The sequence below is a fragment of the Amycolatopsis sp. Poz14 genome, assembly GCF_006704225.1.
In the GTDB taxonomy this organism is placed as follows: domain Bacteria; phylum Actinomycetota; class Actinomycetes; order Mycobacteriales; family Pseudonocardiaceae; genus Amycolatopsis; species Amycolatopsis nivea.
Genome location: NZ_JACLHD010000001.1, coordinates 6,990,736 through 7,045,992 on the forward strand (window position 1 = coordinate 6,990,736; position 55,257 = coordinate 7,045,992).

At 70.3% G+C, this 55,257-nt stretch carries 57 protein-coding genes (2 of these 57 cut by a window edge); 27 read left to right on the plus strand and 30 right to left on the minus strand.

Annotated features, from left to right (window positions below; genetic code table 11):
- Both FKO37_RS32475 and FKO37_RS32480 read right to left on the minus strand, forming a co-directional pair.
- On the minus strand, window positions 1–574 hold the 5' end (the start) of the coding sequence (locus tag FKO37_RS32475) for a hypothetical protein (RefSeq protein ID WP_238606997.1). The gene continues 1,040 nt to the left of window position 1, outside the view; the window shows 574 of its 1,614 coding nt (coding positions 1–574); it begins with the start codon at window positions 572–574; its stop codon lies off the left edge, out of view.
- Complete coding sequence (locus FKO37_RS32480; RefSeq protein ID WP_037813251.1) at window positions 567–821, minus strand: hypothetical protein; 255 nt, start codon at window positions 819–821, stop codon at window positions 567–569. The genes FKO37_RS32475 and FKO37_RS32480 overlap by 8 nt, the downstream gene beginning before the upstream one ends.
- A 463-nt stretch (window positions 822–1,284) precedes the next feature.
- On the opposite strand from FKO37_RS32480, the gene FKO37_RS32485 reads away from it, so the two are divergent.
- Complete coding sequence (locus tag FKO37_RS32485; protein ID WP_037813252.1) at window positions 1,285–1,818, plus strand: hypothetical protein; 534 nt, start codon at window positions 1,285–1,287, stop codon at window positions 1,816–1,818.
- Between the two features lie 76 nt (window positions 1,819–1,894).
- On the opposite strand, the gene FKO37_RS32490 is transcribed toward FKO37_RS32485, so the two are convergent.
- Window positions 1,895–2,116, minus strand: coding sequence for a hypothetical protein (locus FKO37_RS32490; RefSeq protein ID WP_037813255.1), 222 nt, complete (start codon window positions 2,114–2,116; stop codon window positions 1,895–1,897).
- A gap of 138 nt (window positions 2,117–2,254) precedes the next feature.
- Between FKO37_RS32490 and FKO37_RS32495 the strand changes: the two genes are divergently transcribed.
- The 3 genes from FKO37_RS32495 to FKO37_RS32505 are packed head-to-tail and all read left to right on the plus strand — an operon-like array spanning window position 2,255 to window position 4,292.
- Entirely contained in the window at window positions 2,255–2,590 is a 336-nt protein-coding gene (locus tag FKO37_RS32495) for a DUF3040 domain-containing protein (protein ID WP_238606998.1), read from the plus strand.
- Complete coding sequence (locus FKO37_RS32500) at window positions 2,575–3,666, plus strand: SDR family oxidoreductase (RefSeq protein WP_238606999.1); 1,092 nt, start codon at window positions 2,575–2,577, stop codon at window positions 3,664–3,666. Before FKO37_RS32495 ends, FKO37_RS32500 begins: the two co-directional genes overlap by 16 nt.
- Complete coding sequence (locus tag FKO37_RS32505) at window positions 3,663–4,292, plus strand: phosphoribosyltransferase (RefSeq protein ID WP_238607000.1); 630 nt, start codon at window positions 3,663–3,665, stop codon at window positions 4,290–4,292. The genes FKO37_RS32500 and FKO37_RS32505 overlap by 4 nt, the downstream gene beginning before the upstream one ends.
- On the opposite strand, the gene FKO37_RS32510 is transcribed toward FKO37_RS32505, so the two are convergent.
- Window positions 4,293–5,288 carry an inorganic phosphate transporter gene (locus tag FKO37_RS32510; RefSeq protein ID WP_037813265.1) on the minus strand — a complete coding sequence of 332 codons (996 nt, stop codon included), beginning with the start codon at window positions 5,286–5,288 and terminating at the stop codon, window positions 4,293–4,295.
- Window positions 5,289–5,903 (minus strand): DUF47 domain-containing protein, encoded by a 615-nt coding sequence (locus FKO37_RS32515; RefSeq protein ID WP_037813268.1) that lies wholly within the window; start codon window positions 5,901–5,903, stop codon window positions 5,289–5,291. It abuts the gene before it with no gap.
- Between the two features lie 100 nt (window positions 5,904–6,003).
- Here FKO37_RS32515 and FKO37_RS32520 point away from each other — a divergent pair, with 100 nt between their 5' ends.
- The gene (locus FKO37_RS32520; protein ID WP_037813271.1) at window positions 6,004–6,903 is read left to right on the plus strand and encodes a Ku protein; all 900 of its coding nucleotides are present in this window, start codon (window positions 6,004–6,006) and stop codon (window positions 6,901–6,903) included.
- Window positions 6,904–7,324: 421 nt separating this feature from the next.
- Here FKO37_RS32520 and FKO37_RS32525 read toward each other — a convergent pair whose 3' ends face one another.
- Entirely contained in the window at window positions 7,325–9,277 is a 1,953-nt protein-coding gene (locus FKO37_RS32525) for an aconitate hydratase (RefSeq protein WP_238607001.1), read from the minus strand.
- A 98-nt stretch (window positions 9,278–9,375) separates the two neighbouring features.
- Here FKO37_RS32525 and FKO37_RS32530 point away from each other — a divergent pair, with 98 nt between their 5' ends.
- From FKO37_RS32530 to FKO37_RS32550, 5 genes are read left to right on the plus strand one after another with little or no spacing between them, the layout of a single operon-like run.
- A complete protein-coding gene (locus FKO37_RS32530; RefSeq protein ID WP_037813276.1) occupies window positions 9,376–9,711 on the plus strand; it encodes a hypothetical protein in 336 nt (111 codons plus the stop codon).
- 10 nt (window positions 9,712–9,721) lie between these two features.
- Complete coding sequence (locus FKO37_RS32535; RefSeq protein ID WP_238607002.1) at window positions 9,722–11,533, plus strand: glycoside hydrolase family 15 protein; 1,812 nt, start codon at window positions 9,722–9,724, stop codon at window positions 11,531–11,533.
- Between the two features lie 53 nt (window positions 11,534–11,586).
- Window positions 11,587–13,380 (plus strand): thiamine pyrophosphate-requiring protein, encoded by a 1,794-nt coding sequence (locus FKO37_RS32540; protein WP_238607003.1) that lies wholly within the window; start codon window positions 11,587–11,589, stop codon window positions 13,378–13,380.
- Window positions 13,377–14,489, plus strand: a complete 1,113-nt coding sequence (locus FKO37_RS32545) for an enolase C-terminal domain-like protein (RefSeq protein WP_238607004.1) — start codon at window positions 13,377–13,379, stop codon at window positions 14,487–14,489. The genes FKO37_RS32540 and FKO37_RS32545 overlap by 4 nt, the downstream gene beginning before the upstream one ends.
- On the plus strand, window positions 14,486–17,437 hold the full coding sequence (locus tag FKO37_RS32550; protein WP_238607005.1) for an FAD-binding and (Fe-S)-binding domain-containing protein: 2,952 nt from the start codon (window positions 14,486–14,488) through the stop codon (window positions 17,435–17,437). Before FKO37_RS32545 ends, FKO37_RS32550 begins: the two co-directional genes overlap by 4 nt.
- 67 nt (window positions 17,438–17,504) lie before the next feature.
- Here FKO37_RS32550 and FKO37_RS32555 read toward each other — a convergent pair whose 3' ends face one another.
- Together FKO37_RS32555 and FKO37_RS32560 are read right to left on the minus strand one after the other, a co-directional pair.
- Window positions 17,505–18,362, minus strand: coding sequence for an SDR family oxidoreductase (locus tag FKO37_RS32555; protein ID WP_238607006.1), 858 nt, complete (start codon window positions 18,360–18,362; stop codon window positions 17,505–17,507).
- Between the two features lie 198 nt (window positions 18,363–18,560).
- On the minus strand, window positions 18,561–18,980 hold the full coding sequence (locus FKO37_RS32560; RefSeq protein ID WP_037813288.1) for a CBS domain-containing protein: 420 nt from the start codon (window positions 18,978–18,980) through the stop codon (window positions 18,561–18,563).
- A 117-nt stretch (window positions 18,981–19,097) separates the two neighbouring features.
- Between FKO37_RS32560 and FKO37_RS32565 the strand changes: the two genes are divergently transcribed.
- The 5 genes from FKO37_RS32565 (at window position 19,098) to FKO37_RS32585 (ending at window position 22,218) form a co-directional block, all read left to right on the plus strand.
- Window positions 19,098–19,655 carry a hypothetical protein gene (locus tag FKO37_RS32565; protein ID WP_134662385.1) on the plus strand — a complete coding sequence of 186 codons (558 nt, stop codon included), beginning with the start codon at window positions 19,098–19,100 and terminating at the stop codon, window positions 19,653–19,655.
- 54 nt (window positions 19,656–19,709) lie between these two features.
- On the plus strand, window positions 19,710–20,135 hold the full coding sequence (locus tag FKO37_RS32570; RefSeq protein ID WP_037813293.1) for a phage holin family protein: 426 nt from the start codon (window positions 19,710–19,712) through the stop codon (window positions 20,133–20,135).
- On the plus strand, window positions 20,116–20,436 hold the full coding sequence (locus FKO37_RS32575) for a DUF3618 domain-containing protein (protein WP_238607007.1): 321 nt from the start codon (window positions 20,116–20,118) through the stop codon (window positions 20,434–20,436). Before FKO37_RS32570 ends, FKO37_RS32575 begins: the two co-directional genes overlap by 20 nt.
- A complete protein-coding gene (locus FKO37_RS32580; RefSeq protein ID WP_037813297.1) occupies window positions 20,430–20,702 on the plus strand; it encodes a DUF3040 domain-containing protein in 273 nt (90 codons plus the stop codon). Before FKO37_RS32575 ends, FKO37_RS32580 begins: the two co-directional genes overlap by 7 nt.
- Window positions 20,703–21,075: 373 nt before the next feature.
- The gene (locus tag FKO37_RS32585) at window positions 21,076–22,218 is read left to right on the plus strand and encodes a M48 family metalloprotease (protein WP_238607008.1); all 1,143 of its coding nucleotides are present in this window, start codon (window positions 21,076–21,078) and stop codon (window positions 22,216–22,218) included.
- A 51-nt stretch (window positions 22,219–22,269) separates the two neighbouring features.
- On the opposite strand, the gene FKO37_RS32590 is transcribed toward FKO37_RS32585, so the two are convergent.
- Both FKO37_RS32590 and FKO37_RS32595 read right to left on the minus strand, forming a co-directional pair.
- Window positions 22,270–22,629 (minus strand): darcynin family protein, encoded by a 360-nt coding sequence (locus FKO37_RS32590; RefSeq protein WP_238607009.1) that lies wholly within the window; start codon window positions 22,627–22,629, stop codon window positions 22,270–22,272.
- 9 nt (window positions 22,630–22,638) lie between these two features.
- Window positions 22,639–23,520 (minus strand): NAD(P)H-binding protein, encoded by an 882-nt coding sequence (locus FKO37_RS32595; protein ID WP_238607010.1) that lies wholly within the window; start codon window positions 23,518–23,520, stop codon window positions 22,639–22,641.
- A 101-nt stretch (window positions 23,521–23,621) separates the two neighbouring features.
- Between FKO37_RS32595 and FKO37_RS32600 the strand changes: the two genes are divergently transcribed.
- From FKO37_RS32600 to FKO37_RS32610, 3 genes are all read left to right on the plus strand, one after another.
- On the plus strand, window positions 23,622–24,554 hold the full coding sequence (locus FKO37_RS32600; protein ID WP_238607011.1) for a LysR family transcriptional regulator: 933 nt from the start codon (window positions 23,622–23,624) through the stop codon (window positions 24,552–24,554).
- A gap of 33 nt (window positions 24,555–24,587) precedes the next feature.
- Window positions 24,588–24,935, plus strand: coding sequence for a hypothetical protein (locus tag FKO37_RS32605; protein ID WP_238607012.1), 348 nt, complete (start codon window positions 24,588–24,590; stop codon window positions 24,933–24,935).
- A gap of 117 nt (window positions 24,936–25,052) precedes the next feature.
- Complete coding sequence (locus FKO37_RS32610) at window positions 25,053–25,655, plus strand: SRPBCC family protein (protein WP_238607013.1); 603 nt, start codon at window positions 25,053–25,055, stop codon at window positions 25,653–25,655.
- Between the two features lie 403 nt (window positions 25,656–26,058).
- On the opposite strand, the gene FKO37_RS32615 is transcribed toward FKO37_RS32610, so the two are convergent.
- The 6 genes from FKO37_RS32615 to FKO37_RS32640 all read right to left on the minus strand — a co-directional run bounded on the left by FKO37_RS32615 (window position 26,059) and on the right by FKO37_RS32640 (window position 31,562).
- Window positions 26,059–26,487 (minus strand): MarR family winged helix-turn-helix transcriptional regulator, encoded by a 429-nt coding sequence (locus FKO37_RS32615; RefSeq protein WP_238607014.1) that lies wholly within the window; start codon window positions 26,485–26,487, stop codon window positions 26,059–26,061.
- Window positions 26,484–26,897, minus strand: coding sequence for an SRPBCC family protein (locus FKO37_RS32620; protein WP_238607015.1), 414 nt, complete (start codon window positions 26,895–26,897; stop codon window positions 26,484–26,486). Before FKO37_RS32620 ends, FKO37_RS32615 begins: the two co-directional genes overlap by 4 nt.
- Before the next feature lie 73 nt (window positions 26,898–26,970).
- Entirely contained in the window at window positions 26,971–27,387 is a 417-nt protein-coding gene (locus FKO37_RS32625) for a hypothetical protein (RefSeq protein WP_238607016.1), read from the minus strand.
- A 21-nt stretch (window positions 27,388–27,408) separates the two neighbouring features.
- Window positions 27,409–29,106 (minus strand): APC family permease, encoded by a 1,698-nt coding sequence (locus tag FKO37_RS32630; RefSeq protein ID WP_037813314.1) that lies wholly within the window; start codon window positions 29,104–29,106, stop codon window positions 27,409–27,411.
- A 189-nt stretch (window positions 29,107–29,295) separates the two neighbouring features.
- A complete protein-coding gene (locus tag FKO37_RS32635; RefSeq protein ID WP_238607017.1) occupies window positions 29,296–30,465 on the minus strand; it encodes an iron-containing alcohol dehydrogenase family protein in 1,170 nt (389 codons plus the stop codon).
- Window positions 30,466–30,467: 2 nt separating this feature from the next.
- Entirely contained in the window at window positions 30,468–31,562 is a 1,095-nt protein-coding gene (locus tag FKO37_RS32640; RefSeq protein ID WP_037813315.1) for a mandelate racemase/muconate lactonizing enzyme family protein, read from the minus strand.
- Between the two features lie 58 nt (window positions 31,563–31,620).
- Here FKO37_RS32640 and FKO37_RS32645 point away from each other — a divergent pair, with 58 nt between their 5' ends.
- Together FKO37_RS32645 and FKO37_RS32650 are read left to right on the plus strand one after the other, a co-directional pair.
- Window positions 31,621–32,421: an IclR family transcriptional regulator gene (locus FKO37_RS32645; protein WP_238607018.1), complete on the plus strand. Its 801-nt coding sequence runs from the start codon at window positions 31,621–31,623 to the stop codon at window positions 32,419–32,421.
- A gap of 47 nt (window positions 32,422–32,468) precedes the next feature.
- The gene (locus FKO37_RS32650) at window positions 32,469–32,906 is read left to right on the plus strand and encodes a hypothetical protein (protein ID WP_238607019.1); all 438 of its coding nucleotides are present in this window, start codon (window positions 32,469–32,471) and stop codon (window positions 32,904–32,906) included.
- 438 nt (window positions 32,907–33,344) lie between these two features.
- Here FKO37_RS32650 and FKO37_RS32655 read toward each other — a convergent pair whose 3' ends face one another.
- The 5 genes from FKO37_RS32655 to FKO37_RS32675 are packed head-to-tail and all read right to left on the minus strand — an operon-like array spanning window position 33,345 to window position 38,256.
- Window positions 33,345–34,463: an acyl-CoA dehydrogenase family protein gene (locus FKO37_RS32655; protein ID WP_238607020.1), complete on the minus strand. Its 1,119-nt coding sequence runs from the start codon at window positions 34,461–34,463 to the stop codon at window positions 33,345–33,347.
- Between the two features lies 1 nt (window position 34,464).
- Window positions 34,465–35,271 (minus strand): enoyl-CoA hydratase/isomerase family protein, encoded by an 807-nt coding sequence (locus FKO37_RS32660; RefSeq protein ID WP_134662400.1) that lies wholly within the window; start codon window positions 35,269–35,271, stop codon window positions 34,465–34,467.
- Window positions 35,268–36,182 (minus strand): acyl-CoA dehydrogenase family protein, encoded by a 915-nt coding sequence (locus FKO37_RS32665; protein ID WP_238607021.1) that lies wholly within the window; start codon window positions 36,180–36,182, stop codon window positions 35,268–35,270. Before FKO37_RS32665 ends, FKO37_RS32660 begins: the two co-directional genes overlap by 4 nt.
- Window positions 36,183–36,193: 11 nt before the next feature.
- Window positions 36,194–37,114 (minus strand): acyl-CoA dehydrogenase family protein, encoded by a 921-nt coding sequence (locus FKO37_RS32670; RefSeq protein ID WP_037813323.1) that lies wholly within the window; start codon window positions 37,112–37,114, stop codon window positions 36,194–36,196.
- A gap of 2 nt (window positions 37,115–37,116) precedes the next feature.
- Complete coding sequence (locus FKO37_RS32675; protein ID WP_037813324.1) at window positions 37,117–38,256, minus strand: acyl-CoA dehydrogenase family protein; 1,140 nt, start codon at window positions 38,254–38,256, stop codon at window positions 37,117–37,119.
- A 255-nt stretch (window positions 38,257–38,511) separates the two neighbouring features.
- On the opposite strand from FKO37_RS32675, the gene FKO37_RS32680 reads away from it, so the two are divergent.
- The 4 genes from FKO37_RS32680 to FKO37_RS32695 are packed head-to-tail and all read left to right on the plus strand — an operon-like array spanning window position 38,512 to window position 42,905.
- Window positions 38,512–39,867, plus strand: a complete 1,356-nt coding sequence (locus FKO37_RS32680) for an MFS transporter (RefSeq protein WP_037813325.1) — start codon at window positions 38,512–38,514, stop codon at window positions 39,865–39,867.
- Window positions 39,858–41,216, plus strand: coding sequence for an amidase (locus tag FKO37_RS32685; RefSeq protein WP_238607022.1), 1,359 nt, complete (start codon window positions 39,858–39,860; stop codon window positions 41,214–41,216). The genes FKO37_RS32680 and FKO37_RS32685 overlap by 10 nt, the downstream gene beginning before the upstream one ends.
- A complete protein-coding gene (locus FKO37_RS32690) occupies window positions 41,213–41,374 on the plus strand; it encodes a hypothetical protein (RefSeq protein ID WP_238607023.1) in 162 nt (53 codons plus the stop codon). Before FKO37_RS32685 ends, FKO37_RS32690 begins: the two co-directional genes overlap by 4 nt.
- A 13-nt stretch (window positions 41,375–41,387) precedes the next feature.
- The gene (locus FKO37_RS32695; protein ID WP_238607024.1) at window positions 41,388–42,905 is read left to right on the plus strand and encodes a class I adenylate-forming enzyme family protein; all 1,518 of its coding nucleotides are present in this window, start codon (window positions 41,388–41,390) and stop codon (window positions 42,903–42,905) included.
- 1 nt (window position 42,906) lies between these two features.
- On the opposite strand, the gene FKO37_RS32700 is transcribed toward FKO37_RS32695, so the two are convergent.
- The 5 genes from FKO37_RS32700 to FKO37_RS32720 all read right to left on the minus strand — a co-directional run bounded on the left by FKO37_RS32700 (window position 42,907) and on the right by FKO37_RS32720 (window position 47,685).
- Window positions 42,907–44,439 (minus strand): AMP-binding protein, encoded by a 1,533-nt coding sequence (locus FKO37_RS32700; RefSeq protein ID WP_238607025.1) that lies wholly within the window; start codon window positions 44,437–44,439, stop codon window positions 42,907–42,909.
- A gap of 11 nt (window positions 44,440–44,450) precedes the next feature.
- A complete protein-coding gene (locus tag FKO37_RS32705; protein WP_167754459.1) occupies window positions 44,451–45,323 on the minus strand; it encodes a cyclase family protein in 873 nt (290 codons plus the stop codon).
- 31 nt (window positions 45,324–45,354) lie between these two features.
- Window positions 45,355–46,083, minus strand: coding sequence for an SDR family NAD(P)-dependent oxidoreductase (locus FKO37_RS32710; RefSeq protein ID WP_051728977.1), 729 nt, complete (start codon window positions 46,081–46,083; stop codon window positions 45,355–45,357).
- Window positions 46,084–46,196: 113 nt separating this feature from the next.
- Complete coding sequence (locus FKO37_RS32715) at window positions 46,197–46,937, minus strand: FadR/GntR family transcriptional regulator (RefSeq protein ID WP_037813335.1); 741 nt, start codon at window positions 46,935–46,937, stop codon at window positions 46,197–46,199.
- 106 nt (window positions 46,938–47,043) lie between these two features.
- The gene (locus FKO37_RS32720) at window positions 47,044–47,685 is read right to left on the minus strand and encodes a TetR/AcrR family transcriptional regulator (protein ID WP_238607026.1); all 642 of its coding nucleotides are present in this window, start codon (window positions 47,683–47,685) and stop codon (window positions 47,044–47,046) included.
- A gap of 90 nt (window positions 47,686–47,775) precedes the next feature.
- Here FKO37_RS32720 and FKO37_RS32725 point away from each other — a divergent pair, with 90 nt between their 5' ends.
- From FKO37_RS32725 to FKO37_RS32735, 3 genes are read left to right on the plus strand one after another with little or no spacing between them, the layout of a single operon-like run.
- On the plus strand, window positions 47,776–49,143 hold the full coding sequence (locus tag FKO37_RS32725; protein ID WP_238607027.1) for an NAD(P)/FAD-dependent oxidoreductase: 1,368 nt from the start codon (window positions 47,776–47,778) through the stop codon (window positions 49,141–49,143).
- Entirely contained in the window at window positions 49,140–50,021 is an 882-nt protein-coding gene (locus FKO37_RS32730) for an alpha/beta hydrolase (protein WP_238607028.1), read from the plus strand. The genes FKO37_RS32725 and FKO37_RS32730 overlap by 4 nt, the downstream gene beginning before the upstream one ends.
- Window positions 50,018–51,082: a trans-acting enoyl reductase family protein gene (locus tag FKO37_RS32735; protein WP_238607029.1), complete on the plus strand. Its 1,065-nt coding sequence runs from the start codon at window positions 50,018–50,020 to the stop codon at window positions 51,080–51,082. The genes FKO37_RS32730 and FKO37_RS32735 overlap by 4 nt, the downstream gene beginning before the upstream one ends.
- A 72-nt stretch (window positions 51,083–51,154) precedes the next feature.
- Here the strand turns inward: FKO37_RS32735 and FKO37_RS32740 are convergent, their stop codons facing one another.
- The 4 genes from FKO37_RS32740 to FKO37_RS32755 form a co-directional block, all read right to left on the minus strand.
- The gene (locus tag FKO37_RS32740) at window positions 51,155–53,455 is read right to left on the minus strand and encodes an FtsX-like permease family protein (RefSeq protein ID WP_238607030.1); all 2,301 of its coding nucleotides are present in this window, start codon (window positions 53,453–53,455) and stop codon (window positions 51,155–51,157) included.
- Window positions 53,452–54,141 (minus strand): ABC transporter ATP-binding protein, encoded by a 690-nt coding sequence (locus FKO37_RS32745; RefSeq protein WP_134662416.1) that lies wholly within the window; start codon window positions 54,139–54,141, stop codon window positions 53,452–53,454. The genes FKO37_RS32740 and FKO37_RS32745 overlap by 4 nt, the downstream gene beginning before the upstream one ends.
- The gene (locus FKO37_RS32750; RefSeq protein ID WP_043837530.1) at window positions 54,141–54,662 is read right to left on the minus strand and encodes a PadR family transcriptional regulator; all 522 of its coding nucleotides are present in this window, start codon (window positions 54,660–54,662) and stop codon (window positions 54,141–54,143) included. Before FKO37_RS32750 ends, FKO37_RS32745 begins: the two co-directional genes overlap by 1 nt.
- A gap of 374 nt (window positions 54,663–55,036) precedes the next feature.
- Window positions 55,037–55,257, minus strand: partial view of a MurR/RpiR family transcriptional regulator gene (locus FKO37_RS32755; RefSeq protein ID WP_134662417.1) — the final stretch only. The gene runs 652 nt beyond the window's last position; the window shows 221 of its 873 coding nt (coding positions 653–873); its start codon lies beyond the right edge, outside the window; the stop codon is at window positions 55,037–55,039.

A 55,257-nucleotide genomic window follows, 5' to 3' on the forward strand; every position in this document is an offset into this window, starting at 1 on the left:
CGCGCCGGGCGGCGATGCAGACGATCCAGCGGCCGCTGTAGTGGTCGTAGGCCAGTTTCGGGTCGAACAGCTGCGCCCCGGCGGGCAGCACCGGGTTGAACATCGCGGTGAAATTGGCCCACCGGAACTGCTGCAGCCCGGTCTTGTCGTAGCCGACCAGGTCCACGTTGACCGCGGCCATGACCTGCTTCGGGCCGACCGCGACCGTGCAGTCCGGCGGCCGGAACGCGGTCTGCGAAATCCCCTCGAAACTCGCCGACGCCGCCGGCGCGAGCCCCTCGACGATCTCGTCCTCCGGCGGGTTCTCCTCCGACAGTTCCGCCGCCGCTTCCTCGTCCAGCTGCGCGTCGAGCGCGTCCCCCGGGGCCAGCGCCTCCGCGCCGTGCTCGCGCGCGCCGGTCTTCAGCCGGTCGTACTCCTCGACCGGAACCGGGAACCGTTGCGCGAACAACGGCGACCGTTCCGGGGACAGCGGTTCGGCGAGCAGTTCGCCGACCGTCAGATCCGCCATTTCCCGCGACGCGCCCCCGGCCGTTTCCCCTGCCTGGCCTTCGAGCACCTGTGCTTCAGGCATCACGGTGATCACCCTCTTCCTCCGCGGCCTCGTCGCCGGCCCGTGCCGGGGCGTCGGCCTCCTCCTCCCGATCGCGATGCCGCTCGGCGGCCGCCTTCAGCCGTTCCAGCTCGGCGGCCGGGACCGGCATCCCGATCGGAATCTCGTACCCCGCTTCCGGTTCGGCGGGCGCGTTTTCGCCCGCCGGGCCGCTTTCCGCGCCCTCTGCGCGTCCGGCCCCGGACCGCGGCCCTTCCGGTTCGCTCATCGTTCACTCCCGGGAATTCCGCCCGAAAAGATCAATTCCGGCGAGGTTCACGAAAAAGGTCGCACCAGACCCGGCGACGGATACGGGACGCCACGACCTTCAGCCGAACGGCGCAGCGGAAATCGATTTCAGCATTTTTTCCCCGATTCGCCCGGAAGGCGCATAAAAACCGACCGGAAACAGTTCCGAAGAACCTTTCCAGCCATCCGGAGCCGCCCGTCCGGACTCGCCCCGAACGCCCGAATGCTGGCGGATCAAGCATCCCCGGCCCGTTCGCCCGGCTTGCGCCGCGTTTTCGGATCATCCCCTCAGACGCCCGGAACACACGTCCACCTTGCGCATTTTGCCGTCCGGCAAGTTGAGCACCCGGTTAATTCTTCACGCATTCCTTCGAAGGTAGGTAGTGCGCTTGCCCGGAATCGGCGGACGCTGGCGCGACCGTGCTCCAGGGAGGAGATTTCCCATGTCCCGACTTGCCCGTTTCGCCGCGCCCGCCGTCATTCTGGCCGGTTCGCTCGCTTTGGCCGCGCCCGCCGCGCACGCCGCCGTTCCGCACGCTCTCGCCGCAGCCTGCTCGCAGTCGTATCTTCCGCTGCCCGACCCGGCCTGCACGCCCGGCGCGACCAACCCGGACGTCACCCAGGACACCATCGGCGACACGATCTGCGTGCCCGGCTGGACCGCGACCATCCGGCCGCCGACGACCTACACCAACAAGCTCAAGAAGCAGGGCATCATCGACTACGGCTACTCCGACACCTCGCTCAGCTCGTACGAGGAGGACCACTTCCTGCCGCTCGAACTGGGCGGCGCGCCGAAGGACCCGAAGAACCTCTGGCCCGAGCCGCACGACGGCGACCAGAACTCCTACAGCAAGGATTCCGTCGAGAACGCGGTGAAGAAGGCGGTCTGCGCGGGGAAGGCCACCCTCGCCGACGCGCAGCACGCGATGCTCGCCAACTGGACCACCGCCGAGTCCGTGCTCGGCATCGACTGAGCGGACGTGAAGGGCTCCTTGCCGGAATCTGATTCCCGTAAGGAGCCCTTCACGGACTTCTGCCGAACGCGGCGGCCTAGGGCGAGCCGTCGGCGGGCCGCGAAAGCACGGCCAGCCGCGGACGTCGCGTCTCCCCCAGCCCCGGTCCCGGACGATGGGCCCGGCACACCGTGCACACCACCGCGTGGCTGACCGGCGTCCCGTCCTCCTGCACCAGCCTGCCCACGTGCACCGCCTCGCGCCCGCACTGTCCACAGGGGACGGTCGCGCTCTCCGGGTCCACCAGCAGCCTGCTCATCTCGTGCTCCCTCCGACGTGCTCCGGCGAAAGCGTCCGGTTACCCGGCGTCTTCCGGGGCAAACCGGACGCCTCCGCCGTTCCGGTTTGGCCTGGCCGGGAACGGGTAAGCCGTCGGTCAGGCGGAAGGGAGCAGGCGATGGCCGCGCACCGGCAGCCGGATCCCCACCGGGCGCTGCGTTCGATGGAACGCGAGCTGCTCGCCACCGACGCGCTGTGGATGCGGCGCGCCTTCGGGCAGGCGGCGTGGCCGCTGCGCCGGGCTTGGCCGGTGGCGTGCTGGGCGCTGACCGCGGTCGCGGCCGCCCTGGTCGTCTGCGGGATCGTCTTTCCGCCGGAGGTGCCGCTCGCGCTGCTCGGCTTCGCGCTGGGGGCGATCGCGGTGTGCGGGCACGTCGCCCGCCAGGAGTGTCTGCGTCCGCCGAGCCGCCGGACTCCCGGTCCGGGGAAAGGATTTCCATGCCGCCCGTCGTAGTCGTGACCGGGGCCAGCGCCGGAGTGGGCCGGGCTGTCGCCCGAGCGTATGGCAGCCGCGGCGCGAAGGTCGCTTTGCTGGCGCGGGGCGAGAAGGGGCTCGTCGCCGCGGCGGAGGACGTCCGGGAAGCCGGGGGCACGCCGCTGGAACTGCCGACGGACGTCGCCGATTTCGCCCAGGTCGACGCCGCCGCCACCCGCGCCGAGGAGGAGCTCGGACCGATCGACGTCTGGGTCAACGTCGCGTTCAGCTCGGTGTTCGCCCGCTTCGCCGACGTCAAACCGGACGAATACCGCCGGGTCACCGAGGTGACCTACCTCGGTTTCGTGCACGGCACGATGGCCGCTCTCGCGCGGATGAAACCGCGGGACGCGGGCACGATCGTCCAGGTCGGCTCGGCGCTCGCGTATCGCGGGATCCCGCTGCAGAGCGCATATTGCGGGGCCAAGCACGCCATTCAGGGCTTCAACGAGGCGCTGCGCTGCGAACTTCTCCACGAGCACAGCGGAATCCGGACGACCATGGTGCAGTTGCCCGCGGTCAACACACCGCAGTTCACCTGGCTGCTGTCGCGGCTGCCCGAACACGCCCAGCCCGTCCCGCCGATCTACCAGCCCGAACTCGCCGCCCGCGCGGTGCTGCACGCGGCCGATCACCCGCGCCGCCGCGAGTACTGGGTCGGCACGAGCACCGCCGCGACGCTGCTGGCCAACGCCGTCGCGCCCGGCCTGCTCGACCGGTACCTCGCCCGCACCGGCTTCGGCGCGCAGCAAACCGGCCAGCCGCAACGGCCGAGCCAGCCCGCGAACCTGTGGGAGCCCGCGGACGGCCCGCGCGGGTTCGACTACGGCGCGCACGGGGAGTTCGACCAGCAGGCGAAGACGCGAGACGTCCAGCCCGTGCTGAGCCGCCATCACGGTGCGGTCGCCGCCGGGCTGACCGCCGCCGTACTCGGTGCCGGGGAGCTGCTGCGCCGCACCGCGCAGAAGCGAAATCGGCCCGCGGCCCGCGTAGCCGCTGGTCTGGCCGCTGTCCGGCAAACGCTCCGGCGCGCTGCGAAGAAGGGCCGCCGGTGAGACCGTTCCGGGACCGCGCGGACGCGGGCGCCCGGCTCGCCGCCGCCCTGGCCTGCCGGGAATGGACGGACCCGGTGGTCTTCGGGCTCGCCCGCGGCGGGCTTCCGGTCGCCGCGCCCGTCGCCGAAGAACTGGACGCGCCGCTGGAACTGCTCGTCACCCGCAAAATCAGCGCACCGGGGCAACCGGAACTCGGCCTCGGCGCCGTAGCGGCGGACGGGCCGCCGTTCTTCGACCGCGCCGGGCTCCGGGCGCTCGGGCTCACGCCGGAGGACATCGCCGGCCAGGTCGACCACGCCCGCACCGAGGCCCGCGACCAAGTCCGCCGTTACCTGGGCAGCCGCGCCCCGCGCTCGCCGGCGGGACACGACGTCGTGGTGGTCGACGACGGCGTGGCCACCGGCGGGACCGCGATCGCCGCGCTGCGGGCCCTCCGGTCGCACGCACCGCTGCGGCTGGTCTTCGCCGCTCCCGTCGGCGCGCCGCCCGCGCTGGACAAGCTCTCCCGCGAGGCGGACGAGGTGGTCTGCCTGCGGGAGCCGGAGGAATTCCGCGCGGTCGGCGAGTTCTATGCGGACTTCAGCCCCACCAGCGACGAGGAAGTCCTCGCCCTGGTGCCGCAGTGATCAGCTGAACGCGGACAGCAGCCAGAACATCAGCGCGGCGACCCCCGCCGCCGCCGGGAACGTCAGCACCCAGCCGAGCACGATGTCGCGCGCGATCCCCCACCGCACCGCCGAAAGCCGCCGCGTCGCGCCGACGCCCATCACCGCCGCGGTGATCACGTGCGTGGTCGAAATCGGCGCCTTCACCGCGAACGCGGTCAAGTACAGCACCGAAGCCCCGACTGATTCCGCCACGAACCCGTGCGGCGGGTCGAGCGGGAAGACGCGGCGGCCGAGCGTCCGCATGATGCGCATGCCGCCCGAGCAGGTGCCGAGCGACAGCGCGCCGGCGCACACCAGCGTCACCCACAGGGGCACCGCGAACGTGTCCTGTTTGCCCGCCGCGATCAGCGCCAGGACGAGCACGCCCATGCCCTTTTGCGCGTCCTGCAACCCGTGTCCGAGCGCGAGCGCCGAGGCCGACACGATCTGCATCCGCCGGAACACCCGGCCGCTGCGGTGCGGGTTCGCCCGGCGCAGCAGCCAGAGCACCGCCACCATCGCCGCGTAGCCGAGCACGAGCCCGAGCAGCGGCGACGCGACCATCGGCACCAGCACTTTCTCCACGATGCCGGTCCAGTGCACGGTGCTCGCCGCGGCCAGGGCGGCCCCGACCATCCCGCCGATCAGCGAATGCGACGACGAGGACGGCAGCCCGAAATACCAGGTCACGAGGTTCCACGCGATCGCGCCGACCAGCGCGGCGAGCACCACGGTCAGCGCGCCCGGACCGGGCGGGACGTCGATGATCCCCTTCGCGACGGTGGCGGCGATCCCGGTCGACAGCAGCGCTCCGGCCAGGTTCATCACCGCGGCCAGCACGAGCGCGGTGCGCAACGGGAGCGCCCGGGTCGAGACCGCGCTGGCGATCGCGTTGGCCGCGTCGTGGAAACCGTTGGTGTAGTCGAAGAAGACCGTCAGCACCACGACGGCGACCAGCGCGGCGGTGCTGTCCACTCAGGACTCCTTGACCGCGATGGTCTGCACCACGTCCGCGACGTGCTCGAAGCCGTCGGCCGCCAGTTCGAACTGTTCGACGACCTCCTTCGCCTTGAGCACCTCGAGCGCGTCGGCTCCCGGCTGGAAGAGGTCGGCGAGCATCCGCCGGTAGGTGTGGTCCGCCTCGTTCTCCAGCGCGTTGATCTCGATCCAGTACGGCGACAGCTCGCCGACCTTCGAGAGCCCCGGCATGGATTCCGCGGTCAGCTCCGCCGCGCGGCACAGCACGCGCAGCATGCCGTCGGTGCCCGGCGGGAACTTGTCGAGCCGGTACAGCACCGCGAGGTCGGCGGCAGTGTCCACAAAGTCCAGCACGTCGTCGATCCGGGCGGCCAGCGCCTGGATGTCCTCGCGGTCGAACGGCGTGACGAACGTGCTGTTCAGCTCGACCATGATGGTGTGCGTCAGGTCGTCGCCCGCGTGTTCGACCTCGTGCAGCCGGGCCGCGATCGCCTCCCGGTCGGGCGGCGACGCCTCGGTGAGGTCCCGCAGGAGCGCGGTGGCGGTGACGAGGTTCGCGGCCGCGTCCGCGAGCAGCTGGAAGAACTGGCTTCCGCGAGGTTTTATGCGCATCGGAGCAAAAGCTACCCCGTAACCCCTTCGCTCACACCGGCGCGGTGTGCCGCGCGCCCGGATTGGGTACCCGCCGGGCATCAGGGAGGAAGGAGCGCCGATGCGTCCGGTGTGGCAGGGTGCGCTGTCGTTCGGGCTGGTGAACGTCCCGGTGCGGATGTACAAGGCGGTCGAGGACCATGCCGTGCACTTCACGCAGTTCCAGCGCGGGACCCGGGACCGCATCCGCTACCGGCGGGTGAACGAGCGGACCGGCGACGAGGTGTCCTACGACGACATCGTCCGCGGCCGGGAGGTCGGCGACGACGAGTACGTGCTGGTCGAGCAGGAGGAACTCGACGAGATCGCGCCGGGCCGGTCGAGGTCGCTCGAGGTGGAGAGCTTCGTGGATCTCGAGGAGGTCGACCCGCTGTTCTTCGACCGCGCGTACTGGCTCGCGCCCGCCAAGGAGGAAGCGCAGCGCCCGTACGTGCTGCTGCTCGACGCACTGTCCAGCCGGGACAAGGCGGCCGTCGCGAAGTTCGTCTTCCACGGCCGCGAACACCTCGCGCTCGCCCGCGCCGGCGACGGGGTGATCGTGCTCAACACGCTGCATTACGCCGCCGAGGTGCGCAACGCGGACGACGTGCCGCAGCTGCCCGCCAAGGCCAAGACGAACCAGAAGGAACTGGACCTCGCGGTCAAGCTGATCGACGCGATGACCGAGCCGTGGAAGCCCGACGAGTTCCGCGACACCTACCGCGAGCGGGTGGAGGAGCTGATCGAGGCCAAACGGGCCGGGAACACCGTCACGCCCGCCGCCGAGCCGGAGCAGCCGACGAAGGTGGTCGACCTCATGGAGGCGCTGGCGAAGAGCGTGCGCGGCAGCCGCAAGCAGCGCACGCCGGATCTGTCCGAGCTGTCCAAAACGGAGCTGCAGAAGCTCGCGAAGGAACGCGACGTCAAGGGGCGTTCGAAGATGTCGCGGGCCGACTTGGAGGCTGCGCTGAAGGCCTCCTGACCAGTGAGAGGACCGTGAGAGCGTCCCTGGTCGCGGAGTCCCCAAGCCGGAGGCTTAAGCCGCGTCGATCGAGCCCGGCTCACTGTCCACAAGAGACCCGCGACTCGCCGAAATGCCCCCTGCCAGGGACTTAAGGCGACCCTGCGGGTGCATGGGGAGCGCGTCCGCCCGAGCCGAGAAGACCGGGCCGACTGCCAGCAGACGGGCCCGTCGGGCGGAAGCGCGGTGTGCGGTCTGCGAGGGACCTCACAGACCCATAGAACCGGTCAGACGGACATTAATCGGGCATTTCGGCGGGGATGGTGTCCTGTGTGGACAGTCCGCGGGCCGAGACCGCCCGGCTTAAGTCCCTGGCATGGGAATCTGATTCCCTCGGGGTTCCCCTCACGACACTCAAACCGCGCGCCCCAGGGCCGACGTCTCAGTGCAGCGCCCGAGCCAGCTGCGGAATCCGCCCGCCGGCCAGCAGCACGTCCACCTGCCGCGGCGACAGCTGGTGCCGTGCCCGGTACTCCTCGTCCCGGGTCTGGTTCCGCACCGTGAACTCCCCCGTCTCGGCCAGCCGGTGCAGCCCGGACACCGAGAGCACGTCGTCGCGCTCGATCTTCTCGCTGTCCTCCGGGTCGGCGAACTCCAGCGGCAGCACCCCGAAGTTGACCAGGTTCTGCCAGTGGATCCGGGCGAACGACCGGGCCAGCACCACGCGCAAACCCAGGTACCGGGCAGTGATCGCGGCGTGCTCGCGCGACGAGCCCTGGCCGTAGTTCTCCCCCGCGACCACGAAATGCTCCGGGCTGTCGGCCGCGCGCTTCGGGTAGTCCTCGTCGATCCGGGTGAAGGTGAACTCGGCCAGCTTCGGGATGTTCGAGCGGTAGGGCAGCGCGCGGGCCCCGGCGGGCGAGATTTCGTCGGTCGACACGTCGTCCCCGGCCTTCAGCAGGACGGGGCCCTCGAGCTCGTCCGGCAGCGGGTCGAAGTCCGGCAAGCCGGCGACGTTCGGGCCCTTCACCAGCTCCTCCCGCAGTGCCTCCTCCTCGGGCAGCGGTGCGGCGAAGACGCGCGGGTCGGCCGCCGAACGGGCTGGTCCGGCGACGCGCGGGTACGCGAGGTGGTGGGCGGTGGCGTAGTCGCGCGGATCGGTCAGCACGCCGGTCAGCGCCGACACCGCCGCGGTCTCCGGCGAGCAGAGCCAGACCGAGTCGTCGGCGGTGCCAGACCGGCCGGGGAAGTTCCGCGGGAAGGTGCGCAGCGAGTTCGTGCCCGGCGCGGGCGCCTGGCCCATTCCGATGCAGCCGAGGCAGCCCGCCTGGTGCACGCGGGCCCCGGCCGCGACGAGGTCGGTGAGGTGTCCGCTGCGGGCGAGTTCGACAAGGATCTGCCGCGAGGTCGGGTTAACGTCGAAGCTCACCGAATCAGCCGTCTGCCTGCCCCGGACGGTGGCCGCGGCGACCGCGAAGTCCCGGAATCCGGGGTTGGCGGAGGAACCGATCACGACCTGCCCCACCGGCGTCCCCGACACCTCGCGCACCGGCACCACGTTGCCCGGCGACGACGGCTTCGCCACCAATGGCTCCACTGTGGACAGATCGATCACGTCTTCGATGTCGTAGGAGGCGTCGCGTCCGGCGCGCAGGTCGCGGAAGTCGTGTTCGCGCCCCTCCGCCCGCAGGAACGCGCGGATCGCTTCGTCGGCCGGGAACACCGACGCGGTCGCGCCCAGCTCGGCGCCCATGTTGGCGATCACGTGCCGGTCCATCGCGCTCAGGCAGGCCAGCCCCGGGCCGTGGTACTCGATGATCCGGTGCCGTCCGCCGCTCACGCCGTGCCGCCGCAGCATCTCCAGCACGACGTCCTTCGCCGACACCCACGGCGGCAGCTCGTTCTCCAGCCGGACGCCCCAGATCTCCGGCATCCGCAGGTAGAGCGGCTCCCCGGCGATGGCCAGCGCCACTTCGAGGCCGCCGACGCCGACGGCGAGCATGCCCAGCGCGCCCGCCGCACAGGTGTGCGAATCGGACCCGGCGAGGCTCTTGCCGGGCACGCCGAACCGCTCCATGTGCGTCGGGTGCGAAACGCCGTTGCCCGGTTTGGAGAACCACAGCCCGAACCGGCGGCAGGCCGAACGCAGGTATGCGTGGTCCTCGGCGTTCTTCTCGTCCGCCTGCAGCAGGTTGTGGTCGACGTACTGGACGCTCAGCTCGGTTCGCGCGCGGTCGAGCCCGAGCGCCTCGAGCTCCTGCATCACGAGCGTGCCCGTGGCGTCCTGGGTCAGCGTCTGATCGACCCGCAGGCCGATTTCGGTCCCTGGTTCGAGCCGGCCGGCGACCAGGTGCTCGGCCAGCAGCCGCCCGGCGAGAGTCTGTTCGCGTCCCACTCGGGAGCGGGTACCCGTTTCCGGCGCGGCGAACCGCGATGTTTCCGTCCCGGCCGCGCGGGCAATCCGGGGATCAAGAACGGCGGAAGGAGACTGGGATGCCGCAGCAGGCTTGGAGCTCGAAACGGGAACGGCAGTACCAGCACATCGAGGAGTCGCAGGAGGACCGCGGCGCCAGCAAGAAGCGCGCGAAGGAGATCGCCGCCCGCACGGTGAACAAGAACCGGGCGCAGTCGGGCGAATCGGACCGCGCGAGCAAGTCCTCGGTGCGCGACAAATCGCCGCAGAAGCGCGGCGGGCATCGTTCCGGCAAGCGGCTCGGCCCCGGGGGCCCGACGCGCGACCAGCTGTACAACGAGGCCAAGAAACGCAATATCCACGGCCGGTCGACGATGACCAAGAAGGAACTGGCGAAGGCGCTCGGCCGGGACTGAATCCGCCGCGATGAACCAGCGCCCGATCGAAGACTATGCCCTGCTCGGCGACCTGCACACCGCGGCGTTGGTGTCGCGGGAAGGTGCGGTCGAGTGGCTGTGCCTGCCGCGGTTCGACTCCCCCGCGTGCTTCGCCGCGCTGCTGCACGACGAAAGCGCGGGGGTGTGGCAGCTCGGACCCGCGGACGGCGGGCCGGCCACCCGCCGAGGTTACGTCGGCGACTCCCTGGTCCTCGCCAGCGAATGGGAAACCGCTGGCGGCACCGTGCGCGTGGTCGACTTCATGCCGCCGCGCGACGGAGCGGCCGATCTCGTCCGCATCGTCGAAGGCGTGCGCGGCCGGGTCCCGATGCGGACCTGCCTGCGGCCGCGGTTCGACTACGGCTCGGTGCGGCCGTGGGTCCGGCACGTCGACGGACGATTCGACGCGGTCGCGGGTCCCGACGCGGTCCGGCTGACCACTCCGGTCGAAGTGTCCACCGAGGGTTTCGCCGAGTTCACCGTCGCCGAGGGCGACCGCGTGCCGTTCGTGCTGACCTACCACGCCTCCTACCAGGAACGTCCCGATCCGGCTGACGCCGAGAAAGCGCTGGCGCACACCGAACGCTTCTGGGCGGACTGGATCGGCCGCTGCCGGTACGACGGCCGATGGCCCTCCGCGGTGCGCCGTGCACTGATCACCTTGAAGGCGCTCACCTACGAACCGACCGGCGGCATTCTCGCCGCGCCGACGACCTCGCTGCCGGAACAACTCGGCGGCGAACGCAACTGGGACTACCGCTACTGCTGGCTGCGCGACGCCACCTTCACCCTGCAAGCGCTCGTCGGCACGGGCTATCCGGACGAAGCGAAAGCCTGGCGCGAATGGCTCGTCCGCGCCGCGGCCGGCGATCCGGCCGACCTCCAGGTCCTTTACGGACTCGACGGTTCCCGCCGCGTTCCGGAGTCCACATTGGACTGGCTCGACGGATACGCCGGTTCCACCCCGGTACGGATCGGCAACGCCGCGGCGGGCCAGGTCCAGCTCGACGTGTGGGGCGAAGCGCTCGACGGTCTGCACCTCGTCCGCGAAGCCGGACTTCCGGTGATACATCCGGCATGGGATCTGCAACGCGGATTGCTCGATTTCCTCGAAGGCCATTGGGATCAGCCCGACCGGAGCCTGTGGGAGGTCCGCGGCGAACCGCAGCATTTCGTGCATTCCAAGGTGATGGCGTGGGCGGGCGTCGACCGGGCCGTCCGGACGGTGGAACGCCACGACCTCGACGGACCGGTCGACCGCTGGCGTGCGCTGCGCGACCGCATTCACGAGGAAGTCTGCCGGAAGGGTTTCGACACCGGCCGCAACACTTTCACCCAGTTCTACGGCTCGCACGGCCTGGACGCCGCGTTGCTGCTCATCCCCCGCGTCGGCTTCCTCCCCGGAAGCGACCCGAGGGTGCGCGGAACCGTCGACGCGGTGCGGAAAGAACTGTCGCGGGACGGTTTCGTCCACCGTTTCGACCCGAATGCCGATTCCGGCCCCGGCGATTTGAGCGGCGGCGAAGGCGCTTTCCTGCCGTGCAGTTTCTGGCTCGCCGACGCGTTGCACGGAACCGGCCGGACCGAGGAAGCCGTCGAGGTTTTCGAGCAGATGCTGGCCGTCCGCAACGACGTCGGCCTGTTGAGCGAGGAATACGACATGAGCGCCGGACGGCAGCTCGGGAACATGCCGCAGGCGTTCAGCATGGTCGGGCTCGTCAACACCGCGCGCCACCTCGACGGAGCGGAAACCACCACAAACGCGACAGGCCACGAACAGGGGCTGCGACACGACGTGTAACGCCCCCGACCTCCGGGTAGCCGGGGAGGACTCAACGCACGGGAGGACTTGTCATGACCGAGACCGTCGGCGACTACCTGCTTTCGCGGCTGCGTGACTGGGGCGTGGAACAGGTGTTCGCGTACCCCGGCGACGGGATCAACGGTCTCGTCGCGTCCTTCGGCAAGGCGGACAACCAGCCGCGCTTCGTCCAGGCCCGGCATGAGGAGATGGCCGCCTTCTCCGCGGTCGGCTACGCGAAGTTCAGCGGGGCCGTCGGCGTGTGCATGGCGACGTCCGGGCCGGGCGCGATCCACCTGCTGAACGGGCTCTACGACGCGAAACTCGACCACGTCCCGGTCGTCGCGATCGTCGGGCAGACCGCGCGCACCGCGATGGGCGGCAGCTACCAGCAGGAGGTCGAACTCCAAGCGCTGTACCGGGATGTCGCGAACGAGTACTGCATCGAGGTGAACGTCGCCGAGCAGCTGCCCAACGCGCTCGACCGCGCGTTCCGGGTCGCGCAGGCGTCGCGCACGCCGACCGCGCTGATCATCCCGGCGGATCTGCAGGAAGAGCCGTACGAGCCGCCGCAGCACGCGTTCAAGCAGATGCCGTCGAGCCCGCCCGGGACCGCGTGGCCGAATCCGGTGCCGCCCGAACCCGCGATCAGCGAAGCGGCCGACGTGCTCAACGCCGGGGAGAAGGTCGCGATCCTCGTCGGGCAAGGCGCGCGCAGTGCGGCCGAGGAGGTGCGCCAGGTCGCCGACCTGACCGGGGCCGGCGTGGCGAAAGCGTTGCTGGGCAAGGACGTTCTCCCCGACGACCTGCCGTACGTGACCGGCGCGATCGGCCTGCTCGGCACCCGGCCGAGCTACGAGATGATGCGCGACTGCGACACCCTGCTGATCGTCGGGTCCAATTTCCCGTACAGCCAGTTCCTGCCGGAGTACGGGCAGGCCCGCGCGGTGCAGATCGACATCGACGGCCGGTTCATCGGCATGCGCTACCCCACCGAGGTCAATCTCGTGGGCGACGCCGCGGCGACCCTGCGCGCGCTGCTGCCGAAGCTGAACCGGACCGAAAACCGTTCGTGGCGCGAGAAAATCGAGAAGAACGTCGGCGACTGGTGGACCACCATGGACCAGCAGGCCGAGGTCGACGCGAAACCGGTCAACCCGATGCGGATCGTGCACGAGCTGTCGAAGCAGATCCCGGGCGACGCGATGGTCACCGCCGATTCCGGCTCGTCGACCAACTGGTACGCGCGCAATCTCCGGATCCGCGAAGGCATCCGCAGCACGCTGTCCGGCACGCTCGCGACGATGGGCCCCGGCGTGCCGTACGCGATCGGCGCGAAGTTCGCGCATCCCGACCGGCCGGCGATCGCGCTCGTCGGCGACGGTGCGATGCAGATGAACGGGATGGCCGAGCTGATCACCATCGCCCGCTACCACGGATTGTGGACCGATCCGCGGTGCATTATCTGCGTCTTCCACAACAACGACCTCAACCAGGTCACGTGGGAGCTGCGCGCGATGGGCGGCGCGCCGAAGTTCGAGGAATCGCAGTCGCTGCCGGACGTCGACTACGCCGGGTTCGCCCGCAGTGTCGGCCTCGAAGGCGTGAACGTCGACGACCCGGGCGATCTCGCGTCGGCCTGGCGGACCGCGTTCGCCGCGGACCGGCCGACGGTGCTGGACGTGCGCTGCGACGCCGAGGTTCCGCCGATTCCGCCGCACGCGACGTTCGAGCAGATGAAATCGGTGACCGAGTCCGTGCTCAAGGGCGATCCCGAAGCGTTCCACCTGATGTTCCAGGGTGCGAAGACGAAGCTGCAGGAGTTCTTGCCCGGACGGTCGCGGTGACCGTCGCCGCCCCGCACATCGAACGCATCGACGCGCGCGCCTACCAGGTGCCCACTCCTTCGCCGGAAGCCGACGGCACGCTCTCCTGGGATTCCACCACGCTCGTCGTGGCCAGGGTGCGGGCCGGCGGCACCGACGGTCTCGGCTGGACGTACGCCGATTTCTCGTGCGTCCCGCTGATCGAAGGCAAACTGGCCTCCGCCGTCGCAGGCAAGCCGGTGCTGGACCCGCCCGCGTGCTGGACCGCGATGCAGCACGCGATCCGGAACCTCGGCCGTCCCGGATTGGTCTCTTGTGCACTGTCCGCTGTGGACATCGCGATCTGGGACGCGGCCGCGCGGCTGCTCGACGTTCCGCTGAGCCGGCTGCTCGGCCGGGCGCACGACGAGGTCGACGTGTACGGCAGCGGCGGCTTCACCTCGCAGGACGACGACGAGCTGGTCGCGCAGCTGGACCACTGGGTGCGCGAGCAGCGCATCCCGCGCGTGAAGATCAAGATCGGCGAGTCGTGGGGATCCGCGGTCGCCCGCGACATCGGCCGGGTCCGGCTGGCCCGGGAGACGATCGGGGACGACGCCGCGCTGTACGTCGACGCGAACGGCGGCTATTCGGTCGGCCGGGCCCGCCGGATCGCGGATACCTTGCGGGAGTTCGGCGTGACCTGGTTCGAGGAGCCGGTGTCCAGCGACGACCTGCCCGGGCTCGCGCAGCTGCGCACGCCCGACGGACCGGACATCGCCGCCGGTGAATACGGCTACGACCTGCCGTACTTCGCCCGGATGCTGCCGTCGGTCGACTGTCTCCAGGTCGATGTGACGCGCTGCGGCGGCTACACGGAATGGCGGCGCGTCGCCGCCCTCGCCGCCGCCGCGAACCGCGAGGTTTCCGCGCACTGCGCGCCGAATCTGTCCGCGCACGCGGCCGCCGCGACCCCGAACTTCCGGCACATCGAATGGTTCGCCGACCACGACCGGATCGAACGGGAACTGTTCTACGGCGGCCTCGATCCGAGCGGCGGCCGGGTCGCCCCGTCGATGTCCACCGCCGGGCACGGGCTGCGCCTGCACGCCGACGCCGCGGCCGAGTATGCGGTCAAGGAGGGCCGATGAGCACCGCCGAACTCCCCAATCCCGTGGTCCGCGTGCCGGAACCGGCCGAAATCGACATCGACGCCCTCGCTGCCGCGTTGCGCGAGCGGGTCGAGGGCGAGGTCCGCTTCGACGACGGCAGCCGCGCCGCCTACTCCACCGACGCGTCCAATTTCCGCCAGGTCCCCCTCGGCGTCGTCGTGCCGCGCTCCCCCGAGGACGGTGTCGAAGCGCTGGCCGTCGCGAGGGAGTTCGGCGCGCCGGTGCTTTCGCGGGGCGGCGGCACGAGCCTCGCGGGCCAGTGCACGAACACCGCCGTCGTGCTCGACTGGTCGAAGTACTGCTCCGAGCTGGAATCCGTCGACGCGGACAACCGCACCTGCGTGGTGCAGCCGGGAATCGTGCTGGACGACCTCAACCGGCAGCTCGCCGACACCGGGCTCCGGTACGGGCCCGAGCCCGCGACGCACATGAACTGCACCCTCGGCGGCATGATCGGCAACAACTCCTGCGGCGCGACCGCCCAGCGCACCGGCAAGGTCGTGGACAACATCGTGCGCCTGGAAGTGCTGCTGGCGGACGGAACCCGGTTCTGGTGCGGCAAGACCAGCGACGCCGAGTACGCCGAGATCGAGCACCACGGCGACCGGCGCGCCGCGATCTACCGGCAGCTGCGCCGGCTGCGCGACGAATACGCCGACGAGATCCGCCGACGCTTCCCGGACATCCCGCGCCGGGTGTCGGGCTACAACCTCGACTCGCTGCTGCCCGAACACGGCTTCGACATCGCCGGACTGCTCGTCGGCAGCGAATCGACGCTGGTCACGGTCCTGCGCGCGGAACTGAAGCTGGTGCCGGTGCTGCCGGAGCGCGCGATGGTCGTGCTCGGCTACCCGGACATCGCGACAGCCGCCGACGCGGTGCCGGACATCCTGCCGCACGAACCGATCGCGCTCGAAGGCGTCGACCACCGGCTCCTCTACGACGAACGGTTGAAGAACCTCAACGAAAAAGCCCGCGAAGAACTGCCGCGCGGCCGGGCGTTCCTGATGGTCCAGTTCGGCGGGCAGACGATCGAAGAAGCCGACAAGCAAGCGCGCGGGCTGCTCGACTCCATCGAGGGCGCCGAGGTCGCGTTCCTCGACGACCCGGCGAAGGAAGCCGAACTCTGGCAGGTCCGCGAAGCCGGGCTAGGCGCGACCGCGCATGTCCCCGGCGAGCGGGACACCTTCGAGGGCTGGGAAGATTCCGCGGTAGCGCCGGAGAAACTCGGCGACTATCTCCGTCGGCTGGACGCGCTGTACGCGGAATTCGGCTACGCCGACGAAACCGGGCCGAGCCTGTACGGCCACTTCGGACAGGGCTGCGTGCACACGCGGATCCCGTTCGACCTTTACACCGCGTCCGGCGTCGCGACCTACCGGAAGTTCATGGAACGCGCCGCCGACCTCGTCGCGGAGTTCGGCGGCTCGTTCTCCGGCGAGCACGGCGACGGGCAGAGCCGCGGCGAACTGCTGCCGCGCATGTTCGGCAACGACCTGGTCACCGCTTTCGGCCAGCTCAAGGCGATCTTCGACCCGACCGACCGGATGAACCCGGGCAAGGTCGTCGCGCCGTACTCGCTGGACGAAAACCTGCGGCTCGGCGGCTCGTGGTCCCCCGCCGAGCCGCAGGACCTCTACTTCCGCTTCCCGCACGACGGCGGCTCGTTCTCCCAGGCCGCCAACCGGTGCGTCGGCGTCGGCCGCTGCCGGCAGTCCACTTCGGAAAGCGGCGACGTGATGTGCCCGTCGTACCAGGTCACCGGCGAGGAGGAACACTCCACGCGCGGCCGGGCGCGGCTGCTGTTCGAGATGCTCAACGGCCACCACGACGGTCCGATCTCCGACGGCTGGCGCTCCACCGAGGTCCGCGACGCGCTCGACCTGTGCCTTTCCTGCAAGGGCTGTAAATCGGACTGTCCGGCCGATGTGGACATGGCCACCTACAAGGCGGAATTCCTTGCCCACCATTACGAAGGCCGCCCGTGGAAACGGCCGCGGTCGGACTTCAGCATGGGCTGGCTGCCGCTGGTCGCCCGGCTGGTCGGGAAGACCCGCACGGCACGGCTGGTGAACCTGCTGGGCAAAACCCGCCTCGCGACGCGGGCCGCCGGGGTCGAGAACCGCGAAATCCCCCGCTTCGCCCCGAAAACGCTGCCGCGGTGGTTCGCCCGGCATCAACCCGCCGGGACCGGCGCGCGCGGCACCGTGCTGTTGTGGCCGGACACCTTCACGTCCTATTTCCATCCGCACGTCGCCGAGGCCGCCGTGCGAGTGCTGGAGGACGCGGGGTGGCGGGTGGAACTGCCGGAGCCGTCTGTGTGCTGCGGTCTGACCTGGATTTCCACCGGTCAGCTCGGGGTCGCGAAACGGGTTCTCACGCGCACCGTGCGCACGCTGGCCCCGCATCTCCGGAACGGCGGATTGGTGCTCGGCCTGGAACCCAGCTGCACCGCGGTGTTCCGCTCCGACGTGGCCGAACTGTTCCCCGGCGACCAGGACGTCCGGCGGCTGCGGGACCAGACCGTGACCCTCGCGGAATTGCTGACCCAGCACTCCCCCGGGTACCGGCCGCCGCAGATCCCGGGGCACGCACTCGCCCAAGTGCACTGTCACCAGCACGCGGTGCTCGGCTGGGAAGCGGACAAGAAACTGCTGCAGGCAGCCGGAGTGGACGTCGAACGGCTGGATTCGGGCTGCTGCGGCCTCGCCGGGAACTTCGGGTTCGAGCGGGGGCATCTGGAAGTCAGCAAGGCCTGCGCGGAACGGGTGCTGCTGCCGCGAGTACGCCAGGCGGACCGCCGGACGGCAGTGCTGGCGGACGGGTTCAGCTGCCGGACCCAGCTGCACGAACTGGACAGCGGCGGACGCGAAGGCATCCATCTCGCCGAACTGCTGGCCGCCGGTCTCGACTCGAAAGACCGCTGAATGTCCGTGAAGGGCTCCTTGAGGGAACTAGATTCCGGCAAGGAGCCCTTCACGGACCGAGCCGCGGTCAGCCGCCGGGCACGGTTTCGCCGCCCAAAGCGGCCAGCACTTCACCGCTGTAATACGAAGACAGCCGATTCGACGCGAGGAACACATACGACGGCGCGAGATCATCCGGATGCGCCGCCCGCTGCATCGGCGCTTGCAAGCCGAACTTCTCCACCTTGTCCGGCGGGAACGTCGACGGAATCAGCGGTGTCCACACCGGACCCGGCGCGACGCAGTTCACCCGGATCCCCCGGTCGGCCAACGCCTGCGCCATCGCGTACGTCCACGCGTGAATCGCGCCCTTGGTCGCCGAGTAATCGATCAGGCTCTTGTTGCCGCGCAAGCCGTTCACCGAACCGGTGTTGATGATGACGTCGCCATCGCCCAGATGCGGCAAGGCGGCGGCAGTCACCCGGAAATAGCTGTGCAGATTCACGTCGAACGTGTGCATCCACTGTTCTTCGGTCAGGTCCTCGGGACGGTCCACCGGCCATTGCGTCGCCGCGTTGTTGACCAGGATGTCCAGTCCGTCCAGTTCGGACAGTGTGCGCTCGACGATGTCCCGGCACTGCTTCGCCTCGGCGAGATCGCCGGGCAGCAGCAAGCATTCCCGGCCCTCCGCGCGCACCCGGTCCGCGGTGTACTCGGCGTCCTCGTGCTCGTTGAGATACGAGATCGCGATGTCCGCGCCCTCTTTCGCGAAGGCGATCGCCACCGCGCGGCCGATTCCGGAATCGCCGCCGGTGATCAGCGCGCGTTGTCCGGACAGCAGGCCGCGGCCCTCGTAGTCGGTCATCGAATCGCGCGGCTGCGGGTCCATTTCCGCGGTGGTGCCCGGCGGGTCCTGCTGCTGCGGAGGTCGGATGCGGTCGGCCACGGGAGTCCTCCCCGGAAAGTCGGTTCTGTTCCTTTCCGGCTACCCGCTGTGCCGCCGTTCAATCGCGGGCCCGCTCCGACGCGGGAAAGGCCGCGCAACCGTCCCCCTGCGACGGTTGCGCGGCCCTTCGCCCCCCTGCCCCGCTCTGCGGATGCGCGGCGGTTACCCCGGTCCGCTACAGGCAAAACTCGGGGGCGATCAGTAATCGTGCGACAGCGCCTCGACCAGCACGCCGGTGTCCGGATTGGGCATAGCGCGGGCGACGTCCGCCTGGGCGACGACGCCGATCAGGTCGTGGCCGTCGATCACCGGCAGCCGGCGCACCCGGTGCTGCGACATGGTCTGCAGGATTTCGGTGACGTCGTCGTCCGCGCCGATCGTCACCGCTTCTCCTTGCGCCAGCTCGCCCGCGTGCACGGCGCGCGGGTCCTTGCCCTCGGCGATCACCTTCACCACGATGTCGCGGTCGGTCAGCATTCCCTTGAGCCGGTTGTCCTCGCCGCACACCGGCAGCGCGCCCAGCTGTTCGCGCGCCATCGTCTGCGCGGCGTCGTTCACGGTGTCCGACTCGCGCACGCACACGGCGTTCGGTGTCATCAAATCGCGGGCGGTGGTCATGGGTTCGTCTCCTTCCTCCCGGTCACTCCCCGGCTACCCGCGTTCCCCGCGGTTACGCCTCCCGGGCAGTTTCTCGTCCGCCCGCCCGGGTAACCGGAGCGCGTGGAAGGAGCCGACATGCCAGAACCGTTCCCGTCCGACCCGGTCCGCGCGGAAGGCCCGCCGCTGGTCGCGGCAGGCCGGTCCGGCGCGCCCCGGCTGATCGTGCTCGACCCGGCGGGCGCGGCCAAACACGACGGCCTGCCCGCCACCTGGCGTCCGCTCGCCGAGGACCACGAGATCCTCTGGTACCGGATCCCGGTCGAGGGCGCGTGGCGCGAAACCGCGGAAACCCTTGCCGCTCCCGGGCACAGCGACCTCGTCACGAGCGGTCCCCTCGCCGCCGAGGCGCTGCAGCTGGCGGCCGAACATCCGGGCTCGCTGCGGTCTGTCCTGCTCGTCGACCCGGCGGCGGAAGGCGTGGTGAGTCCCGGCGACGCCGCCGTCGCCGACGAAGCCTGGCTGGTCCAGCACGACGCCGAGATCGCCGCGTTGCGCGAGTCCGGCGTCGAAGTCGAGGTGCTGGCGCACAGCCGCGACGACCCGGGCGACCAGGTGCCGAGCCCGCTGCCGCTGGGCCACGACTGGGTCGTCGACGCGCTCCGCGAAACCCTCGCACAGCTGGAATCCCGCTGATCGGTTTCGCCGTCCCCCTGCCGGGTACGCCTCGAAAAAGGAAGGGAGGAAGCCGTGCTGGAGGAAATGAACCGGACGCCCGCGCACGAGAAGTCCACCGCGGACCTCGCGGCCGATCTGACCACTTCCATCAAGCGCCTGCTCCAAGACGAATTCCGCTTGGCGATGGCCGAGCTCCAGGCGAAGGGGAAGCGCTTCGGCATCGGAGCCGGGCTGGTCGGGTTCGCCGGTGTGCTCGCGCTGCTCGGCGGCGCGACGCTGATCGCCGCGGCCGTGCTCGCCTTGGCGCTCGTGGTGCCCGGCTGGCTGTCCGCGCTGATCGTCGGAGGCGCGTTGCTGCTGGTCGCGGGGCTCGCCGCGCTGGTCGGCGGCAAGGAAGCACGCAGCGCCGGGCCGGTGGTGCCGGAGGAATCCGTCGAACGGGTCCGCGAAGACGTCGAGACGATGAAGGGGGGCGGTCATGACCGAACGCAAAGTTGAGCAGGCCCGGGCGGACCGGGACGTCACCCGCGAGGAATTGGCCGAGACGCTGGACGCGCTGAGCCACAAGCTGGACGTCCGGACGCGGGCCGCCGAGAAGGTCGACGCGACCATAGACCGGGCCGCCGAACAGGTCGAGAAGACCGTATCGGCACCGGCCGCGGAGAAGGTCCGCGCCGGCGCGCAAGCGGTCCGGAACAACCCGCTCCCGCTGTTCGCGGCGGTTTTCGGCAGCGTGTTCGTGCTTCGTTTCCTGATCCGCCGCCGGCACGCACACCGGAAGCAAGGCGACGCATGCTGACCGATCGGGAACAGCGTGCACTGAACGAAATCGAACGCGGTTTGTCCGCCACGGATCCGCGGCTCAGCGCCGAGCTGGCCCGCGGATCCGGGCGTCGGCGCCGTTCCGCGCTCGAGATCCTGGCGATCGTCACCAGCGTGGTGATGATCGCGACCGGGGCGTTCGACTCGCGGCCGGGCATGATCGTGGCCGGGGTGGTCGCGCTCGCCGCGCTCCTGGGCGGGCCGTTCGCGGTGCGGCACTGGAAAGCCGGATCCTCCCGTTGAGCCGCGTTCGCTGAGCACGACGAACGGCACCGGCTCCCCGTTGTTGGCGGACTGCCAAATGCTTTCGCCCTGCGCGCCCGCCGCCAGTCGTACCGCTACAGCGTCGGTTTCCCCGGCTTCGCTGCTTTTCCTCGCACGGCATTCTGGTTCCCTTGCGCAGCGAAGCCCATTTTGTCCCGTTTTCCCGGATGCCCGGTTCGCCGGAACCGCGGCCGCCGTTGCCCGATAGTACTTTCGGCCGATGTCCGCAGGGCGAAAACCCGCCGAAAGGCGTGGGCCATCCCGGGGTTCTTTCCCTCGTCCCGGTTTCCGCGTCCAAGATCGTCTTAGGGTTGGGCGTACTTGGTGATCTTGAAACCGGAATGAGGGGCCCATGCGAAAACGGACCAGGATTCTCGGCAGAACGCTCGCCGCGGCGGGCACCCTCGCGGCGCTGACGATGGCCACGGCCGTCCCGGCGACCGCGGCGCCGCGGGCGGCCGAGCCGACGTCGGTCGACCAGGACATCGCGCAGCTGTACCAGGACGTCGAAGACCTCTACAACGGGCTGCCCGCGAACGCGCTGCGCGGCGTCGACCCGCTGTTCGACTCGCCGGTCAAGCGGCCGGGCCAGCAGGCGCACGCCGCGCAGGGCCCGATCCCGGGCTGCACTGAGGGATCGCTGCTGACGTACGCGAACAAGCTCGCGTCTTCGCTGTCCCCGACCGAGAACAAGGCGCTCAGCGCGCTGAGCGCGATCGGCCAGCTCTACACCCAGGCCGTCGCCAGCGACAAGACCCCGCAGGTCTTCGGCACCGACGGGCAGTACACGCCGCGCGCCGGCGCGACGATCGACAAGCTGCGCGGGTTCTGGGACATCGAGAGCTGGAACATCCAGCTGGTCGCCTGGAAGGGCACCGACCTGGGCAGCCAGGACCGCACCACGCAGACGTTCAAGCTCGGCCTCGACCCGAAGCGGGCCGCGGAAGCGGGCGCGCTCGCGACCAAGGTGCTCTACGAGGTCCCGGCGCTGCAGGGCGGCCGCCACCCGCTGCTGACCCTGAACGCGTTCTCCGCCCCGGCCGACAGCCTCGGCGGCAAGCGCATCATGCTCGGCGACGGCCTGCTCGACGTGGTCAACCACCTCGGCTTCGACGACGTGTCGGTGGAAGCGGTCGTCGGCCACGAGTACGGCCACCAGGTCGACTTCGCGCACGAGAACTACCCGCGCGACGAATCCGGCGAGATGGGCCCGGACGCCTACGGCGGCTACTTCGGAGCGCACGCCAAGGGCGAGGCCTGGAACGCCCGCACGCAGCAGGAGGTCACGTACCTCGACGCCTCCATCGGCGACTGCTACCACAGCCACGGCACCCCCGACCAGCGCAAGGCCGCCGGCGCGTGGGGCGAGAAGCAGGCCGTGAGCCAGAACAACCCGAACCGGATCATCCCGTCCGCGAAGATGATCGAGAAGTTCCAGAAGGAATACCCGAAGCTGATGCCGCCCGCCACGGCGGCACTGGCCGCGGCGCACTGAGCCACGCCGGAGCGGGCCCCGTTTCTCACGGAACGGGGCCCGTTCGCGTGTTCAGGTGGCGATGGTGGCCAGCGGGTCGAAGCCGTACGTGCGGGCGTAGCCGTTCTCGGTGCCGACGAGCAGGTCGACGATCTCGAAATACCGGTCCCAGAACGGAGTTTCGCGCAGGGCGTCGATCAGGAGCTGGTAGGCGTGGTGGTCGTCGGCCTCCCAGACCCAGACGTCGGTGACGCGCGCGGAGTAGAACTCGGTGTCGTAGAACCGGGACCGGACGCCGGTGGTTTTCGCTTCGATCGCCGGGACGACCTGGGTGGCGAACGCGGCCGCCCGTTCCTTCGGGGTCAGGGCGAGCCATTCCGGCGTGGTTTTGACCAGCAGGAACGCGGTCACTGGCGGATTTTCGAGGGACATTGCGGATCCTTAGGCGTCGAAAGCGGGTTTGAGGGTCTCCGCGCACCACTGTTCGAACGTGGTCGGAGACGCGGTTTCGGCAGTGCGCGTGACACCGGCGTCGAGGCCGTTGTCCTTGGCGTACTTCATGTCCGCGATGCCGTGGACGAAAGTTTCGTTGAGCCCGTAGCCGATGAGTGTGGACCGCAGGTCGTCCAGCGACTCGCGCTCGTAGCGGACCGGACGGCCGAGCTGCTCGGTCATGATGCGGGCCAAGTCGTTGGGAGACAAGTCTTCCGGCCCCAGAACCGGGACGTCGGCGAAGCCGGTCCAAGACCGGTCTCGCAACAGCCGGACGGCGACCGCGGCGATGTCCGCGACGGCGACGAGCGGAGCCTTGCGGTCCGGGTCCAGGACGTCGCTGTAAACGCCCTTCTCCCGGATCGAATCGACTTCCTCCAGCAGATTCTCGAAGAAGGACGGGTTGGCCAGCGCCCGATACGCGACGCCGGTGCCCGCGATGAGCTCGTCCATCGCGAGCGACGCGGTCACGAGCCCCGCCCGGCCGGCGACCGCGGTGCCGCGGCCAAGCGCCGAAACTCCGACGACATGCCCGACGCCGTGCGCGACAAGCGCTTTCGCCGCCGGGCCGGTGAAGCCGCTCCAACCTTCTGCCGGAGTCCGGGTGGAATCTGGTGGTACGACCCAGAAAACGGCGTCCGCGCCCGCGAAAGCCCGGTCGACCGCCTCGGGGTCGCCGTGCGAACCGACGACGACCTCGACGCGCTCGCGCACCGCGTCCGGCAGCCGCGCGGGGTCGCGGACGATCACCCGCAGATCCTCGCCCGCGTCGACCAGCTCACTCAGCACGCGGCTGCCGATGTTTCCGGTAGGGGCAGTGATGACGATCATGAAAACCTCCGTGGGGTACGCCCTCGATCCTGCTGAGCGCCGCCGCGATGCCACAATGGGAACTTCGGCACGCAATCCTTGCCTGAAATGGAATTACCCTGGTGAACAGCCTGAATCCGGCCATCGACGCCAACCTCGCGGTCGCTTTGGACGCCCTGCTGACCGAGCAGAGCGTCACCCGCGCCGCCGCGCGCCTGCACACGTCGCCGGCCGCGATGAGCCGCACGCTCGCCCGGTTGCGCCGCATCCTGCAAGACCCGTTGCTGGTCCGGGCCGGGCAAGCCATGGTCCCCACGCCGCGCGCCCAGTCCCTGCGCGACGAAGCCGCCGCCGTGGTGCAAAGCCTGAACGCGCTGCTCAGCCCAGGCGCCGTCGTGGATCCCGCGACGCTGCGGTCCACCTTCACGATCCAAACCGCGGACCTGGTCGGCGCCGCCCTGGCTGTCGGGCTCCTGCGACTCACCCGCGAGGAAGCCCCCGGTATCTCCCTCCGCGTCCGGGCCGAAGAACTGGAAGCCGGTTCAGCCCTCCGAGACGGCCGCCTCGACCTGGAGGTCGGCTCCATCGACCACGTCGATCCCGAGACGCAGGTCGAAAAGCTGCTCACTTTGCGCATGGTCGCCGCCGTCCGCCCCGATCACCCCCTGGCTTCGGAACCGTTGACCCCGGCCCGGCTCGCCGCGGCCGACCACGTCGCCGTCAGCCGCCGCGGCCGGTTCACCGGCCCCCTCGACGCGGCGCTGGCCGAACACAACCTCCACCGTCGGGTCGCGATCGTCCTGCCGAGCCACCTGGCCGCGATGGCGGTTGCCGCCCGCAGCGATGTGGTGTGCCTGATCCCCGCGTCGCTCCCCGGCGAACCGCCCTCGCCGCTCACCGCCGACGCGACCGCGCTCGGCCTGCGGCTTCTCGACATCCCGGTTCCGTTGCCGCCATTGGAGATCGGTATGGCTTGGCATCCGCGACAGTCCGCCGACGGAGCACACCGCTGGCTCCGGGCCGCAGTGCGGCGGACGCTTTGCGCGAACCCGTGAGGGTCGTGTTGTTTTGGCGGTAGGTTGCCCCGCGTGGAGTTCGCAATCGCCGACGACGAGGTATGGCTCTCCGTTTTCGACGCCCTCCCGCAATGGGAAGACGCGTCGGGCGACAGCTACGTGCGGGAACTCAAGATCCCCGTATCCGAGACCGGGGAACTCCACCTCAGCTGGGACCCAGCCGAGCGGAGCGTCCGCCTCCGGTATCGCCAGGGGCCGGACGTCGTCGTCGACGTCTTCCGCGAACAAGCGACCGTGCTGACGATCCACCAACCCGGCCCCGTCATCGCGGTCGAATACCAGGCCGAAGACTGCCTCGGCCGGATGCGCGTGCAGCTCCAGCCAACCTTCGCCCTGGAGGACGTCTTCCTCCGCACCTGACGCCGAACTGCCCCTCACGCCGCAGTTAAACCCCTTCACCTTTCCTATTGACCTTCACCAACGCTGCGCTATAGGCTTTCACTGTCGTTAAGCCCATTAACTTCACGGAGCAGCCCCATGCGCAGCACCCACCCGAAAACCTCGCGCCCCCTTCGCCGCACAGCCTTGCTCGCCGTCCCGCTGGCCGCCGTTCTCGCCCCAGCCCCCGCCCAAGCCGCCGTTCCCGGCCCGGCCGCGCTAACCTGCCAGGGCCACGGTGTCGACCCCGCCGCGAAAGCCCGCCACCGCGCCGAAATCCTCGTCCACGCCCCGCTGCACCGGATCTGGGACCTCCACACCGACGTGGAAGCCTGGACGTCCTGGCAGAAACCCGCCGCGCCGATGACCGTGCGCCGCCTGGATCCCGGCCCACTGCGCAAACACTCACGATTCCAAGCGACCGTCCAGGTGCCCTCGGTTCCGCCGAGCACAGTGGTCATCAACTCCACCGTCCGCCAACTCCAGCGCGGCAACTGCCTCCGCTGGACCGGCCCGGCAGACGCCACCGGCTACCACATCGACGGCGTCCACGTCTGGACCTTCCGCCCGACCCGCGACGGCGTCCTCGTCCGCACCGAAGAAAGCCACTCGGGCCCCCAAGCCGACCCGACGTCCGACATGGGCCTCGAGACCTGGCTGAGCGACCTGAAAACCACCGCCGAAACCGGTTGCCTCGACTGACCCGCGCCCCGGGCCGCCGCTGCACCTCGTCAGCCACCGGATCGCCCGGGACCCGCGCGCCGGTCGCGAAAGCGCCCGCCGAACCAACGCCAGCCCCTCCGGGCCGCAAGCATCAACGGCTCCCCGCCGCCAACACCAATCCGCCGAACCAACCCCCGCCGCGCCCGAACCGACCAGCCGCCGCGTGGGCCGTCCGGCGAAACCGGTGCCTCGGCGCAACAACGCAACGGATCCCGCGCGACGAACCCCGCCCCAAGACCTCCGCCGCGCCACTCCGCCTCCGCGCGGACCCGCCCAGAGACCTCCGCCCCACCGCCAATCCACCCCGCGGCCGCGCAAACCCGCCCCCGCGACCGCCTGCAACTCAGACCACTCCCGGACGCAGCGACCCCGGCCGCGGCGATCACTCCGAGTCGAGCACCGACCGCAGCGTCCGCAGCAACGGCCCGGCGTCCGTCCCGAACATCTCCGTGTCCACCTGCTCCACCGCGGTCACCGCGCGACCGGCCAGATCGCGGCCCTTCCCGGTCAGCCGCACCAGTTTCGCGCGGGTGTCACCGGAGTCGACCGTCCGGGTCACCAGCCCGGCCGCCTCCAGCCGGGCGATCACCTGGGACGTCATCTTCACATCGGTCCCCGCCTGCGCGGCCAGTTCCTGCTGCCGCGGCGGCGTTCCGTGCGTTTCCAGCCACCAGCAGCACGCGAGCAGCACGAACTGCACGTGCGTGAGACCCAGCGGTTCGAGCGTCTGCCGGATCCGTCGCTGCCACGCCAAAGTCACGTGCCACAGCAGAAAACCCGGGCTGTCCCCCGGCCCCGCGAACCGCGTCATCGCGCGGACCGCTCCGCGTAGCCGAGGAGATCGCTCATGGCGACCGGAAAGTCCTCGCTGATCTGCGGTCCCAGCTCCGGCCCCGCCGAGCCTTCGATCTCCAGCCGATGCGTCACGCGCGTCCCGCCGCCGGAGAGCGGGGCGAGCGTGTGCCGGAACCGCAGCACCACGTCGCCGAAGCGGGTTTCGTCTTCGTAGACCTCGTTTTCGGTCAATTCCGTGATGCGCGAACGGAACGTGTCCTGCCCCTGCGGCGTGACCGACAGCTCGGTCCCCTTCTCGAACGGCCCGTGCAACTCGAACCGGTCACTGCGCTCGCTCAACGACGTCCCGCTGTGCAACGCCCGCAGCGCGGCCCACACCGCCTCCGGGCTCGCCGACGTCTCCGCGCTGTAGTCAGTGGTCCACATAAGCCCTCCCAGTTAGTATGCGCAGAGACTATCTGCGCGCAGACTAACTGGCAAGACCTCTCGACCAGGACGGTCAGGCAGACTCCAGCCGGAGCACGGCAGCGTCGTACTGGGCGCGAGCGAACCGGAACGGCCCGAACCCGCGGTAGTCCCGTTTCGCGCGGTGCGGCTGCTCGAACGCGTCCCAGACGACCTCGTCACCGGTCACGGTGATGCGCGCCAGCAGCGGCCAGCAGCCCCAGTGCCCGCACGCACAGCCCAGCACCGGGGTTTTGCCCTCGCCGAACTCGAGACCGTGGAAATGCCCGGTCATCGTGCCGCTCAACGAGCGCGGGTCCAGGCCGCCGTAGGCGTCCCCGGCCGGGGACATCCCGGCGGCCAGCTCGAACCGGTCGAGCAGGTCGGTGAGCGCGACGTCGTCGACGTACGGCACCGCGACCGGACCGCCCGTTTCGCCGGGCGGATGGAATGCGAAACGCAGCGTGGCCACCGCCAGGATTATCCCCGCACCTCACGCAGGGCTTTCGTCCGCCTCCCGGCGTTCAGCCAGAATCTCCGTCACCCGCTCCCCAGGCAGCGCGCTCCGCAGCGCCAACGCCATCACCACCGCGGTCAGCACCAGCGACGCCACCGCACCCAGCGAAAAGTCCAGGACTCCCAGGTTCCCGGCATGCTTCGAGGCCTCCGGATACGTGCCCAGGTAGCTGATCACTGCGAGCCCGGCGAACCACACCAGCACCCACCAGCCGTGGCGGAAGTCCAGTTTCGGCGACTTCTTCGCGAAGGCCTGGTTCAGCGCGAGCAGAAGGTAACCGAAGGCGATCACCACGAACAGTTTCCAGTTCGTGTCCCACCCGGTCCAGTAGATGATCAGGTTGGTGGAGAACAGCGCCAGGAACGCGACCGCCCACGTGAAGCCGCGGCCGAGGCGGAACGGGCGCTCGCGGCTCGGCAGCTGGCTGCGCATCGCCAGCAGCACCAGCGGACCCGACCCGAACGACAGCACAGTGCTGTTCGTGACGAACGAAACCAGTTTGTTCCACCCGGGGAAGGGCAGGAAGAAGAAGCAGCCGATGACGAACGCCAGGATCAGGCTGACCCACGGCACGCCGGTGGAGTTCACCTTCGCGAGTCCGGACGGCGCGTTTCCGTTGCGCCCCATGGCATACGAGATGCGCGCGGTGACGCCGGTGTAGATCAGGCCGGTGTCGCCGGGCGAGATGATCGCGTCGGCGTACAGCAGGGTGGCCAGCCAGCCGATGCCGAGCACGCTCGAGATCGCGGCGAGCGGGCCGAACGTGGCCAGGACGTCGCTGCCCGCGGTGAAGTTCGAGCCGACGTGTTCCCAGCCCTGTTTGCCGATCGCGTCGGACGGGGCCGCGCCGATGAACGCGATCTGCAGCAGCACGTACAGGATTCCGGTGAGCACGACCGAACCGATGAGCGTGAGCGGCACGTTGCGTTTCGGGTTCGCCGTCTCCCCCGCCAGTTCGACGCCTTGCCGGAAGCCGAAAAACGAGAACGCGATGCCCGCGCTCGCGACCGCGGAGAAGATTCCGTGCGTCCCGTACGGGGCGAATCCGCCGTAGTCCGTGAAATGCCCGGGATGGAACGCGGTCACCAGGAAAACGACGATCACCAGCGCGATGACCGCGAGTTTCCACCACACGAGCACATTGTTGATCCGGGCGAACCAGCGCACGCCGAAGAAATTCACCAGCACGAAGAAAGCCAGCAGCAGGATCGAGATCCCGGTGCCCGCCGGGGTGAGCACAGCGTTGCGGTCGGCGTCGAGCGTTTCCAGCCAGGGCAGGTAATTCGTGGCGTACTGGACGACCGCGAGCACCTCGATCGGCGACACCGCGGCCGCCGCGATCCACGTCACCCAGCCCATGGAAAAGCTCGCGAAGGAACCGAACGAATAGTGCGGGAACCGCGCGACGCCGCCCGAATGCGGGAACATGGTGCCCAATTCGGCGTACGTCATCCCGATCAGCACGAACATGACCGCGCCGATCCCCCACGACACGATCGCCGCGGGCCCCGCGAGCTGCGCGGCGTTGAGCGCGCCGAAGAGCCATCCGGACCCGATGATCGACCCCACCGCGGTGAACAGCAGCCCGATCGGGCCGAAGTGCTTCTTCAGCCGCTTGTCGTCGCCCGCGACGACCGCTGGGGACGGCTGTTCGGTCGTTCCGGCTGTGTCCATGGCGCGGCCTCCTGCCGGGTCGGCGGTCCGCTTCCACTCTCCTCCCGCGGCGGTGCGCGCAGAATAAGCGGACATAAAATTGTTACCTTGTGCACCATTCGGTGCCAGGCCGGGATCTTGCTCGGTTCGCCGTTGCCGCACAACGGTATTCGCGAGTTATGTCCGACATCGCCGGTTTCCCGCGGCGGACTACCAGGTCGCGCGCAGAATCCCGGTCACGTCCGCCGCCGAGGCCTCCCGCGGGGTGTTCGCCAGCACCCCGTCCGCCAGGGTGTCGGCCACCAGGTCCGGCAGATCTCCTTCGCCGATGCCGAATTCGCGCAGCCGGCCGGCCAGTTCGACCTCGGCGACCAGGCGTTCGACCGCCGCGATCGCCGCGTCCGCGTTGTGCCCGACCGATTTCCGGGCATCGGCGACGCCCAGCGGTTCCGCCAAACGCGCCAGCCGGTCTTCCCGCACCGCGCGGTTGAACCGCAGGCATTCGGCGAGCACCAAGGCGAGCGCCTGGCCGTGCGGCAGGTCGAATCGGCCGCCGAGCGAGTGCCCGATGCCGTGCACCACGCCGAGTCCGGTCGTCCGCATCGCCTGGCCCGCCGTGTGCGCCGCGAGCATCAGGTTCGCCCGCGCCGCCAGATCTCCGCCGACGGAGACCGCGCGGCGCAGGTTCTCCGCGACCAAACGGACGGCTTGCAGGTCCAGACCATCCGCCCACGGGTTGGGCCGGGCGGAGAGAAAGGACTCCACGGCATGGGTCAGGCAGTCGATCCCAGCAGCCGCGGTCGCGCGCGGCGGCAGGCTCAGGGTGAGCGCCGGGTCGAGAAGTGCGTACCGGGCAAGGCAAGCCGGGCCGCCGAGGTAGCACTTGCGCTGCTGCCGGGGATCGGTGATGACGCCGAGGTCGTTGCACTCCGAACCGGTGCCGGACGTGGTCGGGATCGCCACGATCGGCAACGCGGGCACCAGGTCCGCCGAAACTTCGGTGCTCCAAGTGAGTTCGGCGGCCGGACGGTCGTTGACGGCGGCCAGCGCGATCGCCTTCGCCGCGTCCAAAGCGGACCCGCCGCCCAGCGAGACCACCGCCTGCGCCTCGGCCGCGCGCACGAAAGCGCCGCCCGCGTCGACGTCGTCGGTGGTGGGATTCGGGTGCACCTCGGAGAAAATCTCGACCGCGAGCCCGTCTTGACATACCAACTGGGCTGCCTGCTCGGGCAACGGAGTCGCAACGAGCCCGCGATCACTGACCAGCACGATCTTCCGCGCGCCGATCGCCCGGATCAATCGCGGCAGCTGGTCAACGGCACCAGCGGCGAACGTGGCAGCCGGATACGGACCGATTTCGATGGCTGAGATCTCCGGCATGCCTACCTCCCGAACCGGTTTTCGTCGATCGCGACGCCCAGCCCGGGCGCGGACGGCACGTGCAGCAGTCCGTCCGCGTCGATGTCCAGCGGGGCGGAAAGCAGGAAGTCGCGGCGTTCCGGCGTCCACACCGGCGGGTCGTAAGGGAATTCGAGGTACGGTCCCCCGCCGACGCCCGCGGTCACGTGCAGGTTCGCGACCAGGCCGAGGCCGTTGGACCAGGTGTGCGGCGTGAAGAGCCGGTTGCGCGCCAGCACCACCTCGGCGAGCGTGCGGGCGCGCAGCATTCCGGCGGCGAGCGCGACGTCCGGCTGGTAGACGTCGAGGGTGTCGGCTTCGACCAGGTCCAGCAGCTCGTTGAAGGTCCGGACCATTTCTCCCCCGGCGACGCGGACCCCGGCGTCCCGCACCGCGCGCAGGCCGGGCCGGTCGTCCAGCGGCAGCGGTTCCTCGAGCCAGAAGACGTCCACTTCGCGCAGCGCCGCGGCGAAGCGCCGGACCGCCGCCGGGTCGGGCGAAGGCCGCACGTCGCCGGGCATCCGCCACGCCTGGTTCAGGTCGGCCATCAGCGTCATCTCCGGTCCGACCGCCTCCCGGACCGCCCGCATGGTGCGGATCCCGCCCGCGAAATCGTCCGCGGCCAGCCGGATCTTCGCCGCCGGGAACCCGCTGTCGCGCACCCCGGTCATCATCTCGGCCCGCTCGTCGGCAGGCAGGATCCGCCCGGTCGACGCGTACGCCGGGATCGCGTCCGCCGCGCCGCCGAACAGCGTCGCGACCGGAACGCCGAGGACCTTCCCGATGACGTCCCACAGCGCGATCTCCAGCGGCCAGTAGCGCCCGGCGTGGAACGCGATCGTCTCCAGCGCACGCACGTGGCGGCTGATCGCCATCGGATTCTGACCGAGGAACAGCTCCGCGTACGGCTCGAAGCCCGCCATCGTGTCGCCGGAGCCGTAGCCGACCACGCCCTCGTCGGTCACGACCTTGACCACCGTCGCGTCAAAGCGCGTGCGCGGCACCGGATCCCACGCGGCGTCGAACGGCGGATCGAGCGGCAGCGTCCCGGGCAGCAGCTGTATGTCGGCGATCTTCACGCATCGGACGGTAACCGCGGATTGACGCTCGCCCAATCGTTGTTGCACAGTCCTCAACATGGCGAACCAGCGCACCTACGGTTCGGGTCTGGTCCGCGACGTCGACCTGCTCGAAGTCCTCGCACTGCCGGAAGCGCGCGACGGGCTCGGGGTGTCCCGTGTCGCCGAACTGTCCGGACGGGACAAAGCCCAGGTCTCGCGCGCCCTCGCGACGCTCGCCGACGCCGGCCTCGTGTCGCGCGACGAGCACACCCGCGCGTACCGGCCGGGCTGGCGGCTGTTCGCCTTGGCCACGCACTCCACCGAAACGCATCTCGCGCACCTCGCCGCGCCGTTTCTGCGCACGATCGTGGCGCGGCTCAACGAAACGACGCATCTGTGCGTCCTGCGCGCCGGGCAGGTGTTCACCCTCCGGAGCGAACTCGCGTCCCACGCTTTTCGCGGACTCGGCTGGGAGGGCGTCGGCGTCGACCCGTTCACGACCTCACCCGGACGGGTGTTATTGAGCGAATGGGACGAGGAAACCCTCGGACACTGGTGGCGGACCTTCGGCGCCTCCGCCACGCACCCGCTCCCCGACCTCCCCGGCACCGCCGAGGAACCGCCGCCGCTCACGCTCGACCAGCTGTCCCGGAAGCTCGCGAGGATCCGGGAACGCGGCTACGAAACCGTGGACGAGGAGTTCGAACCGGGGTTGGTCGGCGTGTCCGCCCCGGTGTACGGCTTCCGGGGCGACATCGTCGCGGCAGTCAACGTGTCCGCCCCGAAATCGCGCCTCGGCGAACGCCTGCCCGCGGCCGGCCGGTTCGCCCGCAGCGTCGCCGACCGGATCTCCGCCGTGCTCGGCGCACCGGGATAACGTTCATTTATGCTGCGCGAAAGCGTCTCTTCCCGGCAGGTGGTCGCATGTACGAAATCCCGCCCACGGCGGCCATGCAACGCTGGTCAGTCTCGGTCGACGGCGCCCACGCGATCTTCGCCTGCGCGCCGTGGCTCGAAGACCACACCGCCGACCGGGTGCTGCCGCGCCTGTGGCCAGGCCGCGGACTGGGAGTCAGCGACGCCGACGCCGCCGGTTTCGCCGCCGCGATCGCCGAGACGATGAAGGCCCCGAACTACTGGACCGCCAGCCACGCCGCAGCGCGCGCCTGGCAGGACCAGCCGTGGTCCCCCGCCCGCCGCGACCACGACGACGGTTTCGTGTACTTCGCCGGACCTTGCGGAGAGCCGGGGGTTTCGGTGGGGTACCGACCGGCTTATCACCTGCCGCTGGCACTGCGTGATCTGCGGGGACTGCGGATCCGGGTGACGGCTTACCTGCGCGGGGTGCGGGTGTTGAGCTGAGTCTCTCTTGCGGCGGGGGCGGCGAGCGGGCGGTCAGTGGTGGTCAGGTGATGGATAATCGCTGCTCGGCTGGCGGTTGTTCGATTCATGCATAAACCTGGCGCTGCTCGCGAGAGCATCCGAGTCATGCATAAACCCCACGCGGCTCACGGTCGCCCGGCCCGCGCGCATGCCCCGCACCGCAGTGCCCGGCCCATGCATAACCGACGCCCCGCCCCGCAGTCGCCCCATCATGCATAACAGCCGCCGCGCGCAGTCGTCCGATCCCTGCATAGACCCCGCCACGCTCACGCGCACCCAACCCACGCATAAACGCCGACCCGCCCACGAACGTCCGACTCATGCATAACCCGCCCGCCCACGAGCGCCCGACTCATGCATAAACCCGCCCGCCCGGCAGCCACCGCGAACTACACGCCAACCCCGCGCCGAGCCCCCTCAAGCGGGCAACCCGAACTCCTGCCTCCCGATCAACCCCCGCATCACCTCCGTCGTCCCGCCGCCGATGGTCTCCAAAACCGACTGCCGCCAAAGGAACTCCGTATCCGTCCCCGTGACCACCGCTTCCACCCCGCCTAGCTCGATTCCTGCGCGGGCGATCTCCTGGGCCAGCACCGTGCCCGCCAGTTTGTGGTACGCCGCCGGGACCGCGGCTGGTTCGCCTCGGATCACCTCGCCCAGCAGGGCCAGTGCGAGCGCGTCGACCTCCGCGAGGCGGACCGACAACTCCCCTACCCGCCGCCGCACCACCGGATCGTCGGAGACACCGGCTGAGTCCAGTGCGGCCATCAGGTCGTGCAGATCCCGGCGCAAGCGCTTGGGCGGGAACTGCACATGCCGCTCCACCGCGAGCGCCGAAGCCACGACCTGCCAGCCTTCGTTTTCCGCACCGACCCGATCGCAGGCCGGGACTCGGACACCGTCGAAGCGGACCTCGTTCAGGCGGCCGCCGTCTAGGGTTGGGATCGGCGACACGGTGATCCCGGGGCTGTCCAGCGGGACAATCAGCACGCTCAGCCCCCGCGACCGGCTGTCCGCCGCGCCGGTCCGGCACAGCAGCCAGATGCAGTCCGACCAGTGGGCGTTCGACGTCCAGCATTTCGCGCCGTCAACCACGTAATGGTCACCCGAGCGGCGAGCTTTGGTGCGCACGGCGGCGAGGTCCGAGCCAGCGTCGGGTTCCGAGTAGCCCAGGCAGAAGTTGAGACGGCCGCGTCGCAGGTCGGCGAGGTAGCGTTCGCGTTGCGCGTCGGTGCCGTGCGTCATCAGGGCTTTGGCCACCAAACCGGGACCCATCGGCGGGCGCGCCACCCGCGCGTAGGCCATCTCGTCCCAGAGGATGAACTCGTAGGCAGGCGAACGGCCGCCGCCGCCGAACTCGGTCGGCCAGGACAGCGACAGCCAGCCGCGGTCGCCCAGCGCGCGGTAGACCCGGCGGACGCCATCGGCGGTGTCCTTGCCGCGGTGGAAGTAGCCGTTGGTATCGCGGTATTCCCACAGGAATTCGAGGACCTCCGCGCGAAACGCCTCTTCCTCCGGGGTGAAGCCGAAATCCATCTCACTGCTCCCCGTCGGCGCCGGTCGTCCATCGCGGCTCGCGGCCCTCGGCGAACGCGCGCGGGCCCTCCTTCGCGTCGGGGTGCGCCCAGTGCATGCGCAGCAGCGACCAGCCGTACTCGCACGCCTGCCCGTACCCCATCTCCAGCGAGTTCCAGACCGCCTGCTTCGACAATTGCACCGCCGCCGGCGAATGCCGCGCGATCTGCTGCGCCATCTTCTCCGCATCGGCCATCAGGTCGTCCGAAGTGGACAGTTCGTCGACGAGCCCGAGCTGGTACGCGCGCTGGGCGGGCATCCGGTAGTCCTTGCCCATCAGCGTCATCCGCAGCGCCGACCCGAGCGGAAGCCGTTTCGCCAGCCCGATGTTCTCCATCGCGCCGACGAGGCCGACGTTCACGTGCGTGTCCATGAAGGCCGCGTGATCGGCGGCGAGCACGATGTCCGCGTCGACCACGAAGTGCAGCCCGGCTCCGGCGACCAGCCCGTTGACCGCGCTGATCACCGGTTTCCACACCCGGTTCTGCCGCGGCGACCAGAACACCTCGTCGCTCAGCGGCCCGTTCCCGGTGCTCATCCCGCCGCGCCCGGCGACCGCGTGCACGTCGGCCCCGGTGCAGAAATGCCGTTCGCCCGCCCCGATCACGATCGCCGCGCGGATCCACGGGTCGTCGCGGACCTCGGCCCACATCTCGCGGATCACCGGCATCATCGTCCCGGTCAGCGAGTTGCCCCGGTGCGGGCGGTTGAGCGTGAGACAGGCGACGTGGTCGCGCTTTTCGAACAGCACCTCGGGCGCGTCGCTCATCGTTCCTGGCCTTTCCGGCGATACATCGCCGCTACGTTGTCCGCGCACCCCGGCCGCGCGGCCTGGTGCCTGATCCGCTGCGAAAGCGGCCCGATCGGTCCCTCCACGGAGTACCCGATCGCGCCGAACGTCTGGTGCGCGACTTCCGCCGCCTCGACCGCAGCCCGTCCTCCCGATGATCGTGCAGCGGAAGCCAGCGCGGTCCCGTCGGGATGCCCGTCGTCGAGCGCGAGCGCGGCCATCGTGGTGAGTTTTTCCGCCGCGGTAAGCGAAAGTCCGGCATTGACGAGCGGATGCGCGACCGCCTGGAATGTCCCGATTGGACGTCCGAATTGGACTCGGTTCCGGGCGTGCTCGACAGCGAGGTCGAGCAACCGCCGTCCCGCGCCGCCCAGATAGGCTGCCGAAGCGATGTCCGAAAGGGCCGTCGCCGCCTCGACGCGTTCCACCGGCTCAACCCGGGTCAACACGACCCGGCCCCACTGCTCTCCGCCCAGCACCTCCACCGGTTCAACGGAATCCGCCTCAGCCAGCCACGCGCGAGAGCCGTCCGTTTCGACGAAAACGTCCGCCACCGGAGCCCACGGCAGCAAGGGCGGCGCGCCGACCGAGGCCACGCAACTCCCGTCCGCAACCTGGGCAGCCAGCGCAGGCGGAAGCACCTGAGCCGCGAACACCGTCGCGGCCAACGGCCCGGGCGCGGCTGCCCGGCCCAGCTCCGTGCAGGCAGCCGCGATGTCACCTGCTCCCCCGCCTTCGCCCGGCACCGCCAGCGAGAGCACCCCGAGCGAGGCCAGCCCTCGCCAGAACTCCGCCGGGAACGCACCGGAGCGCCACACCTCGTCCGGACAGTGCGTCCGGCAGAAACTCCGGACCACCTCGGCCAGTGTCCTTTGCTCCTCGGTGGGCATCAATGCGACGCTCATACCGCCGCCCAGCGCGCCTCGGCGACGGCCCGGCTCGGCGTCCGCCAGCTGCCCAATTCCGCGCGCACGGCTTGCAACCGCAGCGTCCACAGGTGCAGGTCGTGTTCCTCGGTCAGCCCGATCGCGCCCATGATCTGGTGGGTTTCCCTGGTCACGCGGCCGAGCGCGGACATCGTGTGCGTCGCGGCGACCGCGGCGGCTTCGGCGGGCGCACCGGCGAACGCGGCCTCGTAGACCAGCCAGCGCGCGCCCTCCACGGCCACGTTCACCTCGGCCAGCCGGTGCTGCAGCGCCTGGAACGAGCCCAGCGAGCGGCGGAACACCTTGCGGTCCTTGGCGTAGCCGACCGCGATGTCGACGGCCCGCCGCATCATGCCCACTGCCTCCGCGGACGCGCCGACCCGCCACCAGTTCACCATCGTCGCGGCGCTTCCGGCAGCCAATTCCTCCTGACCCGCAACGACTACGCGGGCGAGCGGATACCCATAAGCCGACGGAACCCGTTCAGCCGCACCGGAATCGAGGTCAGCGGCGAAACAGCGGTCGCTGTCGACGCGAAGCATCCGCGTCGCCTCGCCGCCGTAGCGCACCGGGCCTGGGTCGCCTGTCGCGAGCACTACCGGTCCGGCTGGCCGGTCGAGCCCGAGCGCGGGCAGCACCAGCAGGTGCGGCACCGCGCTGACCGCGCCGAGTTCGGCGGCGATCGCCTCCACCGCCAAGGCCGCGTCGAGCGGACCGGCTTCCTCCGCGGCGAACAGGTCGAGAAAACCGTCGCGCCGCAACGCTTCTTCGAGGTTCCCGTCGTACGCGCCGCGAGCGGCCAGCTCCCGGCTGCGTTCCGGTCCGGCGTGCCGGGCCAGCAGGGTGCCCAGCGCGTCGAGCACCGCGCGCTGGGTCGAGGTCGGTTCGAAATCCACGGCTAGTCCTTCGGCAGTTCGAGGATGAGACGGCTGATCAGGTTGAGCTGCACCTCGTAGCTGCCCGCCGCGATGCCCGCGCCGAGCGAGTTGCGGAACTGCGCGTCGCCCAATGCTCCCTCGACGAGCGCTTCGCTGCCCAGCACGTCCAGCGCGAGGTCGCCCACCGCGCGTTCGGCCTGCACCATCGCGGCCCGCGCCTGATACGCCATCGGCGAGGGTTCCTTCGCTTTCGCCCGCTCGTCGATCACCCGGTACACCAGCACGCGCGCCGCCTCGCACGCTGCCCGCGCGCGGCCGAACTGCTCCTGGATCCCCGGGTCGGCGAGTCTCCCGGACGCGCCGACCTCGGCGGCCAGCCGGTCCAGCACCAGGGCCGCCCGCGCGTACCGGGGCGCGCCGACGCGTTCGTAGGCGAGCGTGCGCCGGACGATCTCCCATCCCTTGTTCTCCTCCCCCAGCAGGCAGTCCGCCGGAATCCGGGCGTCGGTCAGGAAGAGTTCGTTGAAGGAATGATCGCCCACGAACCCCGGGATGCGCCGGACCTGCGCCCCCGGGGTGTTCAGCGGCAGCAGGAAGACCGAGATGCCGTCGCGTCCGTCAGCGGCCGATCCGGTGCGCGCGAGCAGGAAGCAGTAGTCGGCGACATTGGCGTAGGACGTCCAGATCTTCTGTCCGTTGAGGACGTAGCTGTCGCCGTCGCGGACCGCCTTCGTCCGCAGCGCGGCCAGGTCCGTGCCCGCCTCGGGTTCGGAGAAGCCCTGGCACCAGAACACCTCGCCGCGCGCGATCGGCGGCAGCAGCTTGCGCCGCTGGTCCTCGGTGCCGTACTTGATGATCGCCGGCCCGACCCAGTTGACGTTCATGTACTGCGGCCCGCGCGGCTCCCCGCGCCGCCACATCTCCTCGCCGAGCACGAAATGCTGCCACGCGCCCTGCCCGCCGCCGCCGTACTCGCGCGGCCAGTGCGGCGTGAGCCAGCCCTTGTCCGCGAGCTTGCCGACGAACCCGCGCGAAAAATCGCTGTAGACCGCGCTGCCGAGGCCGGTCTCGGACCGGTCCCATCCGGCCAGCTCGCGGTCGAGGAAGTCCCCCAGCTCGCGCCGGAACGCGACGTCGGCCTGATCCCACGCGAACTCCATCAGCGTCCCTCCGGCCCGCGCCGGCACTCGTCCAGTCGGTGCACGTCGCCGACTCCTCTCGTTCGATGAATAAAGGATACTCAATTAGCCTCGCTACGCAAGCATCCGCTTGGCCGCACACCCTCGATGCTCCGCAAAACCGCCGGTAACAGTGCCGGTAACGGAATCGCATCCGGACCGCGCACCTCTTGCACTCCGGCGGCTGATCAGTATCCTCAACTCGGTCGCCCACCGCCCCCATTCCCGGAGGTCCCGATGGTCTCGCCCGAACCCCGGCCGCCCGCCCCCGGCAGCGCCGGGTCCCCCGAACTGCGCAAGGTGACGATGTCCAGCCTGCTGGGCACCGTGATCGAGTACTACGACTTCCTCATCTACAGCTCGATCGCCGCGCTCGTGTTCGGGCCGCTGTTCTTCCCGTCGCTGAACTCCTCGACGTCCACCATCGCCGCGTTCGGCACGCTCGCCGCCGGGTACGTCGCGCGTCCGCTCGGCGGGCTCGTCTTCGGCCACTTCGGCGACCGGCTCGGCCGCAAGTCGATGCTGATGGTGACCATGACGCTGATGGGCGCGGCCAGTTTCCTGATCGGCGTGCTGCCGACCTACAGCACGATCGGCATCGCCGCGCCGCTGCTGCTCGTCTTCCTCCGCGTAGTGCAGGGCATCGCGGTCGGCGGCGAATGGGGCGGGGCCGCGCTGATGGTCGTCGAGCACGCGAGCGCGCGCCGGCGCGGCCTGTGGGCGGGCATCATGCAACTCGGGTCGCCGCTGGGCTCGTTCCTGGCCACGCTCGTGTTCGCGCTGGTCAGCCTGCTGCCGAAGGACGCGCTGTTCTCGTGGGGCTGGCGGCTGCCGTTCCTGATGAGCGCGCTGCTGCTGATCATCGGCCTGTACGTGCGGCTGCGGGTGTCGGAAAGCCCGGTCTTCCGCGAGCAGGCGGCCAAGTCGGCCGACCGGAAGCCCGCCGTCCCGGTCCTCCAGGTGCTGCGCCGCCCGCGTGCGCTGATCCTCGCCTGCGCGGCCGGCATCGGGCCGTTCGCGCTCACCGCGCTGGTCAGCTCGCACAGCATCGCCTACGCCAAAACCCTCGGCTACGACGTGTCCGACGTGGCTCGCGCGCTCCTGTTCGTCGCGGGCGTCGGCATCATCTGCATCCCGACCTTCTCCGCGTGGTCGGACCGCGTCGGGCGGCGGGTGGTGAGCCTGATCGGCGCCGTCGGCACGATTCTCTACGCGATTCCCTTGTACGCCTTGGTCAACAGCGGCTCGGTGCTGCTGCTGACGCTCGGGCTGATGGGCGCGCAGGTGCTGCAGAACCTGATGTACGCGCCGCTCGCGCCGATGCTGTCGGAGATGTTCGGCACCGGCGTGCGCTACACCGGGGTTTCGCTGGGATATCAGCTGGCGAGCCTGCTCGGAGCCGGGTTCACGCCGCTGCTCGCGAGCAGCCTGGTCGCCGGGTTCGGCGGGTCGAGCCTGCCGCTGAGCGCCATCGCGGGCGTCGGGGCGGTGATCACCATCGTGGCGATCTGGCGGATCTCGGAGACCCGCGGCAGCGACCTCACCGGCTCGCCCGAGGCCGCCTCCCCCGAACCGGCCGCTCGATGGTCCTGAGCATCAGCGAAGCCGCGGTGGCCCTCCGCACCGGGAGGACCACCGCGGTGGCGTTGGCCGAGTCCGCGTTCGCCGCCGCCGCCGAGCACGACGCCGCGCTGGGCATCTACCTCTCGCGGTTCGATGGACCCGCGCTGGCCGCTGCGGAACGGGCGGATGCCGAGTTGGCGGCCGGTGTCGACCGCGGGCCGCTGCACGGGATTCCCTTGGCGGTCAAGGATCTCCTCGCCACCGACGAGGGCGGGACCACCGCGCAGAGCCAGGTCCTCGATCGCGTTTGGGATTTCCGCGGCGACGGTCCGGCGGTCGCCCGGCTGCGCGCGGCCGGCGCCGTGCTCACCGGGAAGACGACCACGATGGAGTTCGGAATCGGCGCGCCGGACCGGACGAAACCGTTCCCGCTGCCGCGCAATCCGTGGCGTCCCACGCATTACACCGGCGGCTCCAGCTCCGGCAGCGCGAGTGCGGTCGCCGCGGGCTTGGTCCTCGGCAGCCTCGGCACCGACACCGCGGGCAGCATCCGGTACCCCGCCGCGTTGTGCGGGGTCACCGGGCTCAAACCGACGTACGGCCGGGTGCCGAAGAACGGCTGTGTCCCGCTCGCGCCCAGTTTCGACCACGTCGGACCGCTCGCCCGCAGCGCCGAGGACTGCGCGCTCCTGCTGACCGTGCTCGCCGGGCCCGATCCCGGCGATCCGTCCTCTGTGGACCAACCGGTTGAGGATTACCGCAGCGGGTTGAGCGAGTCGCTGTCCGGGTTGCGGATCGGGGTGGTGCCGCACGCCGAAGACCGGGTTTTCGAGCAGGCGGTGGCTGTTCTCCGTGACGCGGGCGCGCGCACGAGACCGGTCGAGCTGCCTTACTACCAGGAACTGAAGACGGTGACCAAGTTCGGTCTCGCGGCGGAGGCTTTCGCTTGGCACCGAACGAATCTCCAGCGCCGGTGGCCGGATTACGGCGCTGCCACCCGGATGGCGCTCGCGAGAGGCGCGCTGGTTTCCGCCGGTGATTACGTGCGGTTGCAGCGCGTCCGGCGGGCCGGGCAGCGGCAGCTCGCCCAGCTGTTCGCCGAGGTCGATCTCGTGGTGACGCCGACCGCCACCTGCGGCGCGCCCGAGATCGAGCGGCTCAGCACGTCCGGGATGGCCGACACCGCGCTCACGTCCTACTGGAACGCGGCGGGCAATCCCGCGCTGTCCGTCCCGATGGGGTTCACCGGCGACGGGCTGCCGCTCGGCCTGCAGATCGCCGGGCGGCCGTTCGCCGAGGCCACGGTGCTCGCCGCCGGCCACGCGTACCAGCAACGGACGAGCTGGCACCTCCAGACGCCGTGGGAGATGGTCCGATGACCGTCGTCGAGGCCCTGCTCGCCGCGGCCGGACTCGCCCCGGCACCGGAGGAGATCGCGCGGCTGGAGGCCGACTACCCGGGGTGGGCGGCGGAGTTGCGCGCACTGGACGAGGCACGATACGAGGAGCCCGCCCCGGTCTTCCGGGCGGAGCCGTGAAGGAGGAACGACCGTGGGCAACGACCTGACGCTGCCGAACTGGCTGCGGACGATCGGCGAACAACCGCACGGCGCGCACCGGCGAGCGCTGGCCGACGAGCACGGCGAGCTGACCTTCGCCGAACTGGTCGCCGCCATGGACGCGACCGCGACCGCGCTGCTCGAGTCCGGGGCCGTGCCGGGCGACCGGATCGTCACCGCGATGGAACCGTCGGTCCCGCACACCGTCGCGATCCTCGGCGCGCTGGCGGCCGGGATGGTGGCCGCGCCGCTGAACATCCGGCTGACCGCGCCGGAAGCTCGCGCGTACCTGAGCGCGCTCGAACCCGCGATGTTGCTGGCCGACCCCACGTACGCGCCGCTCGCCCGGGAGACCGGCTACCGGGTCATCGAGTTCCCCGCGGCGAACCAGCCCGCGCCGATCGCCGAACGCCTGGCCCCGCTGTATCGCCCCGGCGGCGACCGCACCGCACCGGACGAGGACGAGTTCGCGATCATCTTCGGCACCGGCGGCACCACCGGCAGTCCCAAGGGCGCGGTGCACACCCATCGCAGCCTGTGGCTGTGGCTGAACACCTGCGCACACGGCAATCCTCGGGTCCCGTCGGATGTCGAGTTGTTCTTCTCGCCGTTCTTCCACATCACGCTCGGCACGAACCTGCTGACGCCGCTGTTCGCCGGCGGCGAGGTCTGGATCCACCGGCGGTTCGACCCCGCGGCCGCGCTCGCCGCGATCGACCAGGGCGCGAGCAGGCTCATGGGAGCGCCGACGATGTTCGCCGCCCTGCGCGCCCGCCCCGAGTACGCGACGACGCGGCGCGAGAACGTCACCGCGATCCGGTTCGGCTCCGCGCCGTCCACCGGCGATTTCGTGCAGGACCTGCTGCGCGACTTCCCGAACGCCCGCATCCGGGCCGGTTTCGGCGCGACCGAATTCGGGTCGGTGATGGGATTCGACCACGACGACCTGCTGGCAGGCCGGTTCGCCGGGGTCGGAAGGCCGCTGCCGGGCGCGACCGTGCGCATCCTGGACGCCGACGGTCGCGAGGCCGCCCCGGGGGTCGTCGGGGACCTGGTCGTGTCGTGTCCCTGGCAGACCCACGGCTACTACGGCCTCGATTCCGAGACAGCGATGACATACCAGGCGGACGGTGTCCACATCGGAGACCTCGCGTCGCGGAGCGAGGACGGCTGGGTGACGATCGCGGGCCGCCGCAAGGAAATGATCATCAGCGGCGGGGAGAACGTCTATCCGCGCGAGGTGGAGGAGGTCGTGCTCCGGCATCCGGACGTCGCCGACGCGATCGTGTACGGGATGCCGGACGAGCACTGGGGAGAACGGGTGGAGGCGAGCGTCGTCGCGGTGGCGGGCCGGACTGTGGAACCGGCCGCGCTGCGGGAGTATTGCCGCGCGGAACTGGCGGGCTACAAGATCCCGAAGACGGTCCGGTTGATCGCCGCGGTGCCGCTGACCGCGAACAACAAACCGGACCGCCGCCGGGCTCGTGCCGACGCTCTCGGACAGCGCTGAGCTACCCCGCCATTTTGCGCAACTCCGCCTTGCGGATCTTCCCAGTCGACGTCTTCGGCAACTCCGCGAACCGGATATCCCTCGGCACCTTGAAACCCGCCAACCGCTCCCGCAACCAGCCGATCAAGTCCACATCGGACACCTCAGCCCCGTCACGCAACCGCACGAACGCGACCGGTACCTCGCCCCATTTCGGATCCGGCTTCGCCACCACCGCCGCCTCGGCGACCGCCTCGTGGTCCAGCAGCGCGTTCTCGACCTCAATGGACGCGATGTTCTCCCCGCCGCTGATGATCACGTCCTTGAGCCGGTCCCGGACCTCGACATACCCGTCCGGATGCCGCACCGCCACGTCGCCGGTATGCAGCCAGCCGCCGGCGAATGCCGCTTCGGTCGCTTCCGGATTGTCGAGGTACTCCGCCATGACCGTGTTCGAGCGGATCACCAACTCGCCCAGGGTCTCCCCGTCCGCGGGAACGTCGTCGAACTCCGGAGTCACCACGCGCGCCGACTCGACATTGAGCGTCCGAACCCCTTGCCGCGCCATCATTTTCGCCCGCTCCGCCGGTGCGAGGTCCTGCCATTCCGGCCGCGGGACGCACATCAGCGAAGGCCCGTACGTCTCGGTCATCCCGTACAGATGCGTCACCTCGATCCCGATGCCCGCCAGCGCCGCGATCGCGGCAGGCGACGGCGGCGCTCCCCCGACCGCGAACTGCACCCGCTGGGCAAACCGCGCGCCGCCGCTCGCCTGTACCAGCATGTCGAGCACGACCGGAGCACCGCTGAGATGCGTCACCCCTTCCTGCTCGATGAGCTCGAACGCCCGCAGCGCGTCCACCTTCCGCAGCGTGACGTGCCGCGCGCCCGCCGCGGTGACCGCCCAGGTGAAGCACCAGCCGTTGCAGTGGAACATCGGCAGCGTCCACAGATAGCGCGAACTTGCTTGCAGGCCAGTGGAAACGACCTGGCCGAGCGCGTTGAGGTACGCGCCGCGATGCGTGTAGACCACGCCTTTCGGACCAGCCGTGGTGCCGGAGGTGAAGTTGATCGCCAGCGGCTGCCGTTCGTCGCTGGGCAGGCGCAACGGCACCGGATCCGCGGTCCGCAGCCAATCCTCGTAACCGTCCCCGATCACCAGGACTTCCCGCAGCTCCGGCGTCCGCTCGGGAACCTGGGCGACCAGCGACTGGTCGACGATGAGCACCTTCGCGCCGGAAAGCCGCAGCAGCTGCGCGTATTCGTCCTTGGAGAGACGCGTATTCAGTGCGACCAAAGCACATCCGGCTCCAGGCACGCCGTAATGCGCCTCCAGCAACGGCACGCCGTTGGGCGCCAGCACCGCGACCCGGTCGCCATCGCCGAGCCCCAGTTCCCGGAGGCGTCCGGCCAACCGCTCCGCCCGGTCCGCGAGCCGCGCCCACGACATCCGTTCCCCGGCGTCGGTGACCACGCCGATCCCGTCGCCGTCGAGGTCGACGGTGCGCCGCAGGAAACTCAGCGGGCTGAGCGGCACGTCGTTCGCGAATTCCATCCCGGTTCCCTTCACACGACAGCGATCGGGCGCAGCGGCGAACCGGTCCCGCCCCGCAGCGTCAGCGGCAGCGCGACGAAGAGGAACGTGACGACGCCGTCCGCCGCCAGGTCCTCGCAGTTCACCCACTCCATGATGTGCACTCCGTGCCGCTGCAGCAAAAGCACGTGCACCGGCAGCGGATTCCCCGGCACCGGCGAAGGCCGGACCTCGAACGACATGGTGTCCGCGCCGACGTACCGCACGCCCTTCGACACCAGCCACTCCGCCCCGTCCACGCCGACGCCGCTGCCGCCGCTGCGTTCGGCGATCCGTGCGGTGTCCGGCCAGAACTTCATCTGCCCGGTCCGCACGAGCACGATGTCCGACCCGGTGATCGTGACGCCGCCCGCTTCGGCCGCCTGCCGGAGATGGTCCTCGCCGACGGCGAAATGCGGTGGCAGGACGTCGAGTCCGAGCACCTTCGGGATGTCCAGCAGCACCCCGCGGCCGATGATCGGCCCGAATTCGGACGCGTCGCCGCGCAGCGCGCCGTAGTCGCCGAGCGCGCTGTTCGCCGAGGTGCCGCCGTGCCATTCGTCCTCGCTGCCGCACGTGACGTGGCACAGCGCGTCGATGTGTGTTCCGGTATGCAGACTGCCGGAGACGAGTTCGGACACGTAGCCGAATTCGACGTCGTTCGTGCCGGGCGAGTCGAACGGGAACCGGCCTTCGGCGCGCTGGCCCTGCGGGGAGTTGTACGTGACGACTTCCAGCTGCGGGTTGCCCGCGAACGTCGGCATGTGCCGCCACCAACCGGTCGACAGGTCGTACACGGAGCCGGTCGCGGGCAGGCCGAGGCTGCGCACGAGGTCGGCGTCGGGCGGGGTGCTGCGGGAGCTCATGAACACTTCCTCGGGTTCGGAGGGAACGGGGTCAGACGGTGACGGACAGCCCGGCGTCCACCGGGACGACCGCGCCGGTGATCCCGGCGGCCAGCGGGGAAGCCAGGAACAGCACCGCCGCGGCGACCTCGGCGGGCTGCACGGCCCGTCCGCGCGGCGTGCGGCCCACCATGCGCCTGCCCGTCTCCGAGGGCAAGAACTCCTTCATCCGCGGCGTTTCCACCAGGCCGGGCGCGATCGCGTTCACCCGCACGCCGAACGGCGCTTCGGCGGCGAGGTACCGGGTGTAGCCGAGCACGCCCGCTTTCGCCGCGGAATACCAGCTCACGCCGCCGCCGATCACCGTGCCCGCGATGGACGCGACGTTCACGACGGCTTCCGCCCGCTCCCGCACCCGGTCCAGCCACGATGTCGTGACCAGCTCGACGAGCCCGAGCACGCCGACCACCCCGTCCGCGAACGGCCTCGGCCGCTGGCTCGACGGACCGGCGTTGTTCACCAGCATGCCCGGCGTGCGCCAGGCCAGCGTGCGGTCGAGCGCTGCCTGCACCGAGGCTGGGTCGGCGGCGTCGGCTTCGACGGGCAGCACTTCTCCGCCGGATTCCTCGGCGAGACGGGACACCGCCGCCGGGTCGAGATCCCACGCGGCCACGGCCACCCCCAGCTCGGCTGCCCCGAGCGCGACCGCGCGGCCGATCCCGCTGCCCGCGCCGGTGACCAGGACACAGCTTCCGGTTTCAAAACCCATCGTGGTCAGCATCAATACAGTATACTCTTTTACCGCACCTGATACCAGAACTTGCGTTATCAATGAGTCCGGCGTCGCTCGGTACCGCGCCGACAAGCTGAAAAGAGTGTACTCTGCGCGACAGGTCAGGCTTCGGGGCGCAGCAACGCGGCGATGGCCTGCAGGTGCCTGCGCATCCGGTGCTGGCCCAGCGGCGCGTCCCCGGCGACGAGGGCCGCCACGATCGCTTCGTGCGCCTCGTGCGATTCGCGGGCGGCGTCGCGGTGTTCGCCGCCGGAGGATTCCGCGTCCCATTCCCGCTGCACGATGTCCTGGTCGAGTTGCGCGAGGACTTCCACGAACAATGTGATCGCCGGATTTCCGGCGAGTTCGGCGATAACGCGGTGCAGATTGCGCGCGTGTCCCCGGGTGAATCCCTGTTCGATGAGTTCGCGTTCGGATTCGAGCGCTTCTTTCAGCCGCACGATTCCCGATTCCGTGAGGTTTTCCGCGGCCAGCGCGATGCCCGCGACCTCGAGCGCGGTCCGCGCCTCCATCAGCTGCTGCCTGCTCACCTCGGCGTGGCGCAGGTACACCCGCGCCGCGTTGCGCACGACGCCCGGATCCGGTTCCGTCACCACGAGTCCGCCGCCGGGACCGCGCCGCATCGCCGCCATCTGCTGGTGCTCGACCAGCCGCACCGCCTCGCGGAAGACGGCCCGGCTGACCCCGTACCGCTCGATCAGCTCCGTTTCCGAGCCCAGCACCGATCCGACGCGCCAGCCGCCGTCGATGATGTCTTTTTCGATCTGCTCGGACACCTTTTCCGCCAGCCGCCGATTGCCGCCTTTTTCCCCGGCCGGCGTGGCGTTCTGCTTGCTGGTCATCGGTCGACCCCTGTCGGTGCGCGGGCGGCGGATCGGTAATCACGTGGGCCGCGCCAGTCTATACCACTCCGGATTTCCGGCGGGGACACCGCATTTCCGGTATCGCTCAGCGGAGATACGGCTTCAGCATCGCCCCGGTCAGCCTGCGCGCGGTCGCCGCCGCGTGCGCGGAATCGCCTTCGACGAGGCCGAGCAGCGGGTCCAGCCCCTCGACGTGCGGGGCCAGCGCCAGATGCGGCAAGACCAGCAGCAGCAACGACAACACGATCTCGACGTCGGTGTCCGCCCGGAGCTGCCCCGCCGCCACCGCCCGCTCGACCAGCTGCCGCAGCACCGCCAGATAGTGGCGGTTGACCGCCTCGCGCACCGGCGTGCGGGCGACCGGATCGGGCTCGAGGTTGGCCGCCGCGGTCATCGCGCGCTCGAGCGGATGGTCGTAGAAATACCGCACCCACGCCTCGAGCAGCCGGTCGAGCGCGCCGGCGAAATCCTTGTCCCACGGGAGCTTCTCGATCTCGGCCTCCATGGCCGCGCGGATCCGCACGCTCGCCAGCTCGGCGAGGTGGACGTACATGTCGGCCTTGTCGGTGAAGTACTGGAACAGGCTGCCCTTCGACACCCCGGCCTCGCGGCAGATCGTGTTGAGGCTGCCGCCGCTGAACCCGCGCGCCGCGAACTCCGCCTCGGCCGCCGCCAGCACCGCCGCCCGCCGCTTCTCCGGCAGCCGCTCCCACGTTCCCGTCGGCACCGCCGACCTCCTCTTCTTGACTCTCCCCGTGCTGCGATCGTACTCTATGACCGCTGGTCATATGACCACTGGTCACAAGGAGGAGAACGCATGTCCGCGAACAGCTTCCGGGTCTGCGTCGTCGGCGCGGGCTCGTCCGGGATCGCCGCGGTCAAGGTGCTCGCCGAACGCGGCATCGACGTGGACTGCTACGAACTGTCCGACCGGGTCGGCGGCAACTGGGTGTGGGGCAACCGCAACGGGGTCTCCGCCGCCTACCGGTCCCTGCACATCAACACCTCGCGGCAGCGGATGGAGTACAGCGACTTCCCGATGCCCCGGCACCTGCCCGACTTCGCCCGGCACGACCAGATCGCCGGCTACTTCGCGGCGTATGTGGCGCATTTCGGCTTCGGCGACCGCATCCGGTTCGGCACCGGGGTGACCCACGTCGAGCCTCGGCCGGACGGCAGCTTCGCGGTCACACTGTCCACAGGAGACACCGAGCGGTACGACGCCGTGCTCGTCGCCAACGGCCACCATTGGGATCCGCGCCTGCCGGAGCCGATGTTTCCCGGCGCCGAAGGATTCCGCGGCGAGATCATGCATTCGCATTCCTACACCGAGGAAGCGCAACTGGCCGGACGGCGCGTCGTGGTGGTCGGCATGGGCAATTCCGCGATGGACATCGCCGTCGACGCCTCGTACCACGCCGCGGAAACGCACCTGTCCGCGCGGCGCGGGGTGCACGTGATCCCGAAATACGTGTGGGGCAGGCCGTACGATCAGATCGCCGGGAAGGAATGGCTGCCCTCGGCACTGCGCTGGCCGCTCGCGCGCCGGTTGATGGCCGCCGCGACCGGGCCGATGACGCGGTACGGCCTGCCGGAGCCGGACCACAAGTTCGCGCAGGCGCATCCGACGATGTCCAGCCGCGTCCTCGACCGGCTCGCCCACGGGGCGATCACGCCGGTGCCGAACATCGAACGATTCGACGGCGGCGACGTCGTGTTCGCCGACGGCCGCCGGGTCGCCGCCGACCTGGTGGTGTTCTGCACCGGGTACAAGATCAGTTTCCCGTTCTTCGACCGGGATTTCCTTGATCCCTCCGGCGACAACGAGATCCGGTTGTACCGGCGGGTTTTCCACCCTGGCGTGCCCGGATTGTATTTCGTCGGGCTGGTGCAGCCGCTCGGCGCGATCATGCCGATCGCGGAACGGCAGGCACTGCTGATCGCCGACCACCTGCAAGGCCGCTACCGCCTGCCCGGCGCGGCCGAGATGGCGCGCGAAATCGACACGCACCGGCGACGGATCGCGCGGCGTTACGTCGCGTCCAAACGGCACACCATCCAGGTTGACTACGACGACTACATGCGCGACCTTCGGCTCGAACGCCGACGCGGGGCACGCCGTCCGGCCGGCCGCACCCCCGCTGACCGCCCGGTCGCCAGCGCTCGAGAGGAGATCCTCGCGTGAACGTGTCCTTCCCGGTCGGCGGCGACCAGTGCGCCGCCACGCTTTCCCTGCCAGCAAACGAAAACCCGCCGATCATCGTGATGGCGCACGGCCTCGGCGCAGTCCGCGAAATGGGTCTCGCCGCCTACGCCGAACGCTTCACCGCCGCCGGATACGCGTGTCTGGTGTTCGACTACCGGCATTTCGGCGACAGCGAAGGCACTCCGCGGCACCTGCTGTCCCCGCGGAAACAACTCGCCGACTGGACCGCCGCGATCGCCTACGCGCGCACACTCCCCCAGGTCGACGGCGACCGGGTCATCGCCTGGGGCACCTCGTTCGGCGGCGGTCACGTGCTCAGCACCGCCGCGAACCACCCGGCCGGGCTCGTCGCCGCGATCGCGCAATGCCCGTTCACCGACGGCATCGCGTCCGCGCTCGCCATGCATCCGGCCAGTTCGGTCAAGGCGACCGTCGTCGCGGCCCGGGACGTGGCCGGGCACTGGCTCGGACGGCCGCCGCGGCTGATCGCCACCGCCGGTCCGGAACGAGGCACCGCGCTGATGACTGCGCCGGACGCCGAGCCGGGGTATCTTGCGCTGGTGCCGCCGGGCAGCGATTTCCGCAACGAGGTCGCGGCGCGGGCGGTGTTCGACATCCTGCGGTACCGGCCGGGCCGCGGCGTCGGCCGGATCGAGGTGCCCACGTTGTTCGCGGTGTGCGAGAAGGATTCCGTCGCCCCGTCCGGGCCGACGCTGCGGTACGCCGCCCGTGCGCCGCGCGGCGAGGTACGGACTTATCCGGACGGGCATTTCGCCGTCTACCAAGGCGATCCGTTCGAGCGGGTGGTCGCGGACCAGGTCGATTTCCTCCGTCGGCACGTTCCGGTGACGGCATGACCGGGCGGATCGTGGTGTTCGGGGCGACCGGCTACACCGGCGGCCTGGTCCTGGAGTCACTGGTACGGCGCGGAGTGCGGCCCGTCTTGGCCGGGCGGAACCGGTCTGCTTTGGACGCGCTGGCCGCGGACCACGGCGACTTGGAGATCGCGGTCGCGGACGTCAGCGACCCGGCGACCCTCCGCTCGCTGGCCGGGCCCGGCGACGTGCTGATCGCCACCGTCGGCCCGTTCGACCGGATCGGACACGCGGCCGCGCAAGCCGCCGCCGATGCCGGAGCGCACTACCTGGACTCGACCGGCGAGGTCGGTTTCGTCCGTGATGTGCGTGCCCGACACCATGAGCGAGCAGTCGAAACCGGTGCGGCGATGGTCCCGGCCTTCGGTTACGACTACGTCCCCGGCATCCTCGCCGGCGCCCTTGCCGCGCAAGAGGCGGGCGATGACGTGCGTTCGCTGGAGATCGGCTACTTCGCGACCGGGCCGCTTTATCGAGGCTTGAGCCAAGGCACCCGGACGACCATGCGGGACGGGATGACCCTGCCCTCGCTGCGCTGGCGGGGCCGCCGACTGGTCGAGGAACGCACCGGCAGCCGGGTGCGCGCGTTCCCGGTCCGCGGCCGGTCCAAGTCGGCTTTCCTGGTTTCCGGGACCGAAGTGCTGTTCCTGCCGGGGAATTTCCCGTCGCTCGACGAGGTGACTGTCTACAATGGATGGTTCCCCGCGTTGAGCCGGGCGATGCCCGTGGTGTCCGCACTGGCCGCGGTGGCCGGTCCGGTGCTGCGGGCGATGAGCGGGCCGATGGTGGGTCCGCCCGGAGGACCGGACGCCGCCGCACGCGCGAAAACCGGCGCGGAAGTGGTCGCAGTCGCCGATTCCCGGGTCGAGGTACGGCTTGAAGGACCGAATGCGTACACGCTCACCGGGGATCTGCTGGCCTGGGCGGCGATCCGGTTGAGCACCGAGGGCCCGGCGACGCCCGGCGTGGTGGGTCCGGTGGACGCGTTCGGGCTGGAGCCGCTCCGGGACGGATGCGCGGAACTGGGGCTGGTGCGGCAATAGCCGTGAAGGGCTCCTTGACGGAATCGGATTCCGTCAAGGAGCCCTTCACGGACCACCCCGCACCCCCGGGGGCTATTCCGAACGGAGCGTGTCCAGCCTCGTCACCTGGCGCAGCAGCGGCAGCGTCAACGCCGTCACCAGCAGCACCGCGGCGACCGCGGCTCCGGCCAGTCCGGCCAGCACCCCGCCGTCCACCATCATCGGCATTTTCGCCAGCCGCAGGATCGGCGCGGTCAGGCCGAGCCCGGCTCCGACGGCCAGCACCACCCCGACGACCACCGGAACCGCGGTCTGCCACAGCGATCCCCTGGCCAGCACCCCGATCGGCACGCCCGCCGCGGACAGCGCCGCGAGCGGACGGCGGCGTTCGCTGATCTGCTCGATCGACAGCATCAGCAGGCTCATCGCCGCCACCGCCAGCACGAACAGCGACGCGGTCAGCAGCACCGCGCGGAAGCTCGCCAGCATCCGGTCGTCGCGGCCGGCGTAGTCGGACATGAAGTCCGTCTTGCTGACCTCGGCCTTCCACGCCAGCGGGCGCACCGCGGTCGCGACCTGGTCGATCAGGGCGTCGACGCCGCCGGCGCCCGCCACGAAGAGCTCCGTCCGCTCGACCGGCAACTGGACGTCGCCGAACGCGCCGGGCGTGACCAGCAGCTCGCTGGCCGACGCCTTCGCGGTGTTGCTCGAGGGCACCACCCGGACGTTGCCCGGGACTGTCCACATCGGACCCTCGACCTTGTTGCCGTTGCGGTAGCCGGTCAGCCGGTACTCCCCCTTGGGAACGGGCTGGGCCGACGAACCGGCCACATAGAAAGCGTCCCCGTCGGCGCAGTCTCCGATGTTCGCCTGCGTTTTCAGCGCCACGCAGTCCCCGACAGTGCCGTAGACCTGGTTCTCGCCTGATCCCTGCAGCTGCAGGGAGCGGGCGCTGTGCACGCCGGTCACCCCGGGCGCCCCGGACAGCCGCTGCCGGACCTCCGCCTCGTGCGCACTCGTCGTGTCCACCCGCACCGGCGCGGCCGCGACGCCGGCCGGCGTCTCGTACGACCGCGAGTTGCGGCTGGTCATCGACGTGAGCACGCCCTGGATCAGGATCGTCCCGGCGAGCACGACGACGAGCCCGGACACCACCCGGCTCGCGGTGCCGCTGTCGAGCTGCAGCCTGCGCACCGCGAGCTGCCACGACGGCGGGCCGCCCTGCAGCCGTTCGACGATCCGCTCCACCAGCCACGGCAGCAGCGCCGCGACACCGATGAGCAGGAACACGCTGCCCACCGCGAGCGCCATCGCCGCGGCCTGGTCCCCCGACCCCGGCGAGACGACGAGCGTCCCGAGCAGGAACACCACGCCGATCCCGGTGATCGTCCAGCGCCACCACATCCGGCGTCGCACCGGTTTGCCCTGCCGGACCACGCCGAGCGGTTCGACGATCGTCCGGCGCAGCCCGAACAGCGCCGAGCCGACCGCGAGACCGGGCACCACCAGCACGATCACCAGCAGCGCCACCCACGACGGCGTGAAATCGTCCGCGAAGACGCGGAGGCCGAACGGGAGCCAGTCCCCGATGAACGGCCGCAGCGCGTAGAACAGCGCCCCGCCCGCCACGAGCCCGATCACCGCGCCGACCAGCGATTCCGCCGCCGCGACCCGTTTGATCTGCCGGGCGTCCACCCCGATCAGCCGCAGCGCGGCGAGCCGCCGTTCGCGTTGCGCCGCGCCCATCCGCGACGCGGTGGTCACGAAGATCAGCAACGGCAGCAGCAGCACCGCGGCGATCGGCGCGATGACCATCCACATCACCAACGGCAGGGTGAACCCTTCCGGAGGCTTGCCGTAGGAGTAGACGCTGGTGGCGTTTTCCCCTTCGGCCTTGATCTCCGCGGCGGTCGACCCGTAGTACGCCGTCAGGTCGGCCGCATCGCTGACGCCCGGTTCCCCGATCTGGCCGACCACGTTCCCCGGCAGCCGCGCCTTGATCGACGCGCCCTCGGCCGAGTTCAGCTTCTCCGCCAGCGCGGGCGACACGATCACCTCGCCCGGCGCGGGCAGCCGGGAAAGCCCCGGCGGCACCGGCGAGTTCTCCCCGGTCGCCGCGACCGCGGTCAGCTGGAGGAAGTCCTCGCCGACCGACGGGTACCAGCGGTAGGTCGCCAGCGGCGCGATCCCCTCGCGCGGCGTCGTGTCCTGCTTGATCGCCGCCGCCCGGTCCGCCCGCGCGTTCACCAGGTGGCTCACCGAGGCGGCGGGCAGGAGCACGGCGACCGCGAGCGCGATGCCGAACGCGGTCATCGCGAGCCGCAGGAGAGCCGAGCCGGACATCCGGCCGCCCCCGACGGCCAGCCGGAGTCCCAGCAGCAGATCCCGCATCATGCGACCAGCTCCCGGTCGACCGTGCGCCCGTCCCGGACCACGATCTCGCGGTCGGAGTACGCCGCGACCCGCGGTTCGTGCGTCACCAGCACCACCGCGGCGTGCGTTTCCCGCGCCGCCTGGGTGAGCATCTGCATGACCTTCTCGCCGTTGAGCGAGTCGAGCGCACCGGTCGGCTCGTCGGCGAACACGACCTTCGGCCCGGTCACCAGCGCCCGCGCGACCGCGACCCGCTGCGCCTGCCCGCCGGACACGTCGCCCGGACGCCGCTTCGCCAGGTTGTCGACCTCGAGCCGGGCCAGCCATTCCTTCGCCTTGGCCTCGGCGGGCCCCCGCTTCGCGCCGGTCAGCCGCAGCGGAAGCGCGACGTTCTCCAGGCAGGTCAGCTCGGGAACAAGCTGACCGAACTGGAACACGAAGCCGAATTCGGTGCGCCGCAACGCGCTCCGGCCCTTGTCGTCCATCGCGACGAGGTCCTGCCCGCCGTAGTGGATGGTCCCCGCGTCCGGCCGGACGATCCCGGCGAGACAGTGCAGCAGCGTCGATTTCCCCGACCCCGACGCGCCCATGATCGCGAGCACTTCCCCCGCCGCGACGGCCAGCGCCGCCCCGTCGAGCGCCCGCGTCTGGCCGAACGATTTGTGCAGCCCGCTGCCCGCGAGCAGCGCGGTTCCCGGCCTGGTCATCAGCGCACCGCTTTCTCGAGTTCGCCGAGCCGGGCCGCGGTGAGCTCGAGCCACCGCAGATCCGCCTCGAGGTGGAAGAGCGCGTGGTCGCAGATCAGCTGATCGGCGAGGTCGCCCTCGTACTTGCGTTTCGTGAGCGAGCGCATCACCTTGAGGTGCTCGCTGCGCTGGACGTCGAGCACGTCGGTGGCGTCGCGCCCGGACAGCAGCGCCAGGACCACCTTCGTGTACAGCGTGTTCTGCAGGTACGGCTCCGGGTTCTCCGGAGTGCTCAGCCACTGCTCGACGTCGGTGATCCCGGCGTCGGTGATCGTGTAGCGCTTCCGTTCCGGCCCGTCGCCGCTCTCGACCCCCGCGACCTCGACCATGCCGTTGCGCAGCAAGCGCGACAGCGTCGAGTAGACCTGGCCGTACGCGAGCGGGCGGTCCTGCCCGAACTGCTCGTCGTACGCCCGTTTCAGGTCGTACCCGTGTCTCGGCCCCGACTCGAGCAACCCGAGCAAGGTATGTGAAACCGACATTCCCCTGTTCCTCCCTTGACCCCGGAATCCCGGGGGTGAAGATCACTATACAACACAGGTATACGCACCGTGTATACCACCGCAGAATAGTGCGTCTTCGCAGGTCAGGGCTCGCTGCCGCCGGGCGGCACGGCGGGCGGCGGGCGGCGGGCGGCAGGCGGCGGGCGGCGGGCGGCGGGCGGAGCTTGCCGCGGCTGGTCAGGGTCGTGAGGGTTATGCCGGTTAGAGCGGACACCGGGCTGGCTGCCTACGGTGGCGAGCACAACCCGAAGCCCCAGAGCACCACGACCTCGTGAGGCGGGCGGGCGACGGCCGGTCAGCCGACCTCGCGAGGGGCGATCGCGGAGAGAACCGCGATCGCCGCCCGGCGAGCGCTACTTCCGCTCGCCGAGGTCCGCCCGGAGCCGGGTCAGCAGGTCCGCGGCCGTCTTCGCGCGGTCCGGCTCCCGGCCCGCGATGGTGTGCGCGAGGATGTCGGTGACGATCGAGGCGGTCAGGGTCTCGCCGGTGAACTTCGTCGGGGAATCCGGCGCAGGCAGCACGACGCGGACCCGGGATTCGAGGTCCGCGGACAGCTGGCTCGTCACGAGCACTA

Bases quoted from the DNA above. Each gene is read 5' to 3' on its own strand.
- FKO37_RS32485 (WP_037813252.1), top strand. From the start codon at position 1,285: ATGTCCCGACTTGCCCGTTTCGCCGCGCCCGCCGTCATTCTGGCCGGT.
- FKO37_RS32705 (WP_167754459.1), bottom strand. From the start codon at position 45,323: ATGAGCTCCCGCAGCACCCCGCCCGACGCCGACCTCGTGCGCAGCCTC.
- FKO37_RS32650 (WP_238607019.1), top strand. From the start codon at position 32,469: ATGTACGAAATCCCGCCCACGGCGGCCATGCAACGCTGGTCAGTCTCG.
- FKO37_RS32595 (WP_238607010.1), bottom strand. From the start codon at position 23,520: ATGATCGTCATCACTGCCCCTACCGGAAACATCGGCAGCCGCGTGCTG.
- FKO37_RS32740 (WP_238607030.1), bottom strand. From the start codon at position 53,455: ATGATGCGGGATCTGCTGCTGGGACTCCGGCTGGCCGTCGGGGGCGGC.
- FKO37_RS32725 (WP_238607027.1), top strand. From the start codon at position 47,776: ATGTCCGCGAACAGCTTCCGGGTCTGCGTCGTCGGCGCGGGCTCGTCC.
- FKO37_RS32655 (WP_238607020.1), bottom strand. From the start codon at position 34,463: ATGGATTTCGGCTTCACCCCGGAGGAAGAGGCGTTTCGCGCGGAGGTC.
- FKO37_RS32675 (WP_037813324.1), bottom strand. From the start codon at position 38,256: ATGGAGTTCGCGTGGGATCAGGCCGACGTCGCGTTCCGGCGCGAGCTG.
- FKO37_RS32495 (WP_238606998.1), top strand. From the start codon at position 2,255: ATGGCCGCGCACCGGCAGCCGGATCCCCACCGGGCGCTGCGTTCGATG.
- FKO37_RS32530 (WP_037813276.1), top strand. From the start codon at position 9,376: ATGCCGCAGCAGGCTTGGAGCTCGAAACGGGAACGGCAGTACCAGCAC.
- FKO37_RS32680 (WP_037813325.1), top strand. From the start codon at position 38,512: ATGGTCTCGCCCGAACCCCGGCCGCCCGCCCCCGGCAGCGCCGGGTCC.
- FKO37_RS32480 (WP_037813251.1), bottom strand. From the start codon at position 821: ATGAGCGAACCGGAAGGGCCGCGGTCCGGGGCCGGACGCGCAGAGGGC.
- FKO37_RS32715 (WP_037813335.1), bottom strand. From the start codon at position 46,937: ATGACCAGCAAGCAGAACGCCACGCCGGCCGGGGAAAAAGGCGGCAAT.
- FKO37_RS32620 (WP_238607015.1), bottom strand. From the start codon at position 26,897: ATGTGGACCACTGACTACAGCGCGGAGACGTCGGCGAGCCCGGAGGCG.
- FKO37_RS32565 (WP_134662385.1), top strand. From the start codon at position 19,098: ATGCCAGAACCGTTCCCGTCCGACCCGGTCCGCGCGGAAGGCCCGCCG.
- FKO37_RS32710 (WP_051728977.1), bottom strand. From the start codon at position 46,083: ATGCTGACCACGATGGGTTTTGAAACCGGAAGCTGTGTCCTGGTCACC.
- FKO37_RS32575 (WP_238607007.1), top strand. From the start codon at position 20,116: ATGACCGAACGCAAAGTTGAGCAGGCCCGGGCGGACCGGGACGTCACC.
- FKO37_RS32685 (WP_238607022.1), top strand. From the start codon at position 39,858: ATGGTCCTGAGCATCAGCGAAGCCGCGGTGGCCCTCCGCACCGGGAGG.
- FKO37_RS32560 (WP_037813288.1), bottom strand. From the start codon at position 18,980: ATGACCACCGCCCGCGATTTGATGACACCGAACGCCGTGTGCGTGCGC.
- FKO37_RS32635 (WP_238607017.1), bottom strand. From the start codon at position 30,465: ATGCCGGAGATCTCAGCCATCGAAATCGGTCCGTATCCGGCTGCCACG.
- FKO37_RS32550 (WP_238607005.1), top strand. From the start codon at position 14,486: ATGAGCACCGCCGAACTCCCCAATCCCGTGGTCCGCGTGCCGGAACCG.
- FKO37_RS32630 (WP_037813314.1), bottom strand. From the start codon at position 29,106: ATGGACACAGCCGGAACGACCGAACAGCCGTCCCCAGCGGTCGTCGCG.
- FKO37_RS32515 (WP_037813268.1), bottom strand. From the start codon at position 5,903: ATGCGCATAAAACCTCGCGGAAGCCAGTTCTTCCAGCTGCTCGCGGAC.
- FKO37_RS32535 (WP_238607002.1), top strand. From the start codon at position 9,722: ATGAACCAGCGCCCGATCGAAGACTATGCCCTGCTCGGCGACCTGCAC.
- FKO37_RS32700 (WP_238607025.1), bottom strand. From the start codon at position 44,439: ATGGAATTCGCGAACGACGTGCCGCTCAGCCCGCTGAGTTTCCTGCGG.
- FKO37_RS32585 (WP_238607008.1), top strand. From the start codon at position 21,076: ATGCGAAAACGGACCAGGATTCTCGGCAGAACGCTCGCCGCGGCGGGC.
- FKO37_RS32580 (WP_037813297.1), top strand. From the start codon at position 20,430: ATGCTGACCGATCGGGAACAGCGTGCACTGAACGAAATCGAACGCGGT.
- FKO37_RS32610 (WP_238607013.1), top strand. From the start codon at position 25,053: ATGCGCAGCACCCACCCGAAAACCTCGCGCCCCCTTCGCCGCACAGCC.
- FKO37_RS32540 (WP_238607003.1), top strand. From the start codon at position 11,587: ATGACCGAGACCGTCGGCGACTACCTGCTTTCGCGGCTGCGTGACTGG.
- FKO37_RS32660 (WP_134662400.1), bottom strand. From the start codon at position 35,271: ATGAGCGACGCGCCCGAGGTGCTGTTCGAAAAGCGCGACCACGTCGCC.
- FKO37_RS32690 (WP_238607023.1), top strand. From the start codon at position 41,213: ATGACCGTCGTCGAGGCCCTGCTCGCCGCGGCCGGACTCGCCCCGGCA.
- FKO37_RS32520 (WP_037813271.1), top strand. From the start codon at position 6,004: ATGCGTCCGGTGTGGCAGGGTGCGCTGTCGTTCGGGCTGGTGAACGTC.
- FKO37_RS32615 (WP_238607014.1), bottom strand. From the start codon at position 26,487: ATGACGCGGTTCGCGGGGCCGGGGGACAGCCCGGGTTTTCTGCTGTGG.
- FKO37_RS32500 (WP_238606999.1), top strand. From the start codon at position 2,575: ATGCCGCCCGTCGTAGTCGTGACCGGGGCCAGCGCCGGAGTGGGCCGG.
- FKO37_RS32665 (WP_238607021.1), bottom strand. From the start codon at position 36,182: ATGCCCACCGAGGAGCAAAGGACACTGGCCGAGGTGGTCCGGAGTTTC.
- FKO37_RS32750 (WP_043837530.1), bottom strand. From the start codon at position 54,662: ATGTCGGTTTCACATACCTTGCTCGGGTTGCTCGAGTCGGGGCCGAGA.
- FKO37_RS32645 (WP_238607018.1), top strand. From the start codon at position 31,621: ATGGCGAACCAGCGCACCTACGGTTCGGGTCTGGTCCGCGACGTCGAC.
- FKO37_RS32490 (WP_037813255.1), bottom strand. From the start codon at position 2,116: ATGAGCAGGCTGCTGGTGGACCCGGAGAGCGCGACCGTCCCCTGTGGA.
- FKO37_RS32590 (WP_238607009.1), bottom strand. From the start codon at position 22,629: ATGTCCCTCGAAAATCCGCCAGTGACCGCGTTCCTGCTGGTCAAAACC.
- FKO37_RS32745 (WP_134662416.1), bottom strand. From the start codon at position 54,141: ATGACCAGGCCGGGAACCGCGCTGCTCGCGGGCAGCGGGCTGCACAAA.
- FKO37_RS32735 (WP_238607029.1), top strand. From the start codon at position 50,018: ATGACCGGGCGGATCGTGGTGTTCGGGGCGACCGGCTACACCGGCGGC.